The sequence below is a fragment of the Pedobacter cryotolerans genome, from assembly GCF_005116475.1.
Taxonomy (GTDB): Bacteria; Bacteroidota; Bacteroidia; order Sphingobacteriales; family Sphingobacteriaceae; genus Pedobacter; species Pedobacter cryotolerans.
Window position 1 is genome coordinate 1 of the sequence record NZ_SWBO01000013.1, and the last position, 57,671, is coordinate 57,671.

The 57,671-nt window shown below is 33.2% G+C and carries 47 protein-coding genes, 1 tRNA gene and 1 rRNA gene (1 of these 49 running past the window's edge); 20 read left to right on the top strand and 29 right to left on the bottom strand.

The genetic code is table 11. From position 1 onward, the window contains the following. The 3 genes from rrf to FA045_RS16670 form a co-directional block, all read left to right on the top strand. Positions 1-80 (top strand): 5S ribosomal RNA (rrf, locus tag FA045_RS19235); the annotation flags it as partial. A 381-nt stretch (positions 81-461) separates the two neighbouring features. Then, positions 462-2,225: a S8 family serine peptidase gene (locus FA045_RS16665; RefSeq protein WP_136878226.1), complete on the top strand. Its 1,764-nt coding sequence runs from the start codon at positions 462-464 to the stop codon at positions 2,223-2,225. 272 nt (positions 2,226-2,497) lie between these two features. Continuing rightward, on the top strand, positions 2,498-5,395 hold the full coding sequence (locus FA045_RS16670; RefSeq protein WP_136878227.1) for a TonB-dependent receptor: 2,898 nt from the start codon (positions 2,498-2,500) through the stop codon (positions 5,393-5,395). Positions 5,396-5,474: 79 nt separating this feature from the next. Here the strand turns inward: FA045_RS16670 and FA045_RS16675 are convergent, their stop codons facing one another. The 9 genes from FA045_RS16675 to FA045_RS16715 all read right to left on the bottom strand — a co-directional run bounded on the left by FA045_RS16675 (position 5,475) and on the right by FA045_RS16715 (position 20,508). Continuing rightward, entirely contained in the window at positions 5,475-8,024 is a 2,550-nt protein-coding gene (locus FA045_RS16675; RefSeq protein WP_136878228.1) for a zinc-dependent metalloprotease, read from the bottom strand. Between the two features lie 175 nt (positions 8,025-8,199). Then, positions 8,200-9,474 carry a thioredoxin domain-containing protein gene (locus FA045_RS16680; RefSeq protein WP_136878229.1) on the bottom strand — a complete coding sequence of 425 codons (1,275 nt, stop codon included), beginning with the start codon at positions 9,472-9,474 and terminating at the stop codon, positions 8,200-8,202. Positions 9,475-9,500: 26 nt separating this feature from the next. Further along, positions 9,501-10,670, bottom strand: a complete 1,170-nt coding sequence (locus FA045_RS16685) for a retroviral-like aspartic protease family protein (protein WP_136878230.1) — start codon at positions 10,668-10,670, stop codon at positions 9,501-9,503. 7 nt (positions 10,671-10,677) lie between these two features. Continuing rightward, positions 10,678-12,417 carry a S8 family serine peptidase gene (locus FA045_RS16690; RefSeq protein WP_136878231.1) on the bottom strand — a complete coding sequence of 580 codons (1,740 nt, stop codon included), beginning with the start codon at positions 12,415-12,417 and terminating at the stop codon, positions 10,678-10,680. Positions 12,418-12,604: 187 nt separating this feature from the next. Then, complete coding sequence (locus tag FA045_RS16695; RefSeq protein WP_136878232.1) at positions 12,605-13,567, bottom strand: hypothetical protein; 963 nt, start codon at positions 13,565-13,567, stop codon at positions 12,605-12,607. Between the two features lie 2 nt (positions 13,568-13,569). Next, complete coding sequence (locus FA045_RS16700; protein WP_136878233.1) at positions 13,570-15,078, bottom strand: RagB/SusD family nutrient uptake outer membrane protein; 1,509 nt, start codon at positions 15,076-15,078, stop codon at positions 13,570-13,572. A gap of 12 nt (positions 15,079-15,090) precedes the next feature. After that, positions 15,091-18,729 (bottom strand): SusC/RagA family TonB-linked outer membrane protein, encoded by a 3,639-nt coding sequence (locus FA045_RS16705; protein ID WP_136878234.1) that lies wholly within the window; start codon positions 18,727-18,729, stop codon positions 15,091-15,093. A 150-nt stretch (positions 18,730-18,879) separates the two neighbouring features. Next, positions 18,880-19,797: a FecR family protein gene (locus FA045_RS16710; protein WP_136878235.1), complete on the bottom strand. Its 918-nt coding sequence runs from the start codon at positions 19,795-19,797 to the stop codon at positions 18,880-18,882. Positions 19,798-19,941: 144 nt separating this feature from the next. Then, entirely contained in the window at positions 19,942-20,508 is a 567-nt protein-coding gene (locus tag FA045_RS16715; RefSeq protein WP_136878236.1) for an RNA polymerase sigma-70 factor, read from the bottom strand. A 228-nt stretch (positions 20,509-20,736) separates the two neighbouring features. Here FA045_RS16715 and FA045_RS16720 point away from each other — a divergent pair, with 228 nt between their 5' ends. Further along, a complete protein-coding gene (locus FA045_RS16720; RefSeq protein WP_136878237.1) occupies positions 20,737-22,887 on the top strand; it encodes a GH92 family glycosyl hydrolase in 2,151 nt (716 codons plus the stop codon). Positions 22,888-22,953: 66 nt separating this feature from the next. Further along, the gene (locus FA045_RS16725) at positions 22,954-24,204 is read left to right on the top strand and encodes a hypothetical protein (RefSeq protein ID WP_136878238.1); all 1,251 of its coding nucleotides are present in this window, start codon (positions 22,954-22,956) and stop codon (positions 24,202-24,204) included. A gap of 39 nt (positions 24,205-24,243) precedes the next feature. Here FA045_RS16725 and FA045_RS16730 read toward each other — a convergent pair whose 3' ends face one another. The 4 genes from FA045_RS16730 to FA045_RS16740 all read right to left on the bottom strand — a co-directional run bounded on the left by FA045_RS16730 (position 24,244) and on the right by FA045_RS16740 (position 24,954). Next, positions 24,244-24,501 carry a GIY-YIG nuclease family protein gene (locus FA045_RS16730; RefSeq protein ID WP_225871369.1) on the bottom strand — a complete coding sequence of 86 codons (258 nt, stop codon included), beginning with the start codon at positions 24,499-24,501 and terminating at the stop codon, positions 24,244-24,246. 83 nt (positions 24,502-24,584) lie between these two features. Beyond that, a complete protein-coding gene (locus tag FA045_RS19140; protein WP_262709614.1) occupies positions 24,585-24,716 on the bottom strand; it encodes a GIY-YIG nuclease family protein in 132 nt (43 codons plus the stop codon). Further along, the gene (locus FA045_RS19100) at positions 24,713-24,841 is read right to left on the bottom strand and encodes a GIY-YIG nuclease family protein (protein ID WP_225871370.1); all 129 of its coding nucleotides are present in this window, start codon (positions 24,839-24,841) and stop codon (positions 24,713-24,715) included. The genes FA045_RS19140 and FA045_RS19100 overlap by 4 nt, the downstream gene beginning before the upstream one ends. Positions 24,842-24,880: 39 nt before the next feature. Next, a tRNA-Met gene (locus FA045_RS16740) sits at positions 24,881-24,954 on the bottom strand. 251 nt (positions 24,955-25,205) lie between these two features. Between FA045_RS16740 and FA045_RS16745 the strand changes: the two genes are divergently transcribed. The 3 genes from FA045_RS16745 to FA045_RS16755 all read left to right on the top strand — a co-directional run bounded on the left by FA045_RS16745 (position 25,206) and on the right by FA045_RS16755 (position 28,677). Next, positions 25,206-25,586, top strand: coding sequence for an START-like domain-containing protein (locus FA045_RS16745; RefSeq protein WP_136841354.1), 381 nt, complete (start codon positions 25,206-25,208; stop codon positions 25,584-25,586). Between the two features lie 30 nt (positions 25,587-25,616). Continuing rightward, the gene (locus tag FA045_RS16750; RefSeq protein WP_136878239.1) at positions 25,617-27,053 is read left to right on the top strand and encodes an LptF/LptG family permease; all 1,437 of its coding nucleotides are present in this window, start codon (positions 25,617-25,619) and stop codon (positions 27,051-27,053) included. A gap of 415 nt (positions 27,054-27,468) precedes the next feature. Then, entirely contained in the window at positions 27,469-28,677 is a 1,209-nt protein-coding gene (locus tag FA045_RS16755) for a bifunctional 3,4-dihydroxy-2-butanone-4-phosphate synthase/GTP cyclohydrolase II (RefSeq protein WP_136878240.1), read from the top strand. Between the two features lie 305 nt (positions 28,678-28,982). Here the strand turns inward: FA045_RS16755 and FA045_RS16760 are convergent, their stop codons facing one another. Beyond that, positions 28,983-33,389, bottom strand: a complete 4,407-nt coding sequence (locus FA045_RS16760; protein WP_225871371.1) for a translocation/assembly module TamB domain-containing protein — start codon at positions 33,387-33,389, stop codon at positions 28,983-28,985. A gap of 77 nt (positions 33,390-33,466) precedes the next feature. On the opposite strand from FA045_RS16760, the gene tsaD reads away from it, so the two are divergent. Next, complete coding sequence (gene tsaD, locus FA045_RS16765) at positions 33,467-34,468, top strand: tRNA (adenosine(37)-N6)-threonylcarbamoyltransferase complex transferase subunit TsaD (RefSeq protein WP_136878242.1); 1,002 nt, start codon at positions 33,467-33,469, stop codon at positions 34,466-34,468. Between the two features lie 9 nt (positions 34,469-34,477). Then, a complete protein-coding gene (locus FA045_RS16770) occupies positions 34,478-34,702 on the top strand; it encodes a hypothetical protein (protein WP_136878243.1) in 225 nt (74 codons plus the stop codon). A gap of 346 nt (positions 34,703-35,048) precedes the next feature. Here FA045_RS16770 and recA read toward each other — a convergent pair whose 3' ends face one another. The 3 genes from recA to FA045_RS16785 all read right to left on the bottom strand — a co-directional run bounded on the left by recA (position 35,049) and on the right by FA045_RS16785 (position 38,103). Then, on the bottom strand, positions 35,049-36,062 hold the full coding sequence (gene recA, locus FA045_RS16775) for a recombinase RecA (protein WP_136878244.1): 1,014 nt from the start codon (positions 36,060-36,062) through the stop codon (positions 35,049-35,051). A 109-nt stretch (positions 36,063-36,171) separates the two neighbouring features. Then, positions 36,172-36,852, bottom strand: a complete 681-nt coding sequence (nth, locus tag FA045_RS16780) for an endonuclease III (RefSeq protein ID WP_136878245.1) — start codon at positions 36,850-36,852, stop codon at positions 36,172-36,174. 297 nt (positions 36,853-37,149) lie between these two features. Then, positions 37,150-38,103 carry a helix-turn-helix domain-containing protein gene (locus tag FA045_RS16785; RefSeq protein ID WP_136878246.1) on the bottom strand — a complete coding sequence of 318 codons (954 nt, stop codon included), beginning with the start codon at positions 38,101-38,103 and terminating at the stop codon, positions 37,150-37,152. A gap of 207 nt (positions 38,104-38,310) precedes the next feature. Between FA045_RS16785 and FA045_RS16790 the strand changes: the two genes are divergently transcribed. Together FA045_RS16790 and FA045_RS16795 are read left to right on the top strand one after the other, a co-directional pair. Further along, a complete protein-coding gene (locus FA045_RS16790) occupies positions 38,311-38,892 on the top strand; it encodes a hypothetical protein (RefSeq protein WP_136878247.1) in 582 nt (193 codons plus the stop codon). Positions 38,893-39,053: 161 nt separating this feature from the next. Beyond that, positions 39,054-39,389 carry a hypothetical protein gene (locus tag FA045_RS16795; protein WP_136878248.1) on the top strand — a complete coding sequence of 112 codons (336 nt, stop codon included), beginning with the start codon at positions 39,054-39,056 and terminating at the stop codon, positions 39,387-39,389. Between the two features lie 16 nt (positions 39,390-39,405). On the opposite strand, the gene FA045_RS16800 is transcribed toward FA045_RS16795, so the two are convergent. Continuing rightward, positions 39,406-41,043 carry an ABC transporter substrate-binding protein gene (locus FA045_RS16800; protein ID WP_136878249.1) on the bottom strand — a complete coding sequence of 546 codons (1,638 nt, stop codon included), beginning with the start codon at positions 41,041-41,043 and terminating at the stop codon, positions 39,406-39,408. A 44-nt stretch (positions 41,044-41,087) separates the two neighbouring features. Here FA045_RS16800 and FA045_RS16805 point away from each other — a divergent pair, with 44 nt between their 5' ends. Further along, on the top strand, positions 41,088-41,543 hold the full coding sequence (locus FA045_RS16805; protein WP_136878250.1) for a substrate-binding domain-containing protein: 456 nt from the start codon (positions 41,088-41,090) through the stop codon (positions 41,541-41,543). Between the two features lie 249 nt (positions 41,544-41,792). Here FA045_RS16805 and FA045_RS16810 read toward each other — a convergent pair whose 3' ends face one another. Further along, positions 41,793-42,314 carry an NADPH-dependent FMN reductase gene (locus FA045_RS16810; RefSeq protein WP_136878251.1) on the bottom strand — a complete coding sequence of 174 codons (522 nt, stop codon included), beginning with the start codon at positions 42,312-42,314 and terminating at the stop codon, positions 41,793-41,795. A 179-nt stretch (positions 42,315-42,493) separates the two neighbouring features. On the opposite strand from FA045_RS16810, the gene FA045_RS16815 reads away from it, so the two are divergent. The 5 genes from FA045_RS16815 (at position 42,494) to lepB (ending at position 46,866) form a co-directional block, all read left to right on the top strand. Further along, complete coding sequence (locus FA045_RS16815; RefSeq protein WP_136878252.1) at positions 42,494-43,297, top strand: ParA family protein; 804 nt, start codon at positions 42,494-42,496, stop codon at positions 43,295-43,297. A gap of 9 nt (positions 43,298-43,306) precedes the next feature. Then, positions 43,307-44,206, top strand: a complete 900-nt coding sequence (locus FA045_RS16820; protein ID WP_136878253.1) for a ParB/RepB/Spo0J family partition protein — start codon at positions 43,307-43,309, stop codon at positions 44,204-44,206. Positions 44,207-44,283: 77 nt separating this feature from the next. Continuing rightward, positions 44,284-44,874, top strand: coding sequence for a DUF5683 domain-containing protein (locus tag FA045_RS16825; RefSeq protein WP_136878254.1), 591 nt, complete (start codon positions 44,284-44,286; stop codon positions 44,872-44,874). After that, the gene (dapB, locus tag FA045_RS16830) at positions 44,871-45,611 is read left to right on the top strand and encodes a 4-hydroxy-tetrahydrodipicolinate reductase (RefSeq protein ID WP_136878255.1); all 741 of its coding nucleotides are present in this window, start codon (positions 44,871-44,873) and stop codon (positions 45,609-45,611) included. The genes FA045_RS16825 and dapB overlap by 4 nt, the downstream gene beginning before the upstream one ends. Positions 45,612-45,666: 55 nt before the next feature. Further along, entirely contained in the window at positions 45,667-46,866 is a 1,200-nt protein-coding gene (gene lepB / locus FA045_RS16835; protein ID WP_136878256.1) for a signal peptidase I, read from the top strand. A gap of 332 nt (positions 46,867-47,198) precedes the next feature. Here the strand turns inward: lepB and FA045_RS16840 are convergent, their stop codons facing one another. From FA045_RS16840 to rpmB, 9 genes are all read right to left on the bottom strand, one after another. Next, positions 47,199-48,281: an Ldh family oxidoreductase gene (locus tag FA045_RS16840; protein ID WP_136878257.1), complete on the bottom strand. Its 1,083-nt coding sequence runs from the start codon at positions 48,279-48,281 to the stop codon at positions 47,199-47,201. 68 nt (positions 48,282-48,349) lie between these two features. Beyond that, positions 48,350-49,939 carry a bacillithiol biosynthesis cysteine-adding enzyme BshC gene (bshC, locus tag FA045_RS16845; RefSeq protein ID WP_136878258.1) on the bottom strand — a complete coding sequence of 530 codons (1,590 nt, stop codon included), beginning with the start codon at positions 49,937-49,939 and terminating at the stop codon, positions 48,350-48,352. A gap of 68 nt (positions 49,940-50,007) precedes the next feature. Beyond that, positions 50,008-51,339, bottom strand: a complete 1,332-nt coding sequence (rimO, locus tag FA045_RS16850) for a 30S ribosomal protein S12 methylthiotransferase RimO (RefSeq protein WP_136878259.1) — start codon at positions 51,337-51,339, stop codon at positions 50,008-50,010. A gap of 1 nt (position 51,340) precedes the next feature. After that, positions 51,341-52,303, bottom strand: coding sequence for a signal recognition particle-docking protein FtsY (gene ftsY, locus FA045_RS16855; RefSeq protein ID WP_136878260.1), 963 nt, complete (start codon positions 52,301-52,303; stop codon positions 51,341-51,343). 3 nt (positions 52,304-52,306) lie between these two features. Further along, a complete protein-coding gene (locus tag FA045_RS16860; RefSeq protein WP_169305081.1) occupies positions 52,307-52,720 on the bottom strand; it encodes a type II toxin-antitoxin system VapC family toxin in 414 nt (137 codons plus the stop codon). Next, entirely contained in the window at positions 52,717-52,947 is a 231-nt protein-coding gene (locus FA045_RS16865) for a hypothetical protein (RefSeq protein WP_136878262.1), read from the bottom strand. The genes FA045_RS16860 and FA045_RS16865 overlap by 4 nt, the downstream gene beginning before the upstream one ends. Positions 52,948-53,051: 104 nt before the next feature. Further along, positions 53,052-53,219 carry a DUF4295 domain-containing protein gene (locus FA045_RS16870; protein ID WP_136878263.1) on the bottom strand — a complete coding sequence of 56 codons (168 nt, stop codon included), beginning with the start codon at positions 53,217-53,219 and terminating at the stop codon, positions 53,052-53,054. A gap of 83 nt (positions 53,220-53,302) precedes the next feature. Beyond that, positions 53,303-53,485 (bottom strand): 50S ribosomal protein L33, encoded by a 183-nt coding sequence (gene rpmG, locus FA045_RS16875; RefSeq protein ID WP_015809322.1) that lies wholly within the window; start codon positions 53,483-53,485, stop codon positions 53,303-53,305. 43 nt (positions 53,486-53,528) lie between these two features. Then, the gene (gene rpmB / locus FA045_RS16880) at positions 53,529-53,762 is read right to left on the bottom strand and encodes a 50S ribosomal protein L28 (RefSeq protein ID WP_055132404.1); all 234 of its coding nucleotides are present in this window, start codon (positions 53,760-53,762) and stop codon (positions 53,529-53,531) included. A gap of 354 nt (positions 53,763-54,116) precedes the next feature. Here rpmB and acs point away from each other — a divergent pair, with 354 nt between their 5' ends. Then, positions 54,117-56,012: an acetate--CoA ligase gene (acs, locus tag FA045_RS16885; protein WP_136878264.1), complete on the top strand. Its 1,896-nt coding sequence runs from the start codon at positions 54,117-54,119 to the stop codon at positions 56,010-56,012. Positions 56,013-56,091: 79 nt separating this feature from the next. Further along, positions 56,092-56,277 carry a CsbD family protein gene (locus tag FA045_RS16890; protein WP_121283788.1) on the top strand — a complete coding sequence of 62 codons (186 nt, stop codon included), beginning with the start codon at positions 56,092-56,094 and terminating at the stop codon, positions 56,275-56,277. A 53-nt stretch (positions 56,278-56,330) separates the two neighbouring features. On the opposite strand, the gene FA045_RS16895 is transcribed toward FA045_RS16890, so the two are convergent. Beyond that, positions 56,331-57,671 carry the 3' portion of a hypothetical protein gene (locus FA045_RS16895; protein ID WP_136878265.1) on the bottom strand. The gene runs 1,053 nt beyond the window's last position, so only the last 1,341 of its 2,394 coding nucleotides appear in the window; the start codon falls outside the window, past its right edge; the stop codon is at positions 56,331-56,333.

Genomic DNA, 57,671 nt, shown 5'->3' on the forward strand with positions numbered 1-57,671 from the left:
CCCATTCCGAACAGAGAAGTTAAGCCCGCCAGAGCCGATGGTACTGCAGTAACATGTGGGAGAGTAGGTCGGTGCCAGATCTTAAAAGAAGCCTCATAACGAAAGTTGTGAGGCTTTCTTGTTTTACAAAATTTCCTATTAAAATGTTGTGTTGGCTTTTGTTGATCCAAAAAGCGATGTGCTTTGTGAACTTTGCTAGGCAAATGTAAATAGCAGCACAACATGCTCCATCATAGACCCGATTGCAGTGTATACCGAAGTGGATAGCGGGCAATGGCCGTATAACGGAAAGCGGGACATGCTTTAATAGTACCATTGAATGTGATCTGCTAAAAAAAAATCAATTCAACTTTACTCTTTTTTTATGTGTTAAAAATTTGTTAAACGATCATTTTTTTTAAGTGGAGCTATTTTAAAACTGTAATATTGTAAATTACGTTTTTGTATAATATCATATAATTATGAAACTAAGAGTATATTTTTCTTTGGTGCTATTTTTCGGAATAGTTCTTAGTGCTTTCGCACAAGATAAAAATGTTATTTTACCACCAAATTGGTATAATTTGGACTTAATTAAATCTGGTTATTTTGGGATTAGTACTGATAAGGCTTACAACGAATTATTAAAAGACAAAAGACCCAAGCAAAAAGTTATTGTTGCAGTAATTGATGGTGGTACTGATGTAAGGCATGAAGATTTAAAAGATGTTTTATGGACTAACTTAAAGGAAATACCGGGAAATGGTTTAGATGATGACGGTAATGGGTACATTGATGATATTAATGGTTGGAATTTTTTAGGTTCGAAAAAAGGGAGCCTTGCTTATGATAATTTAGAATTGGTTAGAATTAAAAGGAAATATGAGGATAAATACCGTTCTACGTTACCTAGTACGGTATTAGATAGTACAGAGAAAAAGGAATTTGCGATTTATCAGAAAGCACGTGCCGAATTTGGAAAGAGATTTGATGAGGCGAGTAGTGCATTTCCGATTTATATTTTGATTAAAAAGGTTTTAGATTCGGTTGCCGTTGTAAATGGTAAAAGTATTCCAGCATTAGAAGATATTGAGAACTATAAAGCAGATGACGAAACTGAAGAGTATGTTAAGAAGATTATTAGAAAGGGAGCTAAGGATGAAGGAGGAATTGACAAATTTTATAATACCATTAAAAAGGGTCATCATGAGCTAGAGGTAATGTTAAAATACAATTTGAACATTAAATATGATGAGAGAGCGGCATTAGTAGGGGATGATTATGCTAATTCAAATCAACGAGATTATGGAAATAGTGATGTTGCTGGTGCCAATGCTGATCATGGAACTCATGTTTCTGGTATAATTGGTGCGGATAGAACTAATGAGTTAGGGATTATGGGAGTAGCAAACCATGTACAAATTATGACTATTAGAGTTGTGCCAGAGGGCGATGAGCGTGATAAAGATGTAGCAAATGGGATTAGATATGCAGTTGATAATGGTGCTAAGGTAATTAATATGAGCTTTGGAAAAGGCTATAAATGGGATAAAAAAGCTGTTGATGATGCCGTAAAATATGCAGAAAGTAAAGGCGTGTTGTTAGTGCATGCTGCTGGGAATGATAATAGCGATAATGATCGAATTGAGAATTATCCAAATAAATTTTACGATGGTGCCGAAGCGGAGGCTTATTATAAAGCTAAAAAATCTGTAATAGCGCCGAAGATTTCTGATTTAATTACCCAGCAAGGAATGCAGAATAGAAATATGAATGGCAGACCTGATCCGTTTGTAAAGCCAATTCCGGTAGATACCCTAAAGTTTAAATTACCACATGCAAATAATTGGATTGAGGTAGGTGCAAGTGCTTATAAAGATGATGAGAATTTAAAAGCTTCATTTTCTAATTATGGTAAAAATAATGTAGATGTATTCGCCCCTGGATTTAAAATTAACTCTACAGTTCCAAATTCAAAATATGAGGAATTTGATGGTACAAGTATGGCATCGCCAGTTGTATCTGGACTGGCAGCTTTAATTTTAACATATTACCCTGAATTAAAACCAAATGAAGTAAGGGACATCATTATTAAATCTGTTACTAAGGTTGAGCATAAAATAAAATATAAAAATGAAAAGGGAGAAAATGTTCGTGTTCCTTTTTCAGAAATTTGTGTTAGTGGCGGAATAGTTAATGCATACAATGCTTTAAAGTTGGCAGAAAGCTATAAACTTGCTAAATAGTATGATCAAAATATTAGAATCCTCGTTGAAATTCAACGAGGATTTTTTTTACCTACAATCGTAACATTTAAGAGATATAGATTTTCAATTTGGCTTCTGTATCTCATTTATTAATGATTTAGTGTTTTAAGTATAAATAAGATGAATTTGTGATTAAGCTATTGTGTCATAATTAAGTCTATTGATTTGAATTAATTTCTTTTGGTTATCTAATGAGTAATTTTTAGAAAATGAATAATAAAAACATTACAGCAATCTTTATCATAAATTAGATGTTCAATATTTACCAAGCCGTTTCCTTTTTACTTAGCTACAAAAGATTGTTAGTTATAATTATTCTTTTAACAACTATAGAAGCTATCGCTCAGCAACAAAACCCTCCAAAAAACGTGATATCACCGTTATCTTTAAGAGAAGTTAGTGGTATTGTAAAGGATACAACAAATGTTGGTATACCTGGGGTTACAGTACGATTAACATCAGAAAAGGATACGCTGATCATGGGTACAAATCCTGATGGGATGTTTAGATTTATAAATGTAAAATCGGCTGTTTACACGATTTCAGTTAATAGTTTAGGTTTTAAATCTTTTATTGGAAAATATAGACAAAACGATGCTACAGCCAAAATTCAAATGGCCCCAATAATTTTAAAAGCCGACTCGAAAACATTAGACGCAGTTGTGATTAACGGAGCGCCTTCAATTACCTATAAAACGGATACTGTTGAATATAAGGCGAGTGATTATGTTGTTAGAGAAAATGCTACTGTTGATGAATTGGTAAAAAAAATGGAGGGGATGGAAGTGGGAAATGATGGTTCAGTAGTACATCAAGGTGCTCCAATTGCGAGAGCAAAAATTAATGGCAAAGTATACTTAGGAGGTGATGTGGCTACTGCGTTACAAAATTTACCTGCAGAAATAGTAGAAAAAATTCAAATTGTTGATGATTATGGCGATCAAGCAGAGCGAACAGGGATAAAGGATGGAGACCCAGAAAAAATTTTGAATATAGTTACCAAAAGAAGTAAATCTGTAGGTAATAGCATAAATGTAACGGGAGGGGCAGGAAATAATGATAGGTATGAAGGTTCAGTATTTGCAACAAGATTAAATACCAATCAAAGTATTGGCGTTAATATTAGATTAAATAATACAGTTAATGGTGTAGCAAATAGTGGGAATTCTAGTGGTAACAACAATAATGGGGGAGGTGGAAGAGGAAATGGAGGTAATAACACTCCAAATCTAAATGCATTTGGAGGTAGTGGCGGCACTACAAATAATGGTACTTCGGCTTTTTCTTACCGCGATCAAATCACTCCTAAAATAAAAATTAATACAAATTATCGCTATGCTTTTAATAATACCAATTCAATTAATAGCAGTATTGCACAAATTCCAAGTATAAGAGGAAATACTTTTTCATCAAACGAGGGTTCGAGTACAAATGATACTAAATCTCATAACCTAAATTTTGAGTTGGAAGCTAATTTGGATAGCTCAAATTTTTTGAGAATTACGCCAACATTTAATTATGCTTCAACTGTTGCTGGTAATGAATCGTCAAATTTGCAGCGTTTTGTTGCAGCAGAGCCATCACCTGATAACCAGTCGTTTAGGCAAGATCAAACTGGTAATAATTCTAATAGAAATACTAGGCCAAATTACGGGATTACTGCTTTTTACCAGCATTTGTTTGCAAAGCCGAGGAGAAATATCTCTGTTCAAATTAGTTTAAATAATAACAATCAAGAGGCAGAACAAGATAGAAATGCCAGAATATTGTACTACGATGGATTATCTGATCTTGTGCTTAAAGATTCTTTAATAAACAGAGTTGTTAACAGAGATAATTTAACAAAAAATTATAGGGCAAGCTTAACATTTGCCGAACCCCTTACAGTTAATACGCAGTTAGAGTTTAATGGACAAATTAACTATAATGGTTATGACAATACTGCTATCACTAGCAACATATTTACCGACGGATCTAAACAAATTGTAGATTCGCTGAGTAATATTTATGATTATTCTTTTACACAGACAAGGTTAGCATTGAACTATAGATATGGCGTTAGTAAAGATTCAAAGCTTAAGTTTTCTTTAGGTGTAACGGCTGTACCTGCCGTATTGAGTGGCACAAAGGAAAGTTTAGGAACGAGTACTAACCGCAGTAGTTTTAATTTAATACCAATTGCTCGTTTTCAATATTTATGGTCTAAACAACACAGCTTGCAACTAAACTATTCTGGTAATGCAACAGAGCCAAGTTTTGATCAAATTCAACCTGTTCGGGATGTTTCAAATCCTCAAAATCCAGTGGTCGGCAATCCAGATTTAAAAGTTACATTTAATCACAGTGTGAATACCAGTTATAATAATTATATCGCCATTGCGAAATTAAATTATTCAGTAAATGCAAATGCAACCTTTATTGAGAACTCAGTTGTAAGAAATGTTGTTCAGATTTCGGATGCATTTAACAGTAGAAAAAATGAAACGCGTTTTGTGAATTTAAATGGTGTTTATAGGATTAATACAAATCATTCTATCAGTAAGCAATTTGGTGATAGGAAATACAATTTAAGCCTAAATGGAAACATTAGTTATAATCATGGTGTTTCTATGAGCGATAATATTGAAAACGTTACTACAACTTGGAATTTTAATGAACGTTTCGGGCCAAGAATTAACCCAACAGAATGGTTAGAAGTTAATCCTTTTGTGTCTTACAGTGTTATCAAATCAAATAATACATTGCCCAGTTCTTTAGATAGCAAAACAAATACATTAGCATTTAATATAGATGGTAAATTTTATATGTGGAAAACACTGATTTTTGGATATAGTGCTAGTAAAAATTATGTGAGTGGTATAAATGCAAATATTACTAACAATCCATTTGTTATTAATGCCTATATAGAAAAAGAATTTTATAAGCGCAGGGCGAAGTTAACTTTTCAGGCATTTGACTTATTAAACCAAAATAATTTTGTGAATAGAAATATATTAGATAACGGAGCTATCATTGATACCAGATCTAATGCATTGAGTCAATACTTTATGGTTCGTTTAACTATGCGTTTACAAAAATGGAGCGGTGCCAAGCCAAGAAACGGCGATCAGATGATGAGAAGAGGAGACGGCGGGTTTGGTAGATTTTAATGAATACAAGTAGCTATGGATGTTATTAGTAGACCAATTGCTACTTGTATTTCAATTTTATAGAAAAACTAAAACTTTTCTAATTATCAATTTTAGAGTCTAATGCAGCTTCAATACGCTCATACAAATCCATTAAATGATGTTTACTCGCTGGATCTGATTGATTGGCAGCTGCAGATTTAACGCTAATCCGTAATTCTCTTAAAACATTTTTAGTTTCAGACATGGTATCACTTTGTGAATTAGTTAATTCTGTTGGAAAAGAAAAGGGACTGTTTTTTGAGTTGGTATTTGTAGGAGAAGGAATGGTTGCAGCTACAGTTTGAGCAGGTTTTACGATTCCCACAAGTCTATCAATGTATGCCTTTTGTAAATTACGACGGTAAATATCGATAGGTGTATTTGTTTTTAGCTCAGATAAAATTGCTTTATTTAAATCAGTAAATAAATCACTTATTTTATAAGCTTTTGGCCCTTCGCTAGCTTCTGCATCAATAAGTTTACTTAATGTTTTGCTGCTTAACAATCTGATCAATGTACTACTTTGTAGCTTTGCAATTATTTCAATTGAACTTTGATCAATATTATTTAAAATTTGCTGGTTAATTAACCATTTTGGCGTATTAAACAACTGTCTACTAAAAAAATCAATAGCTTGCTTTTGTTTTGAAACGGGAGTACGTTCATATACCATGCCTGGCTGATCTACAGTTTTAGGGTTTTCATAAACCCCTCCAATATTCTTAATTACGTGCCCCAAATAACGATTATATTGAGCCACGACTTGATCATACATGTGAGCTAAATTTTCATATCCCTTACCAGGTACTTTTGTCCATTCTGACAAATTTGATAAGATAACCTTTAAATTTTTTATACCATAATCGCTGGCAATCATTGCGTTATCACCTAAATCTTCATTTTGTGAGTTCGGGTCATCTTTATTTGCTTCTGTACCAAACCATAACCTTCTATTTTTTGCAGCTTCAAGTGTCATTTTGTCTAATATTTTCATATCAGAATCAACATTTTTATTATCTGGAAAATATCTATAACCCCATTCTATAGCCCATTTATCATAATCGCCAATACGAGGATACAAACCTTTAGAAGAAATATTATCTTCTGGCTGGGCTACATAATTAAAACGGGCATAATCCATTATTGATGGTGTATGACCATTTTCTTCAACCCATTTTTTATTACGCAGGTTTTCTACAGGTACTGTAGAGCTAGAGCCATAATTATGTAATAAACCTAAAGTATGTCCTACTTCATGAGATGAAACAAAACGGATTAAATCGCCCATTAATTCATCGCTAAACTGCATTTTTCGTGCTCTTGGATCAACAGCAGCAGTCTGAATCATATACCAATCATGGAGCAACTTCTGAACATTATGGTACCAATTGATATGGCTTTCAATAATTTCTCCTGATCTAGGGTCTGTAGTAATTGGTGCATTAGCGTTAGGAATTTCTGATGGTTTATATACAATTGCAGAATGCCTTGCGTCATCTAAGCTCCAAGTAGAATCTTGTGCTTTAGTTGGTGCTTCTTTCCCTATAACAGCATTTTTAAACCCCGCTTTTTCAAATGCCTTTGCCCAATCGTTAATACCTGCAATTAAATATGGCACCCATTTTTTTGGCGTAGTAGGATCTATGTAGTAAACGATTGGTTTTTTAGGTTCAACTAGCTCTCCCCTTTTATATTTTACCATATCTTCTGGTTTTGGTTCTAAGCGCCATCTCATTATCATTTGAACCTCTTCAATCCCTTGTGGATTTAAATCAAAATCAGTGTAACCTACATTAAAATAACCAATTCTGTTATCAAAATATCTAGGTTTCATTGGTGTTTTTGGTAGTAAGACTAAAGAAGATTTTAGCTCTATAGTGGCTGCATTACTTGATGTTAAGCCATTAGACGATCCACTAGGCGTTATACTATAGGTTTTAACTGAATTTATTTCAACATTTGTTGGAAAACTGCGTATACCTAAAACATAACTTCTATCAGCTTGTTGTGCTCCTAATTTTAATTTTGATTTAACTGTTGAAGAGCCAAAGTAGAGTATATCATTATCACCGTTTAAAAAAGTAGTAATATCAATCACACTCCCTTTATTATCAGGAGTATTTGTGGCAATATTAAAGGAAGAAATTATAGGTTGAATATTTGAATTTTTTAAGGACTGATACATTGATGAAGTGCTGTCAGTACTATAGGTTGCAAAACTTATATTTCTTAAAAAAATACGATCATTTGGTCCTTTATCAAAACGGATAATAGTCCTGCCTATTTCATCTCCAGCATATCCTTGTAAAGCACGAACATCAGCACCAGATTTAGAAATACGATTTACAACTAAAATGTCTCTACCTAACAACGAATCCGCTATCTCAAAGAAATATTTATCATCAATTTTATGTGATGTAATCATTCCCTTTTGTGTAATTGCCTTATTGGATATAATTTGGCTGTATAATTTAGGTTTATTCGGAGAAGCTGCGGGTCCGGTTTTTTTTGAGGTGTCTGCTAGGCTTGCAGCAGGAGCTTTTACTTGTCCATGTACAATGGAAATTACACTAAAAACCATTAATATGGTTAGTATACTCTTTTTCATAAATTAAAAAGGTTTTAAGGCAAATATTTAGATAAAATAATTACAACTAACTGATTTATATTTTAAGCTGAAATTTAGATTATTTAATTAAAGAGAGCGCCGGATTAGGGCGCCCTCTAAAACATTAATTAACTACCTAAACCCATTAAAAATTGGAATTTAAGTAACTAAGAAGTTATTTTAACAAATCATTTTCTATGATGCTGACTATTTTAGAAACATCATTTCCGATTTCTATAATAGGCTTTTGACCAGGTTTAACCATTATAATATATGGTAAGGCCATTATATTAAGCTTTGAGCATAATTCTTTCTCTTTATCTGCGTTTATTTTATAAAAAACAACTTTATCTTTATACTGTGTAGCAAGTTTCTCCATTTCAGGCATCATTTTCATACATGGAGCGCACCAAGTTGCCCAAAAATCTATAATTACTGGTTTATCTCCTTTAAAAACAAAGTCTTTATTGCTTTTATAATCATAGATGTATTCTATAAACTCGGCTTTAGTAATTGCATTAACTTTTCCTTGTTCAATTTTTATTAAGGGTTCGGTTATAATCTCGTTGATTTTTGTACTTTCATACGATTGATAATAAATTTTACTATTCTGAAAATCAATAGATATTAAGCCAAAATCAAGTAAGCCAAGACCAACAACAGGCTTTACTAGATTAGGATTAATAGTGATTAATTTGTTTTTAAGGTTCATATTTACTACAGAAATATCTTGGCCTTTAAATGCTTCAGCATTAACATTATCTGCACTATAACCAATGCCAGAAATTTTTCCTTTGGTGTTTATATTAGGTTTAACTGCTATTAATGTTTTCGATATTAAAGATAAAGTTCCTGTTTCCCATGTATCAAAAATTACTTTTGTGGGTTTGTTATTTACTTTGATTTCGAATTCAGGAATCCCGCCAAGTAGTATATCGCCACTTGTTCTTTCTGTTAAACGCATAAATGTAGGTTTAAAGGGTGTAGAAGTATATATTTTGCCATTTTTTTTGTCGATAGTAAGCACCACATTTTTAAAAAATGAACCACTTATAACGCCTGAAACGCCGAGCTTTTTAATATAGTTAGCCGCTTCGCCTTCGAGTAAAAGCGATGTTAAAGTATTCGCAAATACATTATTGCCAAAAGCAATGGTATTTATTTTGAATTTTTTAGCTGCTGCAATTTTTCTCACTGTTGGCAAATCTTGTAAAGTTGTTTCAGTATAAGAATCAATTCCTATCTTTTCTGCAAACTCTGGTAACAATGCAGTTTTTCCAGCTAAATCTAAAATAAAAGTTCCCTCAATACCATTTACCATTAAGTTAATGGCTATGCGACCCTCAACAGTTTTAAAATTAGAAGCTTCTATCTTAACTTGAGATTGTTGCGAATAAACTTTTACAGTAGTTGTTATTATTAGAAAAAGGATAATTAATTTTTTCATCATTATTTTTTTATGTTTTAATGCCCCAATTATGGTGCTTTTATTTCTTCTACCTTGTATGCTAAATTTACTGTTCTGTTATCTTTGGTTTGTATAGTCATCATTTTCGGGCCAGGTTCTTTTAACTCTTTAATGCCAGCTGCCACATCGCAAAAATTATAAACACCTGTTTTAACACCGTTTATATGAGTGATCACGTCTCCATCAGCAATTTGTCCTTCTAAATCTTTCCAAATGTGTGCAACCGTTAATTGTCCTTTTGCTACAGTGATGCTAAAATTGGTTTGTCTGAATTTAGGATTAATAACGCCCTGCTCATAAGGTACACAGTATAATCTCCTATTAGGATAATCTATAATCATTTTTGCATGCTGCATAAAAGCAACTCCTAATAAGGTATGGGGTGGATTTGAAGTTTCGGTTACAATGTTGGCAACCTTCATAGGGCCAACCCTCAATTCTGGAATATAAACTTGATAGTTAACAGCTTTATCAAGTTTGCCAGAAATGCCAAAACTTTTAGCTCCAGAACCTTCTTTTAATAATTTAGCATTTCCGTTAGCTTTTAATCGCTCAAAGTCGCTCTGTTTTAAATTCATGAAAGATCCTGATCCACTATCAAAAAGAACTTGTAATTCTTGTCCGTTTATATAGGTGTTAAAAATTGGCAGGACACTTGGATGTTTAAAATCATGTGCATACCTGAATGATTCTTTTAAAGGATTTTCACCAGCAATGATTGTAATTGTTTTTGATTTTGAATCAATAATACAAATGGTTTGGGCAAGCATATCACTTCCAAGTAAGCCAATAGCATCAAAACATCTTATGGGTGATGGCTCAGGCATAATAACAGCTGTTAGGCCATTAAATTTTATTTTCTTATCCAATGTAACAAGTGAATCAATTTTAACTTGTTTATAATATGCCGTGTTACTAGTAACATCACTTATTTTTACAGAGTCGGTAATTTTTAGGTTTTGTTTTTTACAAAATTCAGTAGATAGGGAACTTTTTCCAGCACCTGTGTCAAATATAAAACGCTCTTGCTGACCATTGATCATCATTTTAATGATCATTTTCCCAGAGTAAAGCTCATAAGGAATTACAGTTGTTGCCTTTTGGGCAATTGCGTTGTAAGTAAAAAATATACTTATTACACAAAATAATTTAATAAAAATGTTTTTTTTAAGTGCCATCTAATTCTTATTTTTTTGTTTTTAAAGCCGCTTCTACTGTTTTTTTCAAGTTTAAAATACCTCCAGATGTACATAATTGTTCATATAAAAATAAATCAACCACAGCTTTACCACCATTAGTAAAATTTTTCTCTACTTCTAATCCTTTTCTTGAGGTAACATTAGCCATTAGCAATTTTCTAATTTGAGTACCATTTAAATTAGGGAAATATGCTTTAATTAGAGCCGCAGATGCAGCCGCAACAGCAACACATGATGAAGGTGACGCAACAATGTTATAGGTATCGCCTGGCAAAGTAGAATATACATTAACACCTGGTACAAACATATCTAAACTATTTTTTCCGTAGCTAGATAGTTCAGAAGGTAAGCCTTTTTTATCTGAATTAGCTATAACCATTAAGTTGGTAAATGGTAAGCCATTAAAATTTTCTCTACGTGGGTGATAAACTACTTTATCCAGATCTTCTCTTCTTTCTAAAGCTGGTACAATCACCAATATGCCTTTCTTTTCTGCCTGTCTTATGGCATCATAAATCCATGTCTTTTGTTCAGTAGAAAATAAGCTACTTTGCTGTGAAAGAACAATTACATCAGCACCTTTATCTACTGCATATTTGATGGCAAGCGCTACGTCTTTAGGGTATGGTGCTCCACTTTTGCCTGCAACAACTAAGTTCATGATTTTAGCTTCGGGCATGATACCACTAAAACCTGTGCCATTGACATCATTTCCTGCAATGATACCTGAAAGTAAGGTTCCAAAACCTGATGTAGCTGTTAAAAGTATATTATTGCCATATTTATTATCAGTAATATCATTTGAAGCATCTTTAACTAAAGCTTGTCTTTGGTCGTTACCAAAAAATTTAAAAGCATCATCAAAATTTTTTTTGCTAAAGTCTATTTGCTTGTTCATAAAGTTATCGTAAACAACTTCCCAATTGACTACATAACTTTTATCTGGCATATAACCTTTATATAGTTGGCTAAACATACTAGTCATACCAAATACAGCCCTTTTTAACGAATCTAATTCAACTGCTTTCGTTTTGTCGTAAAATAAAGCTAAGGCACTATCTGCTGGTATGTCTTTTCTAGTTTTGCCATTCCATTTGCGCATGATTTCTTTATCCCACATTTCTACATATTCTTTCTGCAAGAAGGCAAATTTGTAACTTGAATATTTACTTGCAAGACTTCCACTAGAGAGTTTCTTCAAATTATCAAAATAGACAAATTCAGATAAATTGGCTGGTTTTGGGGCGCTTTTTCTAAGTCCATTTTCTATGGTAAAATAACTTTTGCCATCAAAATAGATTTCGGCATATTTATCCTTTAATCTAAGCCATTCTCGGTCAATTTCGCTCACGGTTTTTTCCATTGTTTGGCCTTCTTTAGAGCCTAAAAAATTCCAACCGTTAATGTCATCAATAAATCCATTTTTATCATTGTCAATTCCGTCTAGTTTTTCGGTAGGGTTAACCCAGACAGAATTTTTTAAGGCCTCATGTTCAATGTCTGATCCTGTACCTATTAAAGCTATAATTGGTGTTTTTAGTATTTTTTTAGTTTTTAAAAGTTGCTTTGCGCCATTAAGGTCAATTCCAAAAGTTCCATTTAGCGGAGCTTCCTTATACCAACTGCCTTCTTTTACTTGTAATTTTGTCTTCTCTTTAGTTTGATCTTGAGCAAATAATTGTAATGCATTGATCAGCACTAAAAGTACTAGGAATGTTTTTTTCATTGTGTGTTTTTATTGATTTTATAGTTTTATTTATTGGTGTTTTGGTTATTTAGGTGTATTTATAATGTTTAGAAATAGCCAAGCCGCTAAAACTGTTTAGCTTGGTGATTAGCTTATTTTTCATGCTGAAAATAATTGAACTAACATGCTAAATTTGCACGTTAGCTCAATTTTTGTTATTGCTTATTTAAGGTTTTGTTGCTATTTTGTCTAAATCAATGCCATATTTATCTTTCATGTATTGTATTACAATAGGATATTTTTGATGAATAATTGGAAATTGACTTTTTGGATAATTTACTTCTATCGAATCAGGTTTGTATCTCATGCATAAATGAATATAATCGATAAAATTTCTGGTTGGCCCGGTATTGGTAACTAATGATACTATGCCAATATTGAAGTTTAAGGTGTTTGTCATTTGACCTGGAAATCCTCTTTTTTTATAGTAGTTTACATCGCTAGATGATGCTGCTGCAGTTACAATTGGAGTTGTAAAATCTATACCACTGTTAAAATTTTCTGGGGGTACAATATTGCCTTTATCCACTGCACTTTTAAAAATTTCTTTTAAAATTACGCCTCTTTTATAAAAATATTGGAACGAGGTAATTGGGCGAACTCTAGCTGTGGTATATGTACTTACTCCAGTAGTTAAGTTTTTGGTTTCTCCACGTACCCCATCCCATGTAAATGCCCAAAAATCTAATCCTGTGTAATAATAGTTAATTGGGGTAGTAGTTTGAAAAGTTCCTGTCACAGAACTTTGACTGAGACTATCTGCAACATAAAAATATGGAGGCAATACTTTGTTAGTGATTTTAGCATTTAGATTTCCGAAAATGTGGTTAGCAATAAAATTTACAGCATCTTTTTGTTGATTTTCAGGAATATCAAATCCTTGCTTTCCAAAGGCAGGAGAAGTCCAGCTTAGACCAAAATCTTTGTCATCAAATCCCTTATAAATAATTTTTATTCCGAAATCATCATATACTTTTTTAACAGCCAAATCATAGTCGTTTGTGCCTTGAGGAAATTTAAATCTGTCTGCACCTTCTAAAGAAGATGGTACAATTAGTTTTTCTTTATAACATGATAATGTTAAGGTGATAGAAACCAATAGAGCCGAATAAATAAATATCTTTTTCATAATTAATATTTTGGAGTTGATAAAATATTTTGCTTTAATGCTGGGTTTTTGTCAATTGCATCAAAAGGAATAGGCAATGTAAACGCAGGATCGTTTTTGTTTATGGTAAATGTTTGTGTAACGCCTCCATCTTCTTTCCAAACTCTAGAGAAGCTTTCCATTCCCCATCTGCGTAAATCAAACCATCTTAATCCTTCAAAACACATTTCTCTTCTACGTTCTGCTTTAATAAAATCTAATAAAGCAGAACCAGATGTGCTTGCTGCAGGAACTTTATAAGCAACGCCAGAGGTTGTTTTATATCGTTTTAATCTTAGCGTTTCTAAAGTTGTAACTGCTTCAGGTGCTCTGTTTTTTCTATAATAAGCTTCTGCCAACATTACATAGGCTTCAGATAATCTTAAAGACCTTCCGAACTCGGTAGTAATAAAAGAGTATCCTGTATTGACAGGTATTTTGCCCAATGCTTGCAAACTTGAAATGGTTGGACTTTCTTTAAAAATATAGTTGTCTTTTCTTAAATCATTTACGTCGTAAGAGCTTACTAATGCTGGAGCTGCTGTGAATAAACGTCTTGGTTGAGTTAAATTGGTTGGTGTAAGATAAATTAAATCTGTTGTAAATTTATTAAAGTCGGCACTTGAGCCAAAAAGCCATACTGCTTCTGGGTTTTTATAGTTGCTAAAAACGTAATAAGGTTGTGCAGGAGTCTGTATAAATGAGTTTAAATCAAGTAGAGATAAACCCCAATTATTTATGACATTATTTGCGTTTATTATAACCTTATCATAATCTTCCATAAATAAAGCTGTTCTAGCTTTCATTAATTGTATCATCGGTAAGGTAACTCTGCCATCTTTAATGAACTGTTTTGTATTAGGGAGTGAAAGAAATGCAAACTCAGCTTCAGCCAAATCTTTATCAATTTGTGTATAAACTTCTTCAACTGTTGCACGAGCTGGAAACTCTGGTTCTAAACCAGCATTAAGTTTTAACGGTACCCCTAAAGCATTCTTGTTATAATTGTAAGGTTCTCCAAAAAGGTTTACCAATTGAAAATAATAAAATGCCCTAAGTGCCAATGCTTGGCCTTTTACATAGTTTTTATCATTTGTTGTGCCAGTTACTTTATCAATATAATCTAAAGCGGCATTACAGCCTAAAATATTCTGGTAGGTAGACCTCCATACATTTTGAAATATAACATTGTCATTTCCAAGTTTAAACATATCGGGATGCCATGCAAAATAGGGTTTATTGTTTCTGTACCTTAACGCATTATTTGCATGATTTCCATTGTCAGCGGCTGTTGCAAAATCATCAGAGAATACTTCATTATAAGAAAATACGGGATGAGCTTGATTTGCTGGATCTATGTAAGCATTACCCAATAATAGCTCATTTAAAGCATTTACATCCCTAGGTATATATTCGGTTTGAGATTGTGGCTCAAGAAATTTTGAGCATGATGTAAGCAGCAATATGATGCCTAAGTATATTAATTTTTTCATTTTATTTAAATTTTAAAGGCCACAAGAAATAGCAATTGTAAATGATTTTGGCATTACACTATTTTTCAATTCCGGATCCATTCCATTAAATCTTTTAGATGCAATAACGAATAAGTTATTTGCAGAACCTGTAAGTGCTAGGTTTTTCATTTTTAATCGTTCAAGGGCTTTGTTTTTAAATCTATAAGTTAGGTCCAAATTTCTAAATCTTAAAAATGATGCATCCACAACCATAGCATCCGATAGTGCCCAAAAATCTGTTAAATAACCAGAAGAACCGTTAGGTAGGGGGGTTAACACTGTAGTAGTTGGATTAATTGAAGGTATATTTGTGGTTAATTCATCACCTGGTTTTTTCCATCTATTAATTAAATTTTTATTCACATTAAACTCTGCAGGGGGTAGTTTTAAACCAGCTGAAAAATTTGCATAAGGATTATCTAAGCGTGTTTTGCCACCTAAAATCATTGCAAATCCAGTTCCTAAAGAGAAAGATTTGTACCTGAAATTCATATTTAATCCGCTTGTAATTGATGGAATGCTTTCTCCAGAATTAACCAAAAATATGCTTGGATCTATTCTTGCTGCTGCTGGGTCTGCATCTAAAAGATTAAATTGTGCATTACCATTGGTAGGGTTTAAACCGGCAAAAGAATAAGACCAAAAGCTGTTTACAGGATAACCTTCTTTTAAAATTCCCCCTGCTCTACCATTTAAATAATTACCAAGTGTACTGACACCAATTGATGGTCCTGTTGTGTTCCAGTTTTTTGAAGCATTAAAACTAACGCTGAAACCAGTGGTTTGTGTGTTTATTGGAGAGAACGATACTGTAGCCTCCAAACCTCTATTTTTAATAATACCACCATTCATTGAAGTAGTAACTATGCCAAATTCATAGGGTATTTGTTGAACTAAAACTGCGTTTGATCTTCTTGAATAATAATCAGCTACAAAGTTAATTTTACCAAATAATAATAAATCAGCTCCAAAGTTCCAGTTGGTAGTTCTTTCCCATGAAAGGTTAGGGTTTGAAATTCTATTAATAGTTGAGAAATATTGATTAAATAAAGGTTTTAGTCCTTGTTTGTTAAGCATCAATTCAGGGCTCTCATTAGTAAGTGCATTACCTTGTATACCGTAAGTTGCTCTGATATTAAATTGTGTAATTTGCGGGATGTTGTTTTTGATGAATTTCTCTTCACTAACTCTCCATGAAACACCTAATGAATAGGTTGGATCAAGGCGTTTATTAATATCCTGACCGAAACGGTTTGAAAAATCATTACGAACACTTGAGTTAATTACATATTTATTAGCAATACTGTATGCTGCTGTAGCAAAAACAGACATGAAATTATTGGTCTGATTAAATCTACTCCATCTACCATTGTAGATATTATTAAGTATTCCAAAACCAGGATAAGCGAGGGTTGTACCGCTGGTTGGAATAAGGTTAACAGGTAATGTTGGTGCTACAATAGCTTCTCCACGCTCTTTTGAATAACCCCACACAGTGTTCGCTGTTGAAATACTCGTTCCAGAACGAAGCTCGTGACCTACCAATACATTTAACCTGTTTTTGCTTTTTAATGTCCACGACATTCTAAAAAGGTTTTGTAAGTTATACGAACTTTGTAATGCATCATTATTAAAGTACTCACCCCCAAATGGTAACTGAGCGGCATTAAAATACTCTGAATTTGGCAAGGCCGTGCCATAATCATAACCTCTATATCTGTTACCAATATAATAAGTATTTTCGGCCATTGTAGAAGACATGAAATTACTAGAGTAATTGTATCCTCCTATAAAATTGTAACTAAGCCAAGGTAAAATTGTATACTTGAGGTCGGCACTAGCTGCAATTCTTGAGTTTTGCGTTAAGCTGTTAGAGTTGTCTCTTTCGTTAATAATATTGTAACTTAAAGATTGTTGCAACTTGTTATAGCTATATCCATTAGTTCTCTGAAAAGAAACTGGATTGCCAAATTCATCAAAAGCAGGAATTGCCCTACTAGTTTTTGTTGCAAATTCTATGGGATTTACACCTGTACCAAAGCCATAAATTTCGTTATATGCCCCAATAATTGAAACATTGAGCTTTAGTTTTGGAGATAATTGAAAACCAACCCCAACTCTTCCACTTAACCTTTCAAAATCATTTCCAATCTCTTGCCCTTGTTGTCTGGAGTAACCTAATGAAGAAGTGAAATTTATTCTTTCATTTCCGCCAGAAAAACTTAAGTTATGATTTTGATCGATGCCAGTGCGTGTAAGTAAATCAAACCAATTGGTGTTGACAGTTTCTAAAAACGATCGTTTTTTAGCAAATTCATCAGCAGAAATAAAGCCCTCAATATATAATCTTTTTACACCTTCGTAAGAGTAATAATCATTAAAAGGAATACTTAAATAAGGTGTGCCAGACGCAAAAACCTCATCAGAGAATTGTATTCTCTCTTGAGAGTTCATTAGATTGAATTGCCCATAGTTTGGTTTAGAGTTAATAGTTAATGAGCCAGTATAATTTACAGACATGATATTCTGACCTTTGGCTTGTTTGGTTGTAACTAAAATTACCCCATTTGATGCTTTTGAACCATAAATTGCAGTTGCAGAGGCATCTTTAAGTACAGTAATGGTTTCAATATCTTGCGGATTTAACCATGAAACCTGGTTTCCAATAATATTTTTCATATCATCAGACATCGCTGTTGCGGCATTAATTTTTATTGGATCTTCTTGAATAATGCCATCAACTACCCACAGTGGTGATGCATCACCCAAAAGAGTAGATGTACCGCGTATTTGTATTGAAGGAGAAGAACCTACTCTTGAGCTACTATTGTTTACAATCATTCCTGGCACCACGCCTTGAAGCATTTTGTCTATTGAAGCAAAGTTGGGCATATAAATATCAGCCATTTTTACCGTAGCAATAGATCCAGTTACATCCCTTTTGTTTACTGTTTGATAGCCCGTTACCACTAACTCATTTAGTGCTTTAGAGTCTTCTAGTAAAGTAATGTCATATTCATCACCATCAGCAACTGGCAAAGTCTGGTCTACAAAACCAATATATGAAACCTTTATACTTGCATTTTTTGCTACAGATATAGTGAAATTGCCATATTCATTTGTAAAGCTTCTATTGGTAGTTCCTACTTCTAAAATATTTGCATTTGGAACTGGTTTGCCAGATACATCTATAACTTTTCCAGTAATACGCTTTTTAGTGCTAACTGGTGGTTTTTGAGGTTGGTTTCCTGTACTCGTATTTTTTTTCGGCGAAAGCGTTATATGTTTTCCTTTTAGCGTATAGTCAATACTTTTGCCTTTAAATAATAAATCAAGTACCTGAGTAAGTGATTGATCTTTTACAGCAATAGAAACTTGTTGGTTTGTGTTAACTTCCTTGCCATACATGAATAATAAACCTGTTTGTTTTTCGATTTCGTTCATCACCGTTTCAAGGCGAGTGTTTTGTTTATTTAGGGTTACCTTTGTGTTTTGAGCAAATGAAAAAGTAGAAATTAAACAGAGTATAATTGTAAATAAACTGTTGGTTAAAACTTTTTTGATGTGATGTAAATCTTTAGTGGGAGGCTTACTGTCTAAATAATTAATGGAGATAGTATATTTCTTCATAAGTTTAAAGTTGTTTGGTTAAAGCATTTAATTTTTAGATTGTTAATGAAGCATTTAGTTGGCAAAGGTTATTAGCCTTTCAATTTTCATCATAGAGGCGGTAAATTTTAATTCATAAGCTATAATTTTAAATTGTATGTATATTTTGAGTTATTTAATGTAGATATTTCCTGTTTTCTCATCTTTCTGATAAGTGAATTTTACACTTCGTTGTAGGGTTTGTAGTGCATAATCTACTCCATCGTTTAGCTTAAATTTGCCAGAAAAAGTGTTTGAAGAAAGATTTTTAGATTGAATACTAATTTTTACGTTAAAGCTTTTTGATAATGATGGTAGGATTTCAGCTAGATTTTTGTCTTTAAAAGCAAAAATTCCATCTCTCCATAAATAATCATCCTCTCCATCTATGGTAGAAATGATAATTTTGCCATCAATAAACGTACTTTTCTGATTTGGTTTTAAAGAGGCAATCTTTTGGTCATTTTGATATAATTCAACTCCCCCCTCAAATAAACTAGTTTCGAAAGTATTATCTTTTGCAAAAGCATCAATATTAAAGCGTGTACCTGTAACTAGAATATCTCCTACTTTTGTTTTTACAATAAATGGTTTTTCTTTGTTTTTACTCACATCAAAAAATGCTTCACCATCTAAGTAAACCATTCTATTTTTTTCTAAGAATTCTGTAGGATATTTAAGTGAAGTGTTTGCATTTAGCCAAACACGAGTGCTATCTGCTAAAATAACATTTACAATTTGCCCTGGCGGAACAATTATGGTGCTATATTTTACTGAGTTAGTTGGTTTATTGAAATAAAATATAGAACCAATACTGATTAAAATTAATATAGAAGCTGCAATTCCCCATTTCCAAGGTGAAAATTTGGTAACGGTTATTTTTTTAACAGAATCAGCAGATCCAGCTAACAACATGATATTATAAGCTAATCGCTCAGACAGTAAAAACTGATGATTTTCTTCTGATTGTTCTACCCAATGTCTAATTAATTTTTCTTCTTGTATTGAAGTATTGTTTTCGAAAAAACGAAATAATAGCTCTCTATTCATATGTCATAGTTCTGATTGTTATAATGATAACAGCTCAGGCGGTGATGACCCTAACAAAAAGTTAAAATAATTTTAAGATGGATTTAACATTGGAGTATTAATCATGTTAAAGGTAACTTACCTAAATAACACAATGTTTTTAGATTAAAGCAAATAGGCCAAAAACGGTAAGAGCGTTATAAAGTCTTTTAACGAAAGGCGTAAATGTTCAAGAGCTCTTGAAATATGAAACTCTACGGTTTTTACGCTAACATTTAATTCTGCAGCAATTTCTTTATAAGATAATCCCTTATTACGACTTAAGTTAAAGATTTGATGTGTTTTTTCTGGTAAACGCTTAAGCGTATTATCTACAATTTGTTGAATTTCTTTAGAAAATAAAAATTCTGGGTCACAAGATTTTAATGTCGATATGCTTAACTGTAATTTCCAATCGTTATGGTCATTAATTTGTTGTTCGGCACGCTGCCGTACTTGCGAATGTTGTAGGTAGTTTAAGCATTTGTTTTTTACAATTGTTAGAATATAGGCTTGTGGTTTAGTATCTAATCTTAGATTTACGTAGTTCTCCCAGTATGCAGAGAAGGCTTCTAAAACAAAATCTTCTGCAACTTCAGTTTCCTTCACATATCCTAAAGCAAAACGGAGGAATCTAGTGTAGTAAGCATTAAATATGCTATTAAATTCATCTATGTTGGGAATTGACTGCATATTTAAATTTAAACATTATTAAAATGATGTTTTATTATCATTTTATTCCTTTAGGTTGTAATGTTAGAAAATTAAATTGCGAATTTAAAAATTAACTTAAACATATTTTATTTTTTATGTTGTCGTTTGCTCTATCCAAGAGAAATATAGTAACTTACATTAAATTTACTAAAACGTTTTAGTTTAAAGGTTTAATGTTTGTTAAGTTGCCAGTAATTATAAATTTTTATGAATAAAAAGATCCACTCCTTCTCTTTTTTATTGTCATTACTTATAATGTCAATAATTGCAAAAAGTCAAACTCGAAATAATTATACAAAATATGTAAATACATTTATTGGTACAGCACCTTTAACAGATCCTAAAATTTTGGGCTATGAATTGCCTAAGGGTTGGCGCTCATGGGCTGGACTCACATTCCCGGGAAGTTCTTTACCAAATGCTATGGTACAATTAAGTCCGATGACGGAATATGGTTCTGGTGCTGGTTATGAGTATGAAGACAATGTTATTTATGGTTTTACACATACCAATAAGGGACATTGGAATCTTTGTAATATCCCAATTTTACCACTTTCAAATGCAAGTGAAAAGTTTGGTTCTAAATTTTCTCATCAAAGAGAAAGTGCTTCTCCTGGTTTTTATCAGGTTTATTTAGATGATTACAAAATAAATGTCAGTCTCACATCCACTTTAAGAGCAGGTTATCATTTATATGAATTTGAGGAAAACACCAATAGAAAAATTCTTTTTGATATGGGAAAAGCCAATAGTAGAGTTAATACTTGGCGCATAGAAAAGATAGGAAACAATGTGATACAAGGGTTTCAGGGAGGAGAAAATGTTTATTTCTATGCCATTTTAAATGTTAATATTGATAGTTTAAGTATTAAAGATTTAGGAAAACAAAGTGGTTATGCTATTGCTCATTTATCAAATGCAAACAAAAAACCAGTTGAATTGAAAATTGGATTATCTTTTGTAAGTATGGCAAATGCTAAACAAAATTTGGAGAAAGAGATAGGGGAAAAGTCTTTCAATATTATACGTAATGAGGCAAAGCAAACTTGGGAACAATTATTGGCCAATGTTGAAGTTAAAGGCGGCACGGAGAAACAAAGACAGATGTTTTATTCAAGCTTATACCGGTCATTTTTGTGGCCTGCTTTACGTAGCGATGTGAATGGAGAATTTACAGATGCAAAAAGGCAAGTTGTTAAAACTGGGTTTAAATATTATACCGAACCTTCATTATGGGATACTTATAGAAATAAAGATGTTTTATTAGGATTAATTTCTCCAAAGGTTACTTTAGATGTGATCAAATCCATGAAAGATGTTGGTGATAAAAAAGGATTTATGCCTACTTTTTTTCACGGAGATCATGGAGCGTCATCAATTGCTGGATCATATTTAAGAGGTATTGATGATTTTGATATCAAAGGAACGTATGAGATTTTATTAAAAAATGCAAATGTTGAGGGAGGAGCAAGACCTCATATTGGAGAGTACAAAGCAAAGGGTTTTATTTCTGATCCTGATGTTAAAAATCCGCATGTAGAAACCAAAGCTAAAGCCGGTGTTTCTAAAACATTAGAATATGCTTATGATGATTATTCGCTAGCTCAAATTGCTAAAAAATTAGGAGACACTTCGAATTATAGAGTTTTAATGCAGCGCTCTAATAATTACAAAAATATGTTCGATCCTTCAACCAGATTTATGCGAGGTAAATTGGCCGATGGAAGCTGGATTACTCCTTTCAATCCTCAATATCCGTATTACGAATATATGTATAGAGAAGCAAATGCATGGCAGGTTTCATTTTATGCCCCACATGATATGCCTGGTTTAATTGAATTGTACGGAGGCTCAAAAGGTTTTGAAAATAAGTTAGATTCATTATTTACAGTGCCATGGAATCCGAAACACATTGCCAGAAATGTAGAAACCATGATTGGACAGTATTGTCATGGCAACCAACCAGATCACGAAGCTCCATTTGCTTATCATTTTATTGGAAAGCCAGAAAAATCCCAGAAAATATTAGACACGATAATGAATACACTTTATGGTATTGGAGAAGAAGGTTTGGCACTTTCAGGTATGGATGATGCAGGCGAAATGTCTGCTTGGTATGTTTTTACTGCAATGGGCTTTTATCCATTTTCTGCAACAGACCCAAATTATATTGTCACGGTTCCGCTTTTTGATGAAATAAAATGGAAAACTAGTACAGGTAAAACCCTCATCATTTCTAAACCTAATAAAGGTAGAAGTCTTAAGCAAATTAATGTAAATGGTAATTCAATTAGTGGATATTTTATTCCGCATGATTTATTTTTGAATGGTGGTAAAGTTGAAATTGTTACAAAGTAAAATAGCTATTTAATAATTTTTACAAAAGCATATTTCTAATTTTAAATGGTTTTCATTTTATAGTTTATGATAAAGACAAAATTTATTTTAGCACTCTCCTTAAGTCTTCCCTTAATGGTGGCTGCACAAAAAAACTTAACAAATGCCATTTTAACTGACAAAAATGGGCAACAAAAGAATGTGAAGATTGAGGTTCAAAAATGGACGCTAAATCCAGAAACTATTACATTCTATGCTAGCAATAATTCATTAAATGAAATTGCCACAATACAAAACACTTCTAAATTATCAATTGGTGCTGAGCGGGCTTTTGAAACAGCAATTATTAACAAAAGCATGAACAAGGTTAAATATCCAAATTTGCCTAAATATCTTGATTCTACTTCTACAAAAGATACTGTTTTCTTAGATGTGATTGTTGAAGGCAAAAGATTAAATTTATACAGTTATACTGATACACTTAAAGCCAGATTTTACATCAAAAAACAAAGTGGATTGTATGAAGAATTGATTTTCCGTAACTTTTATTCGGCTGCTATAGATTTTAAAGTAGAAACACAAAACATATTTCGAGATCAACTGAAGCGGATAATGACTAGCATTGAAAATAACAATGTGAATTTGGTTTCAAAAATAAATGATGCCAAATACGCCGCTAAAGATTTAGAGGAGATTGTTGTCTTAATTAATGATGATCAGAATAGTTTTGTACAACCAATTAAATCAAAAGTTAATTTTTTAGCAGGAATAGGCGTGAATTTTAGCACATTTAATTATAACGGAGAGAATGTTTTGGGAACATCTTCATCTTCAAATCCTATCAGTATTTTACCAACGGTTGGGATAAGCATTAGCTTAGATGAGAAAAATAAATCAGAGTTAAATTTTGAGGTTTCTGCTTTAAAGGAAAAAGTTAAATTTTATGGTATAGATAATCGTTCAGAAGAAACGCAGAGTTTTACCCAAATTAGTTATATGTTTTCACCAACTTATAACTACCATGTTTACAGTAATAACAATACTAAAATAACCATAGGCTCTGGTATAAGCGCCAACATACATCAAATCAAAGATGATGTGGTCACTTATAAATCTACAGAAGTTCCTGGTGCTCAAATTGTTATAAACCGAGATTTAGGTGGTTATCAATCGTTTTCTTATGCTATCCCATTTAGGCTTGCGGTAAGTTACCAGAAGTTCACCTTATTATCAACTTATTCTTATTATTTAAGTAGCATCACTAATACTGCAGAAACTGAAATTTTAAAGAGAGGGTTTAGCTTTGGGTTAAGATATAATTTTGGCAAAGGTATTTAAGAGGTTGGGTGGTTGGAATTCTGTATTAAAAAAAAAAGTTCAACTCTCGTTTCTTCTGATCAAATTCCAGATCATTTCCCTTCCAACTCCAGATTTAAGCTGTTTTTCTCTTTTAGTTGCTTCGGTTTTGCTGCCAAACTGCTCTGTAAATAATACCTCCCAAGGTCTATATTTAATGGTATAGCCTTTGGTAGCGAACGCGTTATGCGATAAAAGTCTTTGCTCCAAATCAGAAGTATATCCGACATAGATTTTATTGAATTTGATTGAATAAAGCACATATACTGTAAAAATCATAGCTATAAAAAAAAAGCCCAACTTTCGTTGAGCTTTAGTAGCGAGAACGAGAGTTGAACTCCGTCCGCCGCGGCGGATATGAATCAGCGCTCATTTCTTCTGATTAAATTCCAGATCATTTCCCTTCCAACTCCAGATTTAAGCTGTTTTTCTCTTTTAGTTGCTTCGGTTTTGCTGCCAAACTGCTCTGTAAGTAATACCTCCCAAGGTCTCATTTAATGGTATAGCCTTTGGTAGCGAATACGTTATGCGATAAAAGCCTTTGCTCCAAATCAGAAGTATATCCGACATAGATTTTATCGAATTTGATTGAATAAAGCACATATACTGTAAAAATCATAGCTATAAAAAAAAAAGCCCAACTTTCGTTGAGCTTTAGTAGCGGGGAGCAGAATCGAACTGCCGACCTCAGGGTTATGAATCCTGCGCTCTAACCATCTGAGCTACCCCGCCATTAATATTTTGTAAAGACAATCCCGTCTTTTTATCTCTGAACTCTGTCCGCCGCGGCGGATATGAAACCTGCGCTCTAACCAACTGAGCTACCTCGCCAAATCATTATTCTTTTGGTAATTATAAAAATTATATATTACGATAATTATTACATTTTTCTAAAGAGTTGCAAATATAGAATAAATTACTTTTCTTTAGAAACAAATAGTAAAAAAATCTCTACTATTTTTTAAAATACGAGGTATTTAACCATGTCAGAAAAGAAAAAGTTTACATTAGAATATGAGTTGAGATCTTCTCCACGTATATTATTTAGTTTTATAAGCGAACCAAATGGTTTATCACAATGGTTTGCGGATGATGTTATTTTCAGAGATCAAGTATATACATTTACTTGGGATGATGAAGTGCAAAAAGCAAAATTGCTAAGCATAAAAGAAAATAAGTTGGTAAAATTCAAGTGGTTAGATGATGAACCACATTGTTATTTCGAAATGGAAATTGTACAAGATGAATTAACAAATGATGTTGCCTTGGCTATTACCGATTTCGCAACTGACGAAACATTGAACGAAAAAACAAAAATTTGGGATAATCAAATTACCTATCTATTGAGCGTAATTGGCGCTTAAATTTTCATCAGCATTGCCTATCTTTGTACATTGAAAAAGATACATCTACTGCTGATCAAAGCATTCATTAGACCATTTATCGTCACATTTTTTATTGTGATGTTTATTCTATTGATGTTTTTTTTGTTTAAATACATTGACGATTTAATAGGAAAGGGTTTTGAATGGTACACCATTGCCGAAGTGATGGTCTATGCATCGGCATCTAACGTAGCCATGGCTTTGCCTTTAGCAGTGCTACTATCTTCTATTATGACATTTGGTAGCCTTGGCGAAAACTATGAGCTTGTAGCTATAAAATCTGCAGGTGTTTCTTTGCAAAAAGCCATGCAGCCACTTTTTGTATTTATTGTAATGCTTTCTATTGCATCATTCTTCTTTTCAGATTATATGCTGCCTAAAGCAAACCTCAAATACGGTTCGCTGCTTTGGGATATTAGAAACAAAAAATTAGCCTTTTTAATTAAACCAGGTGTTTTTAACAATAGCATACCTGGCTATGCATTATTGGTAGAGCGTAAAGGAGAAGAAGGATTAGATTCGCTGTACGGAGTAACTATTTACGACCACACGGGCAGCAACGGGATCTCTAAAATAATTAAAGCTGCCAAGGGTAAAATGACCAAAACAGATGATGGACAATTTTTGATCTTGAAATTGATTGATGGTGTGCGTTATGAGGAGGCTAACGGTGGGAGTAGTTCGTTTAATCCTCGACAAACCTTTACGCGTATGCGCTTTAAAGAGACAGAACAGAAATTTGACTTCTCTAGTTTTAAAGGGCTAAATCGTACGGAGGAAACGAATTTTAAGAATAATGCGCAAATGCTTAATAGAAGTGAATTGATAATTAGGAGGGATTCGCTAACCAAAAATTTAGATAGTATTGATAGATCTACAAAAGTAAATGCAAATGCTTACTATAAACAAAATAACTATTTAGCTGGTTATACCAAAGTTAAAGTACCTGCTAAAGTTTTAACCGGCTCACTTTTAGATAGCATTCCTTATAAAGAGCGAACAATGGTGGTGCAAAATGCTTATGATCAGGCAGAAACCATTAAACAAGTAATTAACGGCAGAGTTATAGAGCATGATATTCACCAAAAAGAAATCATAAAAGCAACAATAGAATATCAACGAAAATATACTTTGGCGGTTTCTTGCCTGTTGCTATTTTTTATTGGCGCTCCCTTGGGTGCTATTATTAGAAAGGGAGGCTTAGGTTTGCCAGTAGTAATTGCCATTGTTTTCTTTTTAATTTACCATATTGTATCTACAGTGGCAGAAAAATCTGCTAAGGAAGGTTCATTGGATCCAATATTCGGAATGTGGACAGCCATAATTGTTTTAGCGCCATTGGGTGTGTTCTTAACCTATAAAGCAACTGTTGATTCTGCACTTTTTGATGTAGATTATTATAAACAGCTCATTATAGGGCTCTTTAAAAAGAAAAAAGATAAATAGAAAAACAAGGTTATTGCTTTTGGCAAAAGCAGTCTCGCCATACGTTTCAATCTTTTTGTCCTCGGGCTTTGCCCATCACTACAAAAAGGATTTACACTTCTGTCGTGTTTAGCTCACAAAGTTGGTAATTCTTCTGTAAATACAGCTCCTACATAGTTTTAAAGCACGACCCAAATTTAACCTAGTAGCAATAACAGTGCATTATAAACTGGATAGCAGTGAAAAACACGCAACCGCCTTTTTTGGCGGGCGGATTTGTAACGAATAGCCAGACTAATTTTGTGTTTTACAGCAAATTTGCTTTTCAAATCCTTTACTTATTGATGATATTTTTTAGCTCATTATTGTTGCTAAAGGTTGTAACTTTGCACTTATAAAATGCAGTTAAAATTGCTGTGTTTTAAATAAGAAATAAATGGAAATTAAATTGAACACCATAGAAGAGGCTATTGAGGATATCAAAGCTGGAAAAATAATTATTGTTGTTGATGATGAAGATCGCGAAAATGAAGGCGATTTTATAACGGCAGCCAGAAATGTTACGCCAGAGGTAATCAATTTCATGTCTAAATATGGTAGGGGCTTAATTTGTGCGCCTTTAATTGAAGATTTGTGCAACGATTTGAAGTTAGATTTAATGGTGCAAAACAACACTGTTTTACATCAAACTCCTTTTACAGTTTCGGTTGATTTAATTGGCCAAGGTTGTACAACAGGCATATCTACACACGACAGGGCAAAAACAGTGCAAGCACTTATTAACCCAGATACTAAACCAGAAGATTTAGGTAGGCCTGGTCATATTTTTCCGTTAAAAGCCAGAAGGGAAGGCGTTTTAAGAAGAACCGGACATACAGAAGCAACCATTGATATTGCTCGTTTAGCTGGTTTTGAACCCGCTGGTGTTTTGGTAGAAATTATGAATGATGATGGTACAATGGCTCGTTTGCCAGAGTTAATGGTAATTGCCGAACAACATCAGTTAAAAATAATTTCGATAAAAGATTTAATTGCTTATCGCCTTGCAGCCGAAAGTTTAATTAGAGAAGAGGTTACGGTTAATTTGCCAACTCAATGGGGCGATTTTAAAATGACAGCCTATACGCAATTGAGCAACGGAGCTACTCATTTAGCCATTAGTAAAGGTGTTTGGGAAGAAGGTGAACCAATTTTAACCAGAATACATAGCTCTTGTGTAACTGGCGATATTTTTGGCTCTTGCAGATGCGATTGCGGTCCGCAGTTACACAAGGCCTTTCAAATGATTGAAGCGGAAGGAAAAGGAGTAATTGTTTACATGAACCAAGAGGGTAGAGGTATTGGCTTGATTAATAAATTACGTTCGTACAATTTACAAGATGCTGGTTTTGATACTGTTGAAGCAAATATAGAATTAGGTTTTAAAGGTGATGAACGTGATTATGGTGTTGGAGCACAAATTTTAAGAGCACAAGGCGTTAATAAAATGAAACTAATGTCTAACAACCCAACTAAACGTGCTGGTTTAATTGGTTATGGTTTAGAGATTGTAGAAAATATTGCGATTGAAATAGAAAGTAACCAACATAACGAATACTATTTAAAAACCAAACGTGATAAAATGGGTCACCAAATTATGAAGTAAGATTAACGATATTTTAAATTAAAGGATGATTGGAAGTTGGAAAGCGGATGATCATCCTTTTTTTTGCTTCTAACCTGAACTCGATTGTTAAACTTGTCATTTTTAGCTTGTTAAGCGAAACTAACCCTGAAATAAATTTAGGGTGACGACTGACCTTATTGAACACACCAAAAAGCCTGACAAATCTGACAAATCATTATTTAAATATCGAACTAAGGTTTCTAGCTATAAGTGCGCAAAACTCATCCAATCTACATCATAATATATTCCGATATTATTAATCCTTAAATCCTTAAGTCCTGTTCTTATTTTTTTGGTGTTGTTGTCTTTTTCTGATCTTTTAATACTGCCTCTTTAGTGAGTTCTGCTTTTTCCTTCTGCTCCGCTTTTCTCTTTTGATCTCTACGATATTTACCGGTTATTTTTTGTAAAAATTCATTAAACGTATCAAATTGCTGATTGTAGATTAAACCTAACGAAGTTACATTTCTATTTTGATCTACTCCTGGGTTGGCGAAAATGCTTTGTAATGTTGGAGGTTTGTTGGCTAGTTTACCAACCAAAGTTCCATCTTTTTTAATTAAGCCCAAAATCTCTACCTCTCTACCTACGTTACCTCTAAAGCCATTAAATGATAAATCAGCACCAGCAGAATTATCAACTATACCAGCATTAACAATAACTCTATCATTAAAAAACTTAAATGATGCACTTGCATCGTTAAAGTTTCTAATGTTAATATCAACAAAGTTTAAGTTAAGTGATGATAAAAGATTGTTGAATTGATTAAAAATTAACTCGGTGGCAGTACTTGTACCAACAGAACCTAATTGTTGGGCTAAATTAGCTTGTCCGGTGCCTGGTGCAAACCTTCGTTGTATAATTAAACTTAAAGCTTGGGTATTTAAGTTATTACCATCATTAAAATAAGATTGAAACTCTTCTTTTTTAGCTGGATTGGCTGGAAAGAAAATATCCAATTTAATATCTGGTTGTAATAATAAACCAGTTAAACCCATTTCTACTTCTGTTTGTATTCTTTCGTTGTTGTTACTGCTTTGATCGCGATTAGCGGCCACATATAAATCGCCTGTGCTAGCTCTTAGTGCATAAATAGCCTTTAAGTTAATTTGTGCTGTGGTTGGGTTTCCAGTCCACCTAATGGTACCACCTTGTCTAATATCAAATCTCTTATTTATTACTTCTTGGGCTGTAAAATCAAAAACTCCAGTTTCAATAATGTAGTCGCCTTTCATTTCAAAATCGCCTACACTATTAATATTAAGCTCTAACTCTGCGTTACCTTTGCCACTTAATTTACCTAAAACTGTATAAATGTTGGCCGTGCTATTTGGATCAACACGAAGCTTGAAATTCATGGTTAACCCATTAAAACTAGTTTTTCTTTTAACAATTTGAGTGCTATCTCTACTTACAAAGGTGATAAAATCTTTATCTGAAACAGTTTCTGAACTATTTAGTGGTAAATTAAATATAGTGCCTTTTTCAGTTTTTGCATCGATATTGATTACCATATTATCAGTTGGGCCACTGAAAGAAAAATTGCCACTTGCATAAGCTTTACCGTAGTAAACAGAATTGTCTTTAGCTGTAGTATTTAATGCCATAAAGTTGTTGGCAACTAAATCTACTTCTATAGTTGGGGTATTTAAGTTATTTAAATCTACAGTGCCATTAGCCGTTGCATTATTGCCATCAGCATCTCTTAAACCTAAGTTGTCTATTAAAATAACGCTATTATTTACTTCAACTTTGTCATTTAATGTGTACGCGGTTTTTAAGTAATTTACAGTAAGTTCCCCTTGGTTAAAGCTAATATTTCCATTTATTTGTGGTTTTTCGAAATTACCTTTAATACCGATATCTGCAGAAATATTACCTTTTAAGTTAGATACTAATTGTTTTACAAAAGGTTCTAAAATGGTTAGTTTGGTTTCATCAAGCTTAACTGAAACATCTATCATCTTTTCTTTTAAGTCCAGATTTCCAGTCATTTTTAGCGTTTCCTTGTCATCTGCTAATATTTGTGTATAAATTTTAGCAATATTTTCACTTTTGTTATAAGACGATGTGTCAGTTAAACTTCCAATGTAGGTGTCGTTAAAGGTAAGTGAGTCTATTTTTAAGCTATCATTTATACGAGGCGATTTTAAAATATCATACAAATGTGTTCGGCCATTTACAGTTCCTGCAAGTTTAACCCCAAAAGTTTTAACAAAAGGATTTAATGTTTTTAAACTGAAGTTTTCGAAACCTACGGCTAATAAATCTTTCGGATCATCGGAAATCACGCCATCAATTTTTAAGATTTGCTTTTCATTAGAAAGAGAAAAACCATCTATCTCTGTTTTTCCATTATCAAAGCTAATTCTAACTTTATCTTGAATGTTCCAATCTTCGCTATTGATTTTTAAGTTAGATGGTAAAATGCTGATTTTGGCGGTTTGTTCTCCCGCAAATTCTACCAGTCCGTTTAAATCTAGCTGATTTGCATCATCGGCGTTAGAAAGTTTAACGTTTAGTGCAAGACTATCATTTCTTAACACGTTAGAAATATTTACATTTTTAATAAATAAACTATCGTTTAGATCAACTCTATCTGAAGTAATAATTGCTGTTAACTGTCTTTCGGTAGTGCTTTCATCAATAATGATATTGTTGGCTATGATTCCTTTATATGTTAACTTTTTAATACTTCCGTTTAAACTGGCCGTATAATTTCTTGAGTCGAAAGAGCCGATTAAAATAGCTTCGTCTTCAATCTCTAAACCTGGCAAAATCAGTTCTGCAATAGGTTCAAAGCGTTTCACCCTTAAATCGAAATCAAATATTTGAGGTTTATAATTGATGATTTCTGTTTTAAGAGAAGGAACGTATGTTTTGGCGATTGCTTTGTAATAAGAAACAATCGAATTTAGATCATATTGTCCTTTTATACTGGCATCTAAAATGTCAGATTTAATGGATAAACTCCTATCAATACCTATTCCTTGTGCTGTAAGTTGTACAGAATCGATGTTATAAATTCCTTTTACATTATTTAATCTGATCTGTTCAATAGAGAGGCTGCCTTGAATATTATCTAAGTTATTACCAGAAAAGTTAGTGCTAAATATAGCATCAACTTGCAATGAGTCTTTATAGAGTTTTAAAGCTCTTAAACGTGCTTTAGTAATGGTAGCTTTAAAGTTAAATACAGGTAACGTTGGATTTAAATTTACACCTCCATCAAAAACTAATTGTACATTTTTATCGTTAATTTTCAGATTTCCGTCGAAATATTTTTTATTAAAAGTGCCATTTACGGTTACGTTTCTGTAGCGATAGCCATTAAAATCGATATAAGTAATATCTCCTTTCAGTTGTTCTGATAAATCTTTTACATCTATCCCTTTTCCCTTTACATACAATGCTGAAGTTATTCTTCCTAAGCTTTTTTCGCCTAATAATTCACCTAAATTAAAATCGTAGGTTTTTACATTTCCGGTGTACGATGGATTTCCTTTTCCATCAATTTTCATGTTTACATCAGATTTAATTCTGCCCAATTGCGTTTTAAATTCGCCATAGGCGATAAAGTCATTTTGGAAACCTGTAAATGAGCCATTGAAATTTACATTACCAAACTTGTTTACAATTGCTGGAATAGATTTTACTTTTTTGCCAGTAATATCGGTTAAAATCTCATCCAAATCTTTTTTGTTTGTACCTGCCATTTCTATTTTCATATCCATGAAGGTTTCTTCCCAATTAGGCAAACCTTTTAGGCTAAAATCGCCTTTTATGTAAGTTGCTTTTCCAGTTTTTAATGATAAATTTCTTGCTTTTAAATTATTAACAAGACCAGTAATTTCACCATCTATGTCAATCTCTAACTTCATTTTTTTAAGAGCAGGCGTAAAAAAGGCAATATCACTCGATGAAATGTGGCTATTTTTGAAATCAGCATTCATCCTTACTTTATTTACAAAATCATTGAAATCTTTCATTTTTGTAAACTTCATCTGGAAATAATCTGATAGACGAGTTTTATTGGTAACCAACATCAAGTTTTTTAATTCGATGGCATTGGTATCAATAGTAGTTAGTGATGATAAATTTTTAAGGTAGAAACCGCTTTTTTCTCTTAACGAAAGATTTTTGATATTTGATTGAAGAACGTGATCTTTTGTATTTAATTTTTCGAAAATGCCGTTCAACTTGGTTACATCAATATCGTCGAAATTAATGCCTTGTATAGTGGTATCTACCTTTAGGTTTTTATATTTAAAGTTTACATTATTTAGAATAATCCGATCAAACAGAAACTGAAATTTTTTCTTTTTTTTCTTGGTAACTGGAGCTGGACTATCAAAATAATCAATAATAAAATCCAAATTTGATGATCCATCCTGATAATCTTTTAGAAAGAAAGCACCGTTATTAACCTGAACAGTATTTACATCAAGTATTCTTTCTTTCAGAGAAAGTTTATTTAAGTCAACCAAAAACTTAGGGAAATGTGCTAAAGTATCTTTTTGTAAATCAAGCACCAGCAAACCCTCTAAAACTACAGATTTAAATGGTTTAACATATAAACCATCAATTTTAATCGTAGTGTTTAATTCTTTAGATAAATATGCAGCAGCCTTTTTAGCCGCAAATGTTTGTACTGGCTTAAATTTAAGCGAAAATAGTAGCGCAGCAAGCAACAAAATTATTGATGCAACAACCCAAAGCAGTATTTTTAATAGTTTTTTAATAGTTTTGTAGCTTAATAATAATAAACGTGCCGATAATACTTGCTATAGAATCTTCTTGTGATGAAACTTCGGTTGCTATATGTTACAACGGCAAAATTACTGCCAATGTTATTGCAAACCAAACAATACATGAAAATTATGGAGGAGTAATTCCAGAATTAGCATCAAGAGTTCATCAACAAAACATTGTGCCTGCTGTACAACAAGCTTTAACAATCGCTAAAGTTAACAAAAATGAGTTAAATGCAGTGGCTTTTACGCGTGGCCCAGGCTTATTAGGTGCGCTGCTGGTAGGTGTTTCTTTTGCTAAATCTTTTGCATTAGCACTAGATTTACCTTTAATTGCGGTTAACCATATGCAAGCCCATATATTAGCGCATTTTATTGATGATCCGATGCCTAAATTTCCGTTTTTATGTTTAACGGTTTCTGGTGGTCATACTCAAATTGTGTTGGTTAAGGATTACTTTGATATGGAAATTGTGGGCGAAACTTTAGATGATGCAGCAGGAGAGGCCTTCGATAAAACCGCAAAAATTTTAGACCTTCCTTATCCAGGTGGGCCATTAATTGATAAATATGCAAAAGATGGTAATCCATTAGCATATAAATTTCCAGAACCTCAAATACAAGGTTTAAATTATAGTTTTAGTGGTTTTAAAACTGCAATTTTGTACTTTATAAGAGACAATAAAATAAAAAATCCACAATTTGTTGAAGAAAATTTAGCTGATATTTGTGCTTCTGTTCAATACAGTATTGTTAATATTTTATTGAACAAATTAAAGAAGGCGGCTAAACAATACAGTATTAAAGAAATTGCCATAGCTGGTGGTGTTTCTGCAAATTCTGGATTAAGAATTGCGCTGTTAGCAACACAAGATACATTGGGATGGAAGGTATACATTCCTGCATTTCAGTATTGTACAGATAACGCTGGTATGATTGCCATTGCGGGTTATCACAAATATTTAGCAGGTGAGTTTGTTACACAAGAGATTTCGCCATTGGCGAGAATGAATTTTTAGATTAATATTATGGGTGCAAATAGTTTTATTTTTTTCGGTTTATTGCTAATTCCTTTATTGGCCTTTTTAATTTGGATGATTAAACAAGACAAAAAGAAAAATTACCTGGGTTTGGTATTGCTTGTTGTAGGTATTGTAATCGCCACCTATACCATTATCACACTAGACAAAAAGTTTATGCAAAAAGCAAATGCAAATATGCAAGGTGCACCAAAGTCATCAAGTTTTAAGTAAAAATTTTCTGTTTCAGATTGATCGTTATTTGAATAATGTCTTTCAACTACCAGCCACGGCTGTCAAGCGCTACCATTGACGTTATTTATTAAGTATCTATAAATCAAATTTCTAAAAAAAAAATAAGCTCCTTGTTTTGTCATTCCCTGCCTGCCGGCAGGCAGGCGACTTCGGAGGAATCTCATAGTTGGAATACAAAATTCGAGAGGATGACAAGATGAGCTAAATTAACGTCATTCATATTGATTTTTATGAAATAAATTATTCCTCAGACTGACACAGTTACTTTATAAACAAAAAAATCCCGCATCAAGCGGGATTTTTTGTTTAGTCATTTTAAAACTAATTATACTTTCTCTTCTAATTTATCACCAGTTACTTCGGCTCTAATTTTAGCTTCAATTTCATCAGACAATTCAGGATTATCTAATAATAAATTTTTAACTGCATCTCTACCTTGGCCAAGCTTAGTTTCGCCATAAGAGAACCATGAGCCAGCTTTTTTAATGATGTTAAAATCAACACCCAAATCGATAATTTCACCAGTTTTAGAAATACCTTCACCAAACATGATGTCGAACTCTGCAATTCTGAAAGGTGGCGCAACTTTATTTTTAACAATTTTCACTTTCACTCTGTTACCAGAAACCTCATCAGAATCTTTAATTTGAGAAGTTCTACGAATATCTAAACGTACCGAAGCATAAAATTTTAAGGCATTACCACCAGTTGTAGTTTCTGGATTGCCGAACATTACCCCAATTTTTTCACGCAATTGGTTAATGAAAATACAGCAACAGCCTGTTTTAGAAATAGTACCTGTTAATTTACGTAAGGCCTGGCTCATTAAACGAGCTTGTAAGCCCATACGGCTATCGCCCATTTCACCTTCAATCTCTGCTTTTGGTACCAAGGCAGCAACCGAGTCAATTACAATTACATCAATCGCACCAGAGCGGATCAAATTATCTGCAATTTCTAAAGCTTGCTCACCGTTATCAGGTTGTGAGATTAATAAATTGTCAACATCAACGCCTAATTTTTTGGCATAACCTTTATCAAAAGCATGTTCTGCATCAATAAATGCAGCAATGCCACCTTTTTTCTGAGCTTCGGCAATAATGTGCGTTGCCAAAGTTGTTTTACCAGAAGATTCTGGTCCATATATTTCAATCACACGACCTTTTGGTACACCGCCAATACCTAAAGCAATGTCTAAGCTAATTGATCCTGTAGAAATCGAATCGATTGCTTCAACAGGAGCATCGCCTAATTTCATAACAGAACCTTTTCCGTATGATTTTTCTAATTTATCTAATGTTAATTGTAGCGCTTTTAATTTTTCTGCGTTTGGGTTCATTTTGTAATTCTCTAAGTAAATAAATAGATGTATCGGCTAATAATCAAAATCGTAATGCTAATAACTTTAGCAAACATATTAATTTTAATTTGATTATTGCAAATAATATTTAAACTATTTTAATAAATTTATCAACATCACTAATATTTTTAGTTTTATTGAGCTTTTCGTAATATTTACAAAAGCTGGTTAGCTCACAAATACTGCATTTTGGGCTTCTGGCTACACACACATAACGCCCATGTAAAATTAACCAATGATGCGCCATTGCAATGGTATGTTCTGGTAAATTTTTCACCAAATCTCGCTCTACTGCTAAAGGAGTTTTACCAATGGTTAAACCTAGCCTATTGGCAACTCTAAATACATGCGTATCCACTGCCATAGCTGGTGCATCATAAACTACAGATGCAATTACATTTGCCGTTTTACGACCAACACCTGGCATTTTTTGCAACAAATCTACATCAGAAGGCACTTCATTGTTAAATTCATTTACCAACATATTGGCCATGCCAACCAAATGTTTGGCTTTATTATTTGGGTAACTTACGCTTCTAATATAATCGAAAACAATATCTGGTGTGGTGTCTGCTAAAGCGTTTGCATTTGGAAAACGCTGAAAAAGCGCTGGTGTAACTTGGTTAATTCTCTTATCAGTGCATTGAGCCGACAAAATTACGGCAACCAACAATTGATACGGATTATTGTAATGTAATTCGGTTTCTGCATTGGGCTGCTTTGTGGCAAAGTGTTTTACAAAATGTTGATAGCGTTCTTTTTTCAGCATGTACAAATATAATAGGATGTAAAATAGCATATATTTTTTTGAAGCGCAATGGCTGTGCCTTTTTTTAATGTTGGTCCCGCTTTTCGCTTTACTTCGTGTCCGCTTCAATCGGGGCTAAATTGCTTCTGCCTTTGCTAACAACCGCAACTATGCGCATAAACCTGCGTAAAATAAACCTGAACGACGTGGAAAGCCCCGAATTCGCCTTGGCGAAAAGGGCTTGAAACAAAGTGCAGGACTGACGATAATCTTTGCCACTGCAACTGATTTTCATAAAATTATGATCTAAATATTACTTTATCTAATTTCTTTAACCAGGTTATCACACTCGGCAAAGGCATTATATATAAATTTATTTCTATGCTTTTCGCCTTGTCCGCTAAAAGAAACCGATTTTTTAATTAAACTTTGCATCCAATTTTTGGTTTGCTCGCAATAGTTTCGGTCTTCAGTTTTTAAGTAATTAAACGTGTTAAATCTGTTGTAGCAAGCTAAGCTGCCATTATAATCTACCAAGTAAGAAATACTTCCTAATACATCGCAATTGTACCAGTTAAAAGTATGCTCAGGATCTATAGTTTTTTTACTGCTAATGGCATACATATTTATGTCGGTTAAACAATAGCGCACCTGTTCAATAATAAGTAAGGCTAAATCTTTGTCGATATAGCCGGCTTCAAAAGCATATCTAATCTGTTCAATTGTGCCATGAACAGTGTCTTTAGCCCAAATTTCTGTGCATGGTATTTCTAAATATATTTCGTTAAGCTGTTTAGAAATCGTAATTATTTCTTCGTCAAATGAGCTGGGGTCAAATTTGGTTGTGGTATTCATTGCACTATCAGACCAAAAGAATAATTTAAAACAAGTTAGTTCTGGGTATTTGAAAAAATGAAATAACGGAATGTCATCTGTAGTAATGGTGATGTGTTTTTTGCTGCTTTTTTGAATTTGCTTTAAATTTTTATGTAAATCTTTTAAATACAGCAACATATTAGGTATTTCTTGATCTACACTTAAATAATCGAAGCTTACTGTTGGCAATTGATCTGGCTTGTAAATAAAAGGAACGCCAAAATGATCAGACAGTTTAATGATCTGCTGTAGGTTTAATTGGCTATTTCCGCGGATTTTTTTGTAGGCTTCGTTAATAGTTATCGATAAAACCTCAGCAATACTTTGCGCCAAATTTTGATATGGTGGTATGGCTAGTTTAACTTGCTCAAAGTATTTTACCTGTAAATTATCCATCTAATAATATTTTATAAAGTGAATTTATAAAATTTTAACCGCATAAAAGAATTTTTATATCCTATGAATAATTTTAAATGATGTTTTATTATAGATTTAAGTTAAAAATTATCTTTTAAAGAGTTAAAGTAAGATAGGTAAGTATTTTAAAGATTATACGTTATTTTTAACCTCATTATTTTTGGTTGTCAATTAAAATCAGCTAAAATGAAAACAAATAAAATTATACTTACAATACTTTTGCTACTATCTCTTGATAATATTTTATTCGCACAAAAAGGAGAAGTTTCGGAACTTAACAATTTTTATTTTGGTTTCGAAATAGGAAAATCTAAAACTTACGATAATTATGCGCAAGGCGGAGTTTGGCTTCAAATGGATCATCATTATTTTAAAATCTCTATGAGTAGCGCTAGCGATAATAGAAGTGAGGAACAGCGGTTGCTTAAAGGTGATGAAAACGAAAGTTATATTAAAACCCCTGGTTTGGCAGATTTGGGTTTGATGTATGGGAAAACTTACTTGATTTTAAAGCATCATCAACTACAATTTGGATCAGGTGTATCTGTAATTACGCAAACCATTCCAGATGTGGAGTTTAACAACAATAAACAGCCATATCACTTAGAAAGATTTAAAGAAAAAGTTACAGTTGGTTTGCCTGTAGAATTAAAATATGTATATGTGTTTAAAAAAGGTTTTGGTGTTGGTGCATCTTGGCGTGCAAATGCAAACTCTTTTGATAGTTATGGGAACTTTACTGTTGGTTTATCAATGGGGTTATTTTAAGTATCAATTATTTTTAGAAGAAAGTGAGTGTTTCAAAACAATTTTAACGATAAAGTTTAATATTATGGAGGCTTAATAAATTAAATATTAACTGATAAATATGCATATTGTTTAATATTTAACCTCAGTTATTTCAAATAGATTGACTTAATAAATTTAATATGGAGCCTGCCACGCCTTGGGTATTATTTGGATATTTTGATATTTTTCTTCTATTCCTTTTAATTACAATTAATATTATAATTTGGAAATTTAATATATTGAAAAGGGTGACTTGGAAAATTTCGATTCCGATGGTTTTATTAATTTTTTTCTTTTTTCCTGTGATGTCAACCCAAGTGGAAGTAAATAATGTATATAACCATTTCAAAGTTGTAGATGGATTTAACCTTTTGTACATTTGGTTTCGCTGGCCTACATGGTGGATTTTAGGAATAATTGAAATGATTGTTTTTGTAAAAATAGTAAGAACAAAAAACAAGCTAACTATTGACTAGTGTCGAAATTTGAATTTTAACCTCCATCCTTTTTCACTCTCTTCAAAACCATTAAACTTAGTGGGTTCATCATGTAACCACTTATATTATTTTGTAGCATTACTACAGCTTGATCGTACAAAATGGGTACAACAGAAGAATGTTCCATTACCATGTTATCCATTTGGTAGTACAATTCGTAGCGTTTTTTAGCATCACTTTCGTAATAACTCTGCTCAAAAAGTCTGTCGAATTTATCGTTAAAATAGCCTGTGTAATTTGGGCCAAAGGGCACACGATTTTTTGAGTAAAATACAGAAAGATAGTTTTCTCCATCAGGATAATCTGCAATCCATGAGCCTCTAAAAAAGTTCACTTCGTTTTTTGACATCATATCTCTTAAACTTGCACTCGGACTTACATCTACTTTGGCTTTTATGCCAATGTTTGCCAATTCGCCTTGTATAAATTCTATCAAATCACGGTAAGTGGTGCTAGTGCTTAAAGTTACCTCGGGCATACCTTTTCCACCTGGAAAGCCTGCTTCTTCTAGTAATTTAGCAGATAACTTTGGGTTGTAATTATAGCCTTTAACTCTTGTGCTATCAAAACCCGGCATCCCTTTGGGTAAAAAGCCGCTTGTTGCTGGTGTGCCAATGCTGTTTCTTAAATATTTAATTAGCTTGGGGCGGTCTATGGCGTAGTTAATAGCTTGTCTAACTTTCTTTAACCTAAGAGGAGACTTTTTAACTAAAGTTTTAGAAGTGTCGACCAGAATGCCCACGTATTCTGTGCACAAATAAGCTCCTTTTTGCAATTGAAATTTGCCTTTGTATTTGCTGGTCATTTTGCCGCTTTTTGTTAAAATATCATCGCGATAACTGCCATCAACACTGTTAAAAAAATCTAAATCTTTTTTAATAAAATTCATAAAAGCACTTTGCTTATCGCTAATAAAAGTAACTTTAACTGCATCTAGATAAGGCAGACGTACATCGCCATCTTTTTCCCAATAATTCTCGTTTTTTAGCAAAACTAAAATTTCATCTTCTTTCCAAAACTTAAATTTAAATGGCCCGGTTCCCACAGGGTGATTTCTAAAATCTTTACCATAATGTTCTACCACTTCTTTTGGTACTACAGAGCAATATTGTGCAGTTAATAATTGCATAAATGCCGGAAATGGCTTTACCAAAGTGATTTGAAAGGTTGTGTCGTTTAAAGCTTTAAAACTACTGGCATCTTTTACCTTATCGCTAAAAATCCAGCCGCCAGAAGAAGCCACTTTTGGATCAATTAATCTAAAAAAACTATAGGCAAAATCATCAGCAACTACCTTTCTGCCTTTGCCATTTTTAAATAAAGGATCATCCTGAAAAAAAACATCGTTACGCAGCTTAAAAGTGTAGATTAAATTATCATTAGAGATTGTCCAGTTTTTAGCGATACAAGGAACGGTATTTAAAGCCGAGTCTACTTGCACTAATCCATTAAAAATTTGGTTAATCATCCAAATTGCATTTTGGTTTCTGGCAAAAGCCGGGTCTAAAGAAGTTACATTTTGGTCTAAATTGATGTTAAATACTTTTTTGTCATCATTATTATCTTTTTTTTGGCAAGAGAGCAATGTAATTAAGCAGCAAACACAAAAAATATCTTTTATAATTGTACGCATCAGTTTAGGAATAGTATTTTTGCACAAATTAATAAATAATTAGGATGTCTTTTTTAAATGACCTGATAAATTCAGAAAATGATGAAGTTTTACGCGAAGAATTGCAAGAGCGATTAGATATTGTTTCGCATAAAATTAAATTTATGGATAAGGTTCCGGTAGTTTGTTTAGATACCAACAACATGCAAAATTTGTTGTTGACTGAAGAAATTAATGCTGCAGGAGGTGTTTTTACAGCTGATGTTTTGGGTGCAGTTTATATTATTTATTACCAAGAAGGAAAATCTTTAAATGATTTAATGCGTGAAGTGCCATCTTTAATTGATGCAGAATGGCCTGCAGTTAAAAATGGTAGGATAGTTTTGTTAAATGATAATGCTGATAAACAACGCAATCCATCAAATGCGGTTTCATTGATTGAAGATTTTGCTGAAATGCTGCATCCTGGCTATTTTATTTTCGGTTACGAAGGCGATAAGTGGATTAGGTTTGGAGTGTAGGTTAGTTGGAAAGTTGGAAAGTTGGAAAGTTGGAAAGTTGGAAAGTTGGAAAGTTGAAAGTTGGAAGGTTGGAAGGTTGGAAGGTTGGAAGGTTGGAAGGTTGGAAGGTTGGAAGGGTCTAGAATTTTAGAAATGCAATTTAGTGTAATCTGTTAAATTTTAACCTGCCTATCAAAAGATAAATTTTTATCAAACTTGAAGGGGAATCTCGCATCTCGTATCTCACTTCTCACATCTCATATCTCACATTTAGTACGCCACAAACTTCTCTATCTGCTGCCCAACAAATTTGAAGGTATCTTCTTTAATTAATTGGTCGTTTTCATCTAACTCTGTTTTAATGTTTGAAATATGGATACGCAAAGGCATCACATTTAAATGCAGGTAAGCACAAACTCCATTAAAATGTTCAATGCCACGTATGTTGCCGTATTTGCCAGATGAAATACCCACTAAACAAGCCTTTTTATCATAAAAACTTTCTGGAAAAGAACAAGCATCAATAAATGTTTTTAAAACACCCGGAAAGCTGCCGTTATATTCTGGTATTACAAATAAAAATTTTGTTGTTTTAGTTACGATATCCTGAAATTTTTGAAACTCCTCACTTCGTTTTCCATACAAATCAGATTCAATTAAGTTGGCCGGTAAATCTTGTAAATTGATAAGTTGAGTTGCTAAACCCTTATCGTTAAGTTTTTGTTGATAATATTTCGCGACTTTTAACGTATTACTTTGCAACCTATTGGTGCCTGAGATAATGGTAACCATGCTTAAAAAATGTTAATAAGATGTTTAAAACACGTGGCGCTTTGCTAGTAGAATTAGGTTTAAGTTTGTATCTTAGCTAATTGTTAAAAAGTGCTTGTTTTGTACAAAAATAGCATTTTATTTGCCAAAATAATGTAAAATAAAGTCGAGCTTAGCTCAGATGATTTTTAATAAGATACATGAGTAAAATTATTGCTTTAGCAAACCAAAAAGGAGGTGTAGGTAAAACTACTTCGTCTATAAATTTAGCTGCCAGCTTAGCGGTGTTAGAATACAAAACACTTTTGGTTGATGCAGATCCGCAGGCCAACTCTACCTCTGGTATAGGATTTGATCCACGGAATATTAAAAACAGCATTTACGAATGCATCATTAATGATGTTGATCCGCTAGATGCGATTGTGAAAACCGAGACACCAAACTTAGATTTATTACCCGCCCACATTGATTTAGTTGGTGCCGAGATTGAGATGATCAATTTAACTAGCCGCGAATATAAAATGAAAGCGGTTTTGGAGAAGGTAAAAGATCAGTACGATTTTATCATTATCGATTGCTCACCATCTTTAGGCTTAATTACAATTAACTCATTAACAGCTGCCGATTCTGTAATTATACCAGTGCAATGTGAGTATTTTGCACTAGAGGGGCTGGGCAAGTTGCTTAACACAATTAAAATTGTTCAAAATCGTTTAAATCCAGAGTTAGAGATTGAAGGCATTTTATTAACCATGTACGATGTGAGGTTACGTTTATCAAACCAAGTTGTAGAAGAAGTTAAAACGCATTTTCAAGATTTGGTTTTTGATACGATTATACAGCGTAATACCCGTTTAAGTGAAGCGCCAAGTTATGGTGTATCGGTAATTATGCATGATGCAAATTGCAAAGGAGCTATCAATTATTTAAACTTAGCTAGAGAAATTGTTCGCAAAAACGGTTTGGTAACCGAAGAGCAAGATGTAACTACGGCAACCCTATAAATTATTTAGATGACATCTTTTCAGCGAAAAACAGGTTTAGGAAAAGGATTAAGTGCACTTTTAGATGATAATGATTCTGTTCATCCTCAAAAAAACCAACCCGATACTTTAGCGCAAACTGCACAAATTGGTAGCATAAGCGAGGTAAATATTAGTGATATTGAAACCAATCCTTATCAACCTCGTCATGAGTTTGATCAAGTTGCACTCAATGAACTATCTGAGTCGATTAAAGTGCAAGGATTAATACAGCCAATTACAGTTAGAAAACACGGTAATAAATATCAATTAATTTCTGGTGAACGTAGGTTAAGAGCTTCAAAATTAGCTGGTTTAACACAAATACCAGCCTATGTCCGTACAGCGGATGATCAGCAAATGCTAGAAATGGCATTAATTGAGAATATCCAACGTGAGAATTTAAATGCCATTGAGGTTGCTTTAAGTTTTCAGATGATGATTGATGAGTGTAACCTAAAGCCAGAGCAATTAGGCGAGCGAGTTGGCAAAAATCGTACTACGGTTAGCAATTACCTTCGATTGCTTAAATTACCACCAGCAATTCAGGCTTCTATTCGCGATGGTAAAATTTCTATGGGTCATGCTCGTGCTTTAATTAGTGTAGAAGAGCAGGAGAAACAGTTGTTCATTCATCAAGAAATTTTAGATAAAGGTTTATCTGTTCGTAAGGTTGAGGAATTGGTAAGAAGCATCCACCATGTGCAAGTAAAGCCAAAATCGGCCCCTGCCGGAATATCTTTTGAATACCAAAAATTACAAAAAGATTTGGCTTCTAAATTTGCAACCAAAGTAAAGTTAAAGGTGAATGACAATGGCAAAGGAGCAATAGAAATTCCTTTTGTATCTAATGAAGATTTGAACCGAATTCTTGAACTTTTAGATTGGTAATGCGGTTAATAATAGTCATAGCAATCATATTATGCTCTTTTGTTACGACTAAAGCGCAAGATCGTGGAGTTAAAAAGATGACAGACACCCTTAAAGATTTTGTTGATACTACAGGTTACGTAAACCAAGGTAAAATTGCAGGTCGAAAAGCAGCAATGAAATCACTTATTTTTCCTGGTTTAGGGCAAATTTACAACTATGGTTTAGTGGTAGATGATGTTAAAAACAACCGTGTTGAAGGGAAAAGAGTTGCGCAGAAATTATATATTATTGGTAAAACAGCAGGAATATATGTTGGCGGAACTATTTTAGTGTTGTCATATATTGATAATAGAGAACAATACAAAAGATTTTTGACAGAGTTACAATATAGGCAACAGAATAATGATCGTCCAGACCCGAATGGAGGTTTAGCACAGTATACGAATACCCCAGCATTAACAATTGCTAAAAATATTTATAAGCGAAACAGTCAGATTGTTTTAATTTCGCTAGGTGCTGTATATGGCTTAAATATATTAGATGCTTATGTTACAGCCCGTTTAAAATATTTTAATATCGATGAAACTTTATCTTTAAAAGTTGCTCCATCAATTATAAATAACAATACCATGTATGGTTTTTCGGCACCAGCCGCACCAGCATTAAAATTAACGCTTAAACTATGAAAATAGCACTATTGGGTTATGGCAAAATGGGTCAGATTATCGAACGTTTTGCAATAGAACGAGGACATGAAATCGTGTTAAAAATTAGCATTGATAATGTAGAAGATTTTACGATCGAGAATTTACAAAAAGCAGATGTTGCTATAGATTTTAGTGCTCCAGATGCAGCAGTTGCCAATATTTATAAATGTTTCGAAGCCAGTTTGCCAGTTGTTGTGGGTACAACAGGTTGGTATGGCAATTTGCAAGAAATTAAAAATGATTGCCTTAGCAGTAACAATACCTTACTTTACGGCTCTAATTTTAGTATTGGCGTAAATTTGTTTTTTCATTTAAATAAAGTTTTAGCAAAGCTGATGAATAATTACCCAGCTTACGAGGTGCAAGTAGAAGAAATTCATCATACGCAAAAACTAGATGCACCAAGTGGAACAGCAATGACGATAGCTGAAGATATTATTGAAGAGATAGATCGGAAGTCTGAATGGTTAAATGAAGTGGTAGGCACACCAATACCCGATGTTATTAAAAATGAACAATTGCTGATAGAATCTCATCGAATTGAAAACGTACCGGGCACACATACCGTGGTTTACAGTTCTGAAGTTGATGATATCGAAATTAAACATACCGCACACAGTAGAGCAGGTTTTGCCTTGGGTGCTATAGTTGCCGCAGAGTGGCTAGAGAATAAAAAAGGCTTTTATAACATAGCCGATGTATTTAATTTTAAATAGATTTTGAGCTAATTTTGGTTGGCAAAATAAAATAATCAGTTAAACTGAATAAAATATGAATTACAAATTTTGGCAAAAAAATAAAAGTGCCGAACCTAAAAAGAAGAAAAGCAAAAGTAGAGAATGGGCAGATGCCATTATTTTCGCCGTTGTGGCTGCAACAATTATTCGTGTATTTTTTATAGAAGCCTACACCATTCCTTCTGGTTCAATGGAAAAATCTTTATTGGTAGGCGATTTTCTTTTTGTGAGTAAAGTTAATTATGGTGCTCGTATCCCGATGACACCTGTAGCATTTCCTTTTTCGCACCATACATTGCCATTAACAGCCACTACAAAAGCCTATTGGGATGGTGTGCAATGGAAATATAGAAGATTACCTGGTTTGCAAGACATTAAGCGCAATGATGTTGTTGTATTTAACTTCCCAGAAGGAGATACCGTAATGTTAGAAAACCAAAACCCAAGTTATTATGATTATGTAAGGGCCGTTGGTTGGGCTAAAGCAAATAGCGATTACACGATTACTAGTAGACCAGTAGATAAACGCGAAAATTATATCAAAAGATGTATTGCTATTGCTGGAGATGTAGTGAGTATGAAAAATGGTATTGCAAATGTTAACGGCAAAAATGAACCGCTTAAAAATACCGGAATGATGCCTTATCGCATTCAGTTTACCACAAATGAAATTGAAACCAAACCGTTAGAAGATTTAGGTTTTGTAACTGGGGAGATGCAGCAGGAAAATGAAACCACTTATTTAGCTAATGCTTCTTCAGAAATGATTGATGAATTGAAAAAACTATCTTTCGTAAAATCTGCAGCAATGTTAGCCTCAACAGCAGATCAAGAAGAAATGGGTGGTATTTTTCCGCATGATCCTAACAGAAAATGGAACAGAGATAATTTTGGTCCTATAAAAGTGCCCGCTAAAGGTTGGACAGTGCAAATTGATAGCAATACCATGCCTTTATACTACAGAGCAATAAGAACTTACGAAGGCAACAAAGTGGAGAAAAAGGGTAACGATTGGTACATCAATGATAAAATTGCAACTTCTTACACCTTTAAAATGAATTATTATTGGATGATGGGTGATAACAGACACCAATCGGCCGATTCGCGTTATTGGGGTTTTGTGCCAGAAGATCACATTGTGGGTAAAGCATTATTTATATGGATGAGCTTTGACAGTAATGGTTCTTGGTTTAGCAAAATTCGCTGGAGCAGAATTTTTAGAGGGATTAACTAAATCAACTACTTTAAAATATTTATTTGAACCTTGTAGACTTTGAGTTTACAAGGTTTTTTTATGCGTTTGATGCAAATAATATTTATAGACTGGAAAGTTGTGGTGTAAAATAACAGCTTAAATATCCTTAGACTTGAGCTATAAACTTTGGGAAACGTTGTCATCCAGAGCGCAGCGAAGGATCTCTTTTGTAAAATACACAATAGATTCCTTGCAAACTAGGAATGATAAATTGTATTAATTGTCACTTTATCAGTCTTTTACAGATTGACAAAGTTTAATATTGGTATCTTTTCAAACTTTGACAATCTAAAAAAAGATTGTCAAAGTACTTATAACCCTTCAATGCCAAGTTTAGATGCTAATTCGTTCAAATCATTAACTACTACATCAATAATTGGAATACCGCTAACTTTTCTTTCTTGTTCAAAAGCATGTTCAGGTTCGCCAGGAATAATTACTTTTTTATTCGGGTCGATGGTTTTAGCGCTTTTAAATCGCTCAATCCAATTGTCTAAATGATCTTTAAAATCTTGCGCAGGGCGAAATCCATCCACACGCATCGCACCAAAAAAATGTCCCAATCCTTCGCCAACTGGATTTGCAGATGGTTCTAAAAATGCAACAAAAGGTGGTACCCACGGACCGTAATTTGCCCCAGAAAGCACAGCTGATAAAATATCAACCGTTGCACTTAAACCATAACCTTTGTGGCTACCATGATCTTTATCACTACCTAAAGGCAGTAAAGCACCGCCGCTTTTTAATTCATTTGGATTGATTGAAGAATTGCCATCCTTGTCTTGTATCCATCCTTCTGGTACAGCTTTGTTTGCTCTTTGTGCAATCTCCAGTTTTCCATTTGCAGCTGCTGCGGTTGCCATATCTACAATTACTGGCGGATATTTGCCTGCAGGGAATCCATAACACATCGGGTTGGTGCCTAATAAACGTTCGTTAGCATAAGTAGGGGCAACCAGCGGACTAGCGTTAGTCATGCTGATGCCAATCATATCTTTTTCTACAGCCAGTAGAGAGTGGTAGCCTGCAATACCAAAATGGTTGGAGTTTTTAACCGAAACCCAGCCACTACCGTATTTTTCTGCTTTTTCAATCGCAACTTTCATTGCAAAAGGAGCAACAACCAAGCCTAAACCTGCATCACCATCTATTGTTGCAGTTGTAGCTGTCTCGTGAACAATACGAATGTTTGGGGTAGCATTTATTCTTTTCTTTTCCCAAAGGCGAACATAGCCACTTAAACGAGCCACCCCATGCGAATCAATTCCACGTAAATCAGATTTAATTAAAACATCGGTTGCTAAAGTAGCATGTTCTTCAGAACAACCCATTTTTATAAAAACAGCGTGGGTAAAAGTTCTTAATTTTTCTTCGGTAAAGGTGATGAAGTTCATTTTATTAGATATGAGAAGTGAGATTTGAGAAGTTAGATAACTTGCTTTAGTCTTTAAGCTTTGGTCTTTTAGCTTGGAAGTAACAAAGTAAAATCTCCACCCAAAGGTTCAAAATTTTCAATTAAGGACGAAATAAAATCATCTCCATAATTTACAAACATAGGGGCAAGGTTAACTACTCTTTCTTGCAAAGTACCACTAGGGAATAATCTATTTTTCACATTTTCAATCTGCTTTAAAGAAACCTCATGTTTTCTTTTTTCGGCTCTGAAAAGTTTTTTCTCTAAGTTCTCTAATAAATGATGAGTTTTTGTTTTCGCAGAGTCTGCAGCTTTTTCTAAAGTTTTATCAATTTTAAAAGCATTCAATTTAATCTGATCAAAACTTGCTTGTACAGCTCTCATTTCATCAGCTAAACTTAGGTTGCTATCTGTATTATTTTTAATCCAAACTTTTTGCAATTCATCAGTTGATAAAAAAGCGTCTTCTAATTTAAAACCTAGCTTATTTAAATTTTCCGCACTGCGTTTATCAATTAGCAAAGCGGAGTTACGCAATAACAATACAGGGAAATCAGTTTGGTAAAAATCAAAATTGGCTTTTAACTGCATCCAATAAGAAACTTCGGCACCGCCACCAATGTAGGCAATGTTAGGCAAAATTACCTCTTGGTATAAAGGCCGCATAATTACATTCGGACTAAATCTTTCTGGATGATTTTCAACCTCCGTCAATAATTCATCTTTAGTAAAACTGATCTCAGAATGATTTACAGTATATAAATTGTCTTTCTCAATTATCCGTTCACGTAAATTATCAATCAAATAAAAGAAATTAATATCTCTTCCATTTACCTGTGTTTTGTAGCCATTTTCTTCTAATGTTTGACTAGTTTTTTCAGTTAAATCTGCGCTATTCTGTTCCGTAATATCTTGTTTAATGATATGACTAAATTGTTTTTTCAAAATAGCATCATCAGCATTAATGATTACCAAACCATAATTCTCAAATAAACTGTTCACCAAAACACGAGTAGCATTGGCTAGATTATCATTTTCTAAATAAGCCTTTTCAACAAGTTTGGCTAACTTTTTACCATTTTTGCTAATGCCTAAATAAGCTTTGTAAGCCATTACAGCAGCTTCAACGGTTTTGGTGCTTAATCTGCCAGTTGCGCCGTTAGTTTGCTGTATCCAACTGATATTTTTTTCATCAACACTAACATGGTTTATTTCTTCAAAATCATGATCTTCGGTGGCCATCCAATAAACGGGCACAAAATTCTTTTCAGGATAGGCAATTTTTAACTCTAAGGCTAAATTAATGGTAGTTACTATCTTATAAATGAAGTATAAAGGGCCAGTGAAAAGATTAAGCTGGTGACCAGTAGTAACCGTAAAAGTATTTTCATCAGCTAATAAACTGATATTATGTTTTACTGATTTATTGGTTTTTACATTTTGATATTGTTGAGATAAAACTTCAACCAATTCGGCTCTATTTCCTTTAAAATTCCTAGCATCAACAGCTTTTTTTAAGCCATCCATATCAGGGCGGAAACTGTAAAAAGATTTCAGAAATTCTACATCATTAACATAATCTAAAACCAATTTAGAAAATGAGTGGGTATCCTGATAAGATATATATTTTGCCTTCATGTAATCTTAAGCTTTGACAAATTTTTCGCAAGTTGCAAAATAAGTTTGTTAAAGCTACAGTAGTTCAATTATTTTACAATCTGTCCATACAGGTCGAAATCTTCAGCACGATCAATCTTCACGTTTACAAAGGTACCGTTAGCAGCATAGCCAGAATTAGCATCAATTAAAACCTCATTGTCAACCTCTGGGCTATCAAATTCTGTTCTTCCGATAAAGAAATCACCTTCTTTTCTATCAATTAAAACTTTGTAGGTATTGCCAACTTTTTCTTGGTTGATATCAAAAGAAATGCCTTGTTGTAATTCCATAATGGCATCTACACGTTGTTGTTTTATTTCCTCTGGTACGTCATCAACTAATTGATGTGCATGAGTTTTTTCCTCATGAGAATACGTAAAACAGCCTAAACGATCGAAACGAGTTGCCTCAACCCAATTGTACATTTCTTCAAAATCCTGTTCAGTTTCACCAGGGTAACCACAAATTAAAGTTGTACGCATAGCGATATTAGGAACTTTTGCTCTAATGTCGTTTACAATATCAATCGTCTTTTGTTTAGTGATACCTCTGCGCATAGATTTCAGCATGTTATCTGTAATGTGCTGTAAAGGCATATCCAAATATTTACAGATATTTTCACGTTCATTCATCGCATCTAAAATTTCCATCGGAAAACCAGAAGGATAAGCATATTGTAACCTGATCCATTCAATACCATTTACATCAGATAAGCGACGTAATAATTCATCCAAATTACGTTTACCGTAAATATCTAAACCATAGTAGGTAAGATCTTGAGCAATTAAAATTAACTCTTTTGTGCCGTTAGCGGCTAAAATTTTTGCTTCGTTAACTAACTCATTCATGTCTCTAGATACATGTTTACCACGCATCAGCGGAATAGCGCAAAAAGAACAAGGACGGTTACAACCTTCTGCAATTTTAAAATAAGCAAAGTGAGAAGGAGTGGTTAATAAACGTTCGCCAATTAACTCGTGTTTGTAGTTTGCACCTAAACTGTGCAATATATTTTGTAAATCGTTAGTGCCAAAAAAAGCATCAACGTTTGTAATTTCTGATTCTAATTCTGGCTTATAACGTTCAGATAAACAGCCAGTAACAATTACTTTACCAACTTTACCCTCGTCTTTTAACTGACTGTACTGTAAAATGGTATCAATAGATTCTTGTTTGGCATTATCTATAAATCCGCAAGTATTGATAACGATAATATCATCTTTACCAATATTGTTAGATTCATGTTCAACCGCTAAATTGTTGCCACGTAATTGTCCCATTAACACTTCAGAATCGTAAGTGTTTTTTGAGCAACCCAAAGTAATTACGTTAATTTTAGGTTTAGCAACGGGTTTAACAAGTTTGTTTTTAGTAATCATATTATTTAAACAATGAGTTAACGAAATCTTTTTTGTCGAATAACTGTAAGTCATCCATTTTTTCGCCAACACCAATATATTTTACAGGAATTTTAAATTGATCAGAAATACCGATTACAACTCCACCTTTTGCTGTACCATCAAGTTTAGTAATAGCTAAAGCATTAACATCAGTAGCTTCGGTAAATTGTTTACATTGTTCGAAGGCGTTTTGGCCAGTTGAACCATCTAAAACTAATAAAATTTCATGCGGAGCATTTGGAATAACCTTTTGCATTACATTTTTAATTTTTCCTAGTTCATTCATTAATCCAACTTTGTTATGTAATCGACCAGCAGTATCGATAATTACCACATCTTCTTTATTTGCAACGGCAGATTGTAAAGTATCAAAAGCTACAGATGCAGGATCAGAACCCATTGCTTGCGCAACTACTCTAACGCCAACACGCTCGCCCCAAAGTTTAATTTGCTCAACCGCAGCGGCTCTAAAAGTATCGGCAGCGCCCAAAACAACCTTTAAACCTTCACCTTTAAGTTTATGCGCTAATTTGCCAATGGTAGTTGTTTTACCAACACCATTTACGCCAACAACCATAATTACATAAGGTTTATGATCGCCGTATTCGAAATTACGAAAATCATTACTATTGTTTTCAGCAAGTAGAAGCTGAATTTCATCACGTAATAAAGTTTGTAACTCTGAAGTAGAAAGATACTTGTCTTTGGCAACACGAGCCTGAATACGATCGATGATTTTTAATGTAGTAGTAACACCAACATCAGAAGTAACCAGCACTTCTTCAAGGTTATCTAATACATCATCATCAACAGTTGATTTACCAGCAACGGCTTTGGTGATTTTACTTAAAAAACCTTCCTTAGTTTTTTCTAAACCTTTATCCAAAGCTTCTTGAGCTTCAGGAGCGGTTTCTTTTTTCTTAAAAAAATCGAATAAACCCATAATTTATTGGTTATGTTTTTCTAAAAACGCTGTAGGAGTTTGCGTAGTTATTTTACTATTTGAGAAATCCCTTGTATTTCTAGAGATAATCAAATCAATTTGGTTTAATTCTGCAGAAGCACTTTGAACAGCATCTTCAAAATCAGAAAAATCAGCATGCAATGCCAATACAATTGTATCTCTGTTTACATTTAAAATGTTAATCGAATCAACAAGATTTTTGATGATTTCTATCGTAGCACTATGTCCTAATTGTTTTTTACAGATATAATAAATATCCGTTAGAGTTGAAGCTAAAATAAATCCCTCTAAAATATAACCATCAGATTTATTAAGTGCATTTCGAGAATCTGTGTAAAATGGTTCTCTCTTTAATATTACATCAATAATTATGTTGGTATCAAAAAGGATTTTCATAAACCGTGTTTTTCCTTGAGATAATCCCATTTTAAATGATCAGGATCAACTCCTTTTAAAACTCCTGAATATTTTTCAAGAAATGATTTCATGCTTTTTCTTTCTACAGATGGTGCTACTTCGTTTAAAATAATTACCTCTATTTCTCTGTTTTTAATGCCAAAGCTTTCGGGAATAGTAATGGTTCCATTTTCAGAAACTTTTGCTTTAAATTTATAAGCTTCCATAATATCTTATTTTTATAAAGATAACATAAAACAACAGGAATATTAAAATAAAAAAGCCCTTCCGTTAGATACGGAACGGCCTTTAATGCTATTCGTGATGAAAACTATTTAGTGGTGTGTGTACCAGCAATAGCATCTTTAACGTGATCGTTATGCACGATAAGTTCTTTGAATGAATAAGCACCAGTTTTTGGAGACTTGTTCATTGTGATAACTTTTGAATATTCTTTACCTGTACCCGTTTTTAGGGTTGCAACTACTTTCTTAGCCATGTCTTTTTAATTTAATGATGGAGTGAGTGGATGGTTGAATGAGAGAATATCATATTCAATCCTTCAATCAATCTATCCTTCAATTATTTTATTTCTTTGTGTACGGTTACTTTTCTCAATACTGGGTTAAATTTTTTCAATTCTAAACGCTCAGTAGTGTTTTTACGGTTTTTTGTAGAAATGTATCTAGACATACCTGGCATACCGCTAGTTTTATGTTCTGTACATTCAAGAATAACTTGTACTCTATTACCTTTTTTTGCCATTTTATTTATCTTTTAAGCCGATTTCACATCGACAAATTATTTACTACAAATATCCTTTTTTCATGAAACGATTAATCGCCTCAGAAATACCAATTTTATTAATGGTTTTGATTGCTGAAGTAGACACTTTTAGTGTTATCCAACGATCTTCTTCAGGGATATAAAATTTCTGAAGTTGTAGGTTAGGGTAAAATTTACGCTTCGTTTTAACGTTCGAGTGAGAAACATTAAATCCCGACATCGCCATTTTTCCGGTTAAATCACAAACTCTTGACATGACTTTATTATTATGTTGATTATTTCGCTACTTAATTTTTTTAAGAGTGTGCAAATATCAGAATTATTTTTGTAAACATCAAGTGTGTTGTAAATTATTTTTTATGATGGTTAATCTAATTTCTAAATACAGCTCATATAATTATTATTCAGTTAATTGAGCGGGGTTGTTTTTTATAATTTATGCCACTTTTTTTTAATATTTCGATTAATTTTTTGATAAAGTTTGAACATTAGAGTTGGTGAGTTAAAATTCTTCTCTTCAAAAAAACTAGTAAAAATAATATTTGATACAATATGAAAGTTTCTTTCAATTATAAATTCTCTAAATTAGCAACCACTAAATATATGAACAATGCAAATTACATCCTTTAAGCAGTACGAAGAAGATTATAAAAAGAGCGTAGAAAACCCCGAGCAATTTTGGGGAGAAGTAGCACAAAACTTTCAATGGCGTAAACCTTGGTATAAAGTTTTATCATGGGATTTTGAAACTCCAACTATTAAATGGTTTGAAGGAGCCAAATTAAATATAACCGAAAATTGTTTAGATCGCCATTTGGCAAATAACGGAGATAAACCTGCAATAATTTGGGAGCCAAATAATCCAGAGGCCGAAAGTGTTACGCTCACTTATAAAATGTTACATGAGCGAGTTTGCCGTTTTGCAAATGTTTTAAAAAGGAATGGTGCTCAAAAAGGCGATCGAATTTGCATTTATATGCCAATGGTGCCAGAATTGGCAATTGCTGTTTTGGCTTGTGCCAGAATAGGAGCTGTTCATTCGGTAGTTTTTGGTGGCTTTTCTGCCAAATCTATTGCCGATAGAATTAACGATGCGCAATGCAAATTGGTAATTACTGCAGATGGAGCTTATCGTGGTAACAAACAAATTCCATTAAAAGATGTAATTGATGATGCTTTAATTGGTTGTCCGACGGTAGCAAAATGTATTGTGCTTACTCATGTACGTACACCAGTTTCGATGCTAAAAGGTAGAGATGTTTGGTGGGAAGATGAAGTAAAACATGTAAATGATGTTTGTGAAGCAGAAGAAATGGATGCTGAAGATCTCCTATTCATTCTATATACATCTGGCTCAACAGGAAAACCAAAAGGCGTAGTACATACCTGCGGTGGTTACATGGTTTATGCTGGTTATACCTTTACCAATGTATTTAATTATCAACCTGGTGAAGTTTATTTTTGCACAGCAGATATTGGTTGGATTACTGGTCACTCTTACATTGTTTACGGGCCATTGTCCCAAGGAGCTACATCTGTCCTTTTTGAAGGAATACCAACTTATCCAAATGCCTCAAGATTTTGGGATATCGTAGAAAAACATAAGGTAAATACATTATATACAGCTCCAACCGCCATCCGCTCTCTAATGAGTTTTGGAGAGGAACCTTTAGAAGGAAAAGATTTCAGCTCTATTCGTGTATTAGGATCTGTAGGTGAGCCCATAAATGAAGAAGCTTGGCATTGGTTTGACGAAAAAATTGGTGATAAAAAAGCGCCAATTGTAGATACTTGGTGGCAAACAGAAACTGGAGGAATAATGATTTCGCCAATAGCTACAGTTACGCCAACTAAACCAAGCTTTGCAACCTTGCCTCTGCCTGGTATACAACCAATTTTGGTTGATGAAAACGGAAATGAAATTGAAGGAAATGGCGTTAGTGGCAACTTATGCATTAAATTCCCTTGGCCAGGGATGTTGCGTACAACTTATGGAGATCATGAGCGTTGCAAACAAACCTATTTCTCTACTTACGAAAACCTTTATTTTACTGGCGATGGTTGTCTGCGTGATGAAGATGGTTATTACAGAATTACGGGTAGAGTAGATGATGTTTTAAACGTTTCTGGACATAGAATTGGCACAGCCGAAGTAGAAAATGCGATTAATATGCATGCTGGTGTGATTGAAAGTGCAGTAGTTGGTTATCCGCATGATGTGAAAGGGCAAGGGATTTTTGCATTTGTAATTTCTCCAGAAATGCATGGCGATGTAGAATTAACAAAAAAAGATATTTTGCAAACGGTTACCAGAGTTATTGGAGCTATCGCAAAACCTGATAAAATTTTATTTGTTTCGGGCTTACCTAAAACCAGATCTGGGAAAATTATGCGTAGAATTTTGAGAAAAATTGCCGAAGGAGATACTGCTAATTTAGGAGATATTTCAACTTTGTTAGATCCAAATGTGGTGCAAGAAATTATTGAAAGTGCTAAAAAGTCTTAATTTAAATTTTTACAAACAATACTTTTTGCTAACTGTTATTTATACAATCAACCGAATTTAAGTATAAAAACCTACTAAAATGGATAAGTTAGAATTAAAAGGAAAGTGGAATGAAATTAAAGGAAAAGTTAAACAAGCTTATGGCGATTTAACTGATGATGATTTGAAACACGAAGAAGGACAAGATGATGAGTTATTAGGAAAACTTCAACAGAAAACGGGTAAAGGAAGAGATGAATTGGTAAAATGGATTAATTCTTTGTAAACCAAGTTAAATTAACATATAAAAGCGGTTGGCCAATTGGTTAACCGCTTTTTTTATGGATTTTGTTTTGATTTCACCTCAAAATAATGTTCGCCATAAACAACATCATTATTTGTAATTCCTTGCACTATAACTTTAAACTTGCCAGTAATATCACTCGTGTAAAATTCTATTTCGGTTTCTTTTTTGTTGCTTAGTATGGTGGCATAATTCCAATAAATAGTTGAGAAAAATGCAGGCTCTTGCGGGTCTTTATAATCATTATGATAGAATTCTTTATGATAATGTATGCCATTATATTTTAAAAAGTTTTCATCTAAGCCCAAGCCTTGTCTGCACTCCTGATAGATAGCCTTACGACCATTGGTATTGTAACTTCTGCCAGCAACGGGTTGTGTATTTCCTGGATCGCTTACATGATTACGACAGTTTAAAATGCTGTATAGACAAACATAATCTCCACATGCATTACTGCCGGATGGTCCTAAAAATCCTATTGAGTTATCTTTTTTGCTACTGATTACTACTTCCTTTAATCGAATAGCTTTTTCATTTCCTTTCAATACCAAATCTGCATTGTTGGTAACGGTCGAAGGAAGAACAGGGCTATGAAATATTGCAGTTTTTACAAGCTTTTCGTTGGTTTTCAGAAACTGATCTTCAATATTAATTTTATATTGAAATTTATTTTTATCATTTATAAAGAGAGAGCTTTTTTTTCCTTGTTCTAAAATAAGTTCATCTGTATTAAAGTTAAAATTTCCTTTTTCCGAAGTTTCAATTAATCTGATTTTGGTATCGCCAAAGGCGCCAATCATTATAGGTTTAGTAAGCTCTTTTTTAGATTTCGTAATCCAGCCTAACATTTGCAAACTATCTGTTTTGGCAATCGTGTTATTTGCTGTTGTCTTTTGTAACTCTTGCCAAGTATATTTTCTCCAGCCTTTTACCAATAAAATTTGCTCTAAATAATTTACATCTTTATATGGTGTTCCTTTTAATACAACTGGTAAGTTGCTCAATTCATTAGTTAAATAGGTATAACTTTCAATATCGTTGGTATTTTTAGTTTGCAATCTGTTTTCTTGTACGCAAGCAATTGAAACTATGCTTATTGTATCAAAATTTAGTTTAAGAGATAATTTAACTTTTTCCCTTTGTTGATAGGTCTGTTTCTCTGTATTGGCAACTATATTTTCTGTTGTGCTATGATGTGCAAAGAGCATACGCTCTGCCAAAGGTCTTTTCAAACTATCTAAAACAGTAAAGGCCATTACGCCTTTTGGTATCTCATGAAGTGGTATTTTAATAATCCTTCTGTTTACATCCATATCAAATGGGATATTTAAAAATACCTCACGATAATTATGTATTAAAAAGTTTAATTTAGTTGA

What these genes read in the sequence shown, in the direction of transcription:
- FA045_RS16665 (WP_136878226.1), top strand. Translation starts at nt 462, where the DNA reads ATGAAACTAAGAGTATATTTTTCTTTGGTGCTATTTTTCGGAATAGTT.
- FA045_RS16670 (WP_136878227.1), top strand. Translation starts at nt 2,498, where the DNA reads ATGTTCAATATTTACCAAGCCGTTTCCTTTTTACTTAGCTACAAAAGA.
- FA045_RS16675 (WP_136878228.1), bottom strand. Translation starts at nt 8,024, where the DNA reads ATGAAAAAGAGTATACTAACCATATTAATGGTTTTTAGTGTAATTTCC.
- FA045_RS16680 (WP_136878229.1), bottom strand. Translation starts at nt 9,474, where the DNA reads ATGATGAAAAAATTAATTATCCTTTTTCTAATAATAACAACTACTGTA.
- FA045_RS16685 (WP_136878230.1), bottom strand. Translation starts at nt 10,670, where the DNA reads ATGGCACTTAAAAAAAACATTTTTATTAAATTATTTTGTGTAATAAGT.
- FA045_RS16690 (WP_136878231.1), bottom strand. Translation starts at nt 12,417, where the DNA reads ATGAAAAAAACATTCCTAGTACTTTTAGTGCTGATCAATGCATTACAA.
- FA045_RS16695 (WP_136878232.1), bottom strand. Translation starts at nt 13,567, where the DNA reads ATGAAAAAGATATTTATTTATTCGGCTCTATTGGTTTCTATCACCTTA.
- FA045_RS16700 (WP_136878233.1), bottom strand. Translation starts at nt 15,078, where the DNA reads ATGAAAAAATTAATATACTTAGGCATCATATTGCTGCTTACATCATGC.
- FA045_RS16705 (WP_136878234.1), bottom strand. Translation starts at nt 18,729, where the DNA reads ATGAAGAAATATACTATCTCCATTAATTATTTAGACAGTAAGCCTCCC.
- FA045_RS16710 (WP_136878235.1), bottom strand. Translation starts at nt 19,797, where the DNA reads ATGAATAGAGAGCTATTATTTCGTTTTTTCGAAAACAATACTTCAATA.
- FA045_RS16715 (WP_136878236.1), bottom strand. Translation starts at nt 20,508, where the DNA reads ATGCAGTCAATTCCCAACATAGATGAATTTAATAGCATATTTAATGCT.
- FA045_RS16720 (WP_136878237.1), top strand. Translation starts at nt 20,737, where the DNA reads ATGAATAAAAAGATCCACTCCTTCTCTTTTTTATTGTCATTACTTATA.
- FA045_RS16725 (WP_136878238.1), top strand. Translation starts at nt 22,954, where the DNA reads ATGATAAAGACAAAATTTATTTTAGCACTCTCCTTAAGTCTTCCCTTA.
- FA045_RS16730 (WP_225871369.1), bottom strand. Translation starts at nt 24,501, where the DNA reads ATGATTTTTACAGTATATGTGCTTTATTCAATCAAATTCAATAAAATC.
- FA045_RS19140 (WP_262709614.1), bottom strand. Translation starts at nt 24,716, where the DNA reads ATGAGACCTTGGGAGGTATTACTTACAGAGCAGTTTGGCAGCAAAACC.
- FA045_RS19100 (WP_225871370.1), bottom strand. Translation starts at nt 24,841, where the DNA reads ATGATTTTTACAGTATATGTGCTTTATTCAATCAAATTCGATAAAATC.
- FA045_RS16745 (WP_136841354.1), top strand. Translation starts at nt 25,206, where the DNA reads ATGTCAGAAAAGAAAAAGTTTACATTAGAATATGAGTTGAGATCTTCT.
- FA045_RS16755 (WP_136878240.1), top strand. Translation starts at nt 27,469, where the DNA reads ATGGAAATTAAATTGAACACCATAGAAGAGGCTATTGAGGATATCAAA.
- FA045_RS16770 (WP_136878243.1), top strand. Translation starts at nt 34,478, where the DNA reads ATGGGTGCAAATAGTTTTATTTTTTTCGGTTTATTGCTAATTCCTTTA.
- recA (WP_136878244.1), bottom strand. Translation starts at nt 36,062, where the DNA reads ATGAACCCAAACGCAGAAAAATTAAAAGCGCTACAATTAACATTAGAT.
- nth (WP_136878245.1), bottom strand. Translation starts at nt 36,852, where the DNA reads ATGCTGAAAAAAGAACGCTATCAACATTTTGTAAAACACTTTGCCACA.
- FA045_RS16785 (WP_136878246.1), bottom strand. Translation starts at nt 38,103, where the DNA reads ATGGATAATTTACAGGTAAAATACTTTGAGCAAGTTAAACTAGCCATA.
- FA045_RS16790 (WP_136878247.1), top strand. Translation starts at nt 38,311, where the DNA reads ATGAAAACAAATAAAATTATACTTACAATACTTTTGCTACTATCTCTT.
- FA045_RS16795 (WP_136878248.1), top strand. Translation starts at nt 39,054, where the DNA reads ATGGAGCCTGCCACGCCTTGGGTATTATTTGGATATTTTGATATTTTT.
- FA045_RS16800 (WP_136878249.1), bottom strand. Translation starts at nt 41,043, where the DNA reads ATGCGTACAATTATAAAAGATATTTTTTGTGTTTGCTGCTTAATTACA.
- FA045_RS16805 (WP_136878250.1), top strand. Translation starts at nt 41,088, where the DNA reads ATGTCTTTTTTAAATGACCTGATAAATTCAGAAAATGATGAAGTTTTA.
- FA045_RS16810 (WP_136878251.1), bottom strand. Translation starts at nt 42,314, where the DNA reads ATGGTTACCATTATCTCAGGCACCAATAGGTTGCAAAGTAATACGTTA.
- FA045_RS16815 (WP_136878252.1), top strand. Translation starts at nt 42,494, where the DNA reads ATGAGTAAAATTATTGCTTTAGCAAACCAAAAAGGAGGTGTAGGTAAA.
- FA045_RS16820 (WP_136878253.1), top strand. Translation starts at nt 43,307, where the DNA reads ATGACATCTTTTCAGCGAAAAACAGGTTTAGGAAAAGGATTAAGTGCA.
- FA045_RS16825 (WP_136878254.1), top strand. Translation starts at nt 44,284, where the DNA reads ATGACAGACACCCTTAAAGATTTTGTTGATACTACAGGTTACGTAAAC.
- dapB (WP_136878255.1), top strand. Translation starts at nt 44,871, where the DNA reads ATGAAAATAGCACTATTGGGTTATGGCAAAATGGGTCAGATTATCGAA.
- lepB (WP_136878256.1), top strand. Translation starts at nt 45,667, where the DNA reads ATGAATTACAAATTTTGGCAAAAAAATAAAAGTGCCGAACCTAAAAAG.
- FA045_RS16840 (WP_136878257.1), bottom strand. Translation starts at nt 48,281, where the DNA reads ATGAACTTCATCACCTTTACCGAAGAAAAATTAAGAACTTTTACCCAC.
- bshC (WP_136878258.1), bottom strand. Translation starts at nt 49,939, where the DNA reads ATGAAGGCAAAATATATATCTTATCAGGATACCCACTCATTTTCTAAA.
- rimO (WP_136878259.1), bottom strand. Translation starts at nt 51,339, where the DNA reads ATGATTACTAAAAACAAACTTGTTAAACCCGTTGCTAAACCTAAAATT.
- ftsY (WP_136878260.1), bottom strand. Translation starts at nt 52,303, where the DNA reads ATGGGTTTATTCGATTTTTTTAAGAAAAAAGAAACCGCTCCTGAAGCT.
- FA045_RS16860 (WP_169305081.1), bottom strand. Translation starts at nt 52,720, where the DNA reads ATGAAAATCCTTTTTGATACCAACATAATTATTGATGTAATATTAAAG.
- FA045_RS16865 (WP_136878262.1), bottom strand. Translation starts at nt 52,947, where the DNA reads ATGGAAGCTTATAAATTTAAAGCAAAAGTTTCTGAAAATGGAACCATT.
- FA045_RS16870 (WP_136878263.1), bottom strand. Translation starts at nt 53,219, where the DNA reads ATGGCTAAGAAAGTAGTTGCAACCCTAAAAACGGGTACAGGTAAAGAA.
- rpmG (WP_015809322.1), bottom strand. Translation starts at nt 53,485, where the DNA reads ATGGCAAAAAAAGGTAATAGAGTACAAGTTATTCTTGAATGTACAGAA.
- rpmB (WP_055132404.1), bottom strand. Translation starts at nt 53,762, where the DNA reads ATGTCAAGAGTTTGTGATTTAACCGGAAAAATGGCGATGTCGGGATTT.
- acs (WP_136878264.1), top strand. Translation starts at nt 54,117, where the DNA reads ATGCAAATTACATCCTTTAAGCAGTACGAAGAAGATTATAAAAAGAGC.
- FA045_RS16890 (WP_121283788.1), top strand. Translation starts at nt 56,092, where the DNA reads ATGGATAAGTTAGAATTAAAAGGAAAGTGGAATGAAATTAAAGGAAAA.